43 protein-coding genes and 2 tRNA genes (1 of these 45 running past the window's edge) are annotated in these 57,671 nt (G+C 70.3%); 11 read left to right on the forward strand and 34 right to left on the reverse strand.

Translation table 11 applies throughout. The features are described from left to right. Positions 1–133: 133 nt before the first annotated feature. From ACF1FZ_RS04125 to ACF1FZ_RS04220, 20 genes are all read right to left on the reverse strand, one after another. Positions 134–1,417 (reverse strand): nucleotide sugar dehydrogenase, encoded by a 1,284-nt coding sequence (locus ACF1FZ_RS04125; protein WP_391771817.1) that lies wholly within the window; start codon positions 1,415–1,417, stop codon positions 134–136. After that, positions 1,414–3,045, reverse strand: a complete 1,632-nt coding sequence (locus tag ACF1FZ_RS04130; protein WP_391771818.1) for a glycosyltransferase family 2 protein — start codon at positions 3,043–3,045, stop codon at positions 1,414–1,416. The genes ACF1FZ_RS04125 and ACF1FZ_RS04130 overlap by 4 nt, the downstream gene beginning before the upstream one ends. Further along, positions 3,042–4,619, reverse strand: coding sequence for a glycosyltransferase family 4 protein (locus tag ACF1FZ_RS04135; protein WP_391771819.1), 1,578 nt, complete (start codon positions 4,617–4,619; stop codon positions 3,042–3,044). Before ACF1FZ_RS04135 ends, ACF1FZ_RS04130 begins: the two co-directional genes overlap by 4 nt. 23 nt (positions 4,620–4,642) lie before the next feature. After that, complete coding sequence (locus ACF1FZ_RS04140; RefSeq protein WP_391771820.1) at positions 4,643–7,231, reverse strand: glycosyltransferase; 2,589 nt, start codon at positions 7,229–7,231, stop codon at positions 4,643–4,645. A 105-nt stretch (positions 7,232–7,336) separates the two neighbouring features. Continuing rightward, a complete protein-coding gene (locus ACF1FZ_RS04145; protein ID WP_391771821.1) occupies positions 7,337–8,350 on the reverse strand; it encodes a Gfo/Idh/MocA family protein in 1,014 nt (337 codons plus the stop codon). Continuing rightward, complete coding sequence (locus ACF1FZ_RS04150) at positions 8,347–9,465, reverse strand: DegT/DnrJ/EryC1/StrS family aminotransferase (protein ID WP_391771822.1); 1,119 nt, start codon at positions 9,463–9,465, stop codon at positions 8,347–8,349. Before ACF1FZ_RS04150 ends, ACF1FZ_RS04145 begins: the two co-directional genes overlap by 4 nt. Before the next feature lie 330 nt (positions 9,466–9,795). Further along, positions 9,796–14,067 carry a ribonuclease E/G gene (locus ACF1FZ_RS04155; protein ID WP_391771823.1) on the reverse strand — a complete coding sequence of 1,424 codons (4,272 nt, stop codon included), beginning with the start codon at positions 14,065–14,067 and terminating at the stop codon, positions 9,796–9,798. A gap of 229 nt (positions 14,068–14,296) precedes the next feature. Continuing rightward, complete coding sequence (locus tag ACF1FZ_RS04160) at positions 14,297–15,076, reverse strand: TIGR03936 family radical SAM-associated protein (protein WP_391771824.1); 780 nt, start codon at positions 15,074–15,076, stop codon at positions 14,297–14,299. A 122-nt stretch (positions 15,077–15,198) separates the two neighbouring features. Further along, on the reverse strand, positions 15,199–16,341 hold the full coding sequence (locus tag ACF1FZ_RS04165) for a hypothetical protein (RefSeq protein WP_391771825.1): 1,143 nt from the start codon (positions 16,339–16,341) through the stop codon (positions 15,199–15,201). Positions 16,342–16,418: 77 nt separating this feature from the next. Further along, positions 16,419–18,344 (reverse strand): TIGR03960 family B12-binding radical SAM protein, encoded by a 1,926-nt coding sequence (locus ACF1FZ_RS04170; protein ID WP_391771826.1) that lies wholly within the window; start codon positions 18,342–18,344, stop codon positions 16,419–16,421. A 50-nt stretch (positions 18,345–18,394) separates the two neighbouring features. Next, positions 18,395–19,924 (reverse strand): CHAD domain-containing protein, encoded by a 1,530-nt coding sequence (locus ACF1FZ_RS04175; protein WP_391771827.1) that lies wholly within the window; start codon positions 19,922–19,924, stop codon positions 18,395–18,397. Positions 19,925–19,975: 51 nt separating this feature from the next. Further along, positions 19,976–21,169 carry a rod shape-determining protein RodA gene (gene rodA, locus ACF1FZ_RS04180; RefSeq protein WP_391771828.1) on the reverse strand — a complete coding sequence of 398 codons (1,194 nt, stop codon included), beginning with the start codon at positions 21,167–21,169 and terminating at the stop codon, positions 19,976–19,978. Beyond that, a complete protein-coding gene (gene mrdA, locus ACF1FZ_RS04185; protein ID WP_391771829.1) occupies positions 21,169–23,346 on the reverse strand; it encodes a penicillin-binding protein 2 in 2,178 nt (725 codons plus the stop codon). Before mrdA ends, rodA begins: the two co-directional genes overlap by 1 nt. Positions 23,347–23,425: 79 nt before the next feature. Further along, complete coding sequence (gene mreD, locus ACF1FZ_RS04190; RefSeq protein WP_391771830.1) at positions 23,426–24,088, reverse strand: rod shape-determining protein MreD; 663 nt, start codon at positions 24,086–24,088, stop codon at positions 23,426–23,428. An 11-nt stretch (positions 24,089–24,099) separates the two neighbouring features. After that, positions 24,100–25,158 (reverse strand): rod shape-determining protein MreC, encoded by a 1,059-nt coding sequence (gene mreC / locus ACF1FZ_RS04195; protein WP_391771831.1) that lies wholly within the window; start codon positions 25,156–25,158, stop codon positions 24,100–24,102. A gap of 97 nt (positions 25,159–25,255) precedes the next feature. Then, the gene (locus ACF1FZ_RS04200; protein WP_391771832.1) at positions 25,256–26,275 is read right to left on the reverse strand and encodes a rod shape-determining protein; all 1,020 of its coding nucleotides are present in this window, start codon (positions 26,273–26,275) and stop codon (positions 25,256–25,258) included. Between the two features lie 293 nt (positions 26,276–26,568). Then, positions 26,569–26,982, reverse strand: coding sequence for a nucleoside-diphosphate kinase (gene ndk, locus ACF1FZ_RS04205; RefSeq protein WP_014156293.1), 414 nt, complete (start codon positions 26,980–26,982; stop codon positions 26,569–26,571). A 196-nt stretch (positions 26,983–27,178) separates the two neighbouring features. Further along, a complete protein-coding gene (locus ACF1FZ_RS04210; protein ID WP_391771833.1) occupies positions 27,179–27,547 on the reverse strand; it encodes a DUF4233 domain-containing protein in 369 nt (122 codons plus the stop codon). Between the two features lie 3 nt (positions 27,548–27,550). Continuing rightward, the gene (locus tag ACF1FZ_RS04215; protein ID WP_391771834.1) at positions 27,551–29,074 is read right to left on the reverse strand and encodes a bifunctional folylpolyglutamate synthase/dihydrofolate synthase; all 1,524 of its coding nucleotides are present in this window, start codon (positions 29,072–29,074) and stop codon (positions 27,551–27,553) included. 123 nt (positions 29,075–29,197) lie between these two features. Beyond that, positions 29,198–31,819 (reverse strand): valine--tRNA ligase, encoded by a 2,622-nt coding sequence (locus tag ACF1FZ_RS04220; protein ID WP_391771835.1) that lies wholly within the window; start codon positions 31,817–31,819, stop codon positions 29,198–29,200. A gap of 136 nt (positions 31,820–31,955) precedes the next feature. Here ACF1FZ_RS04220 and ACF1FZ_RS04225 point away from each other — a divergent pair, with 136 nt between their 5' ends. After that, complete coding sequence (locus tag ACF1FZ_RS04225) at positions 31,956–32,921, forward strand: hypothetical protein (RefSeq protein ID WP_391771836.1); 966 nt, start codon at positions 31,956–31,958, stop codon at positions 32,919–32,921. A 65-nt stretch (positions 32,922–32,986) separates the two neighbouring features. On the opposite strand, the gene clpX is transcribed toward ACF1FZ_RS04225, so the two are convergent. The 5 genes from clpX to ACF1FZ_RS04250 form a co-directional block, all read right to left on the reverse strand. Further along, positions 32,987–34,285, reverse strand: a complete 1,299-nt coding sequence (clpX, locus tag ACF1FZ_RS04230; RefSeq protein WP_033299392.1) for an ATP-dependent Clp protease ATP-binding subunit ClpX — start codon at positions 34,283–34,285, stop codon at positions 32,987–32,989. 156 nt (positions 34,286–34,441) lie between these two features. Beyond that, a complete protein-coding gene (locus ACF1FZ_RS04235; RefSeq protein ID WP_031091966.1) occupies positions 34,442–35,125 on the reverse strand; it encodes an ATP-dependent Clp protease proteolytic subunit in 684 nt (227 codons plus the stop codon). Between the two features lie 67 nt (positions 35,126–35,192). After that, positions 35,193–35,798: an ATP-dependent Clp protease proteolytic subunit gene (locus ACF1FZ_RS04240; RefSeq protein ID WP_031091967.1), complete on the reverse strand. Its 606-nt coding sequence runs from the start codon at positions 35,796–35,798 to the stop codon at positions 35,193–35,195. 290 nt (positions 35,799–36,088) lie between these two features. Next, the gene (tig, locus tag ACF1FZ_RS04245) at positions 36,089–37,504 is read right to left on the reverse strand and encodes a trigger factor (protein ID WP_391771837.1); all 1,416 of its coding nucleotides are present in this window, start codon (positions 37,502–37,504) and stop codon (positions 36,089–36,091) included. A 149-nt stretch (positions 37,505–37,653) separates the two neighbouring features. Further along, a tRNA-Pro gene (locus ACF1FZ_RS04250) sits at positions 37,654–37,730 on the reverse strand. A 162-nt stretch (positions 37,731–37,892) separates the two neighbouring features. Between ACF1FZ_RS04250 and ACF1FZ_RS04255 the strand changes: the two genes are divergently transcribed. Beyond that, positions 37,893–37,963, forward strand: a tRNA-Gly gene (locus tag ACF1FZ_RS04255). A gap of 74 nt (positions 37,964–38,037) precedes the next feature. On the opposite strand, the gene ACF1FZ_RS04260 is transcribed toward ACF1FZ_RS04255, so the two are convergent. Both ACF1FZ_RS04260 and ACF1FZ_RS04265 read right to left on the reverse strand, forming a co-directional pair. After that, entirely contained in the window at positions 38,038–38,382 is a 345-nt protein-coding gene (locus ACF1FZ_RS04260; protein ID WP_391771838.1) for a DUF1330 domain-containing protein, read from the reverse strand. A 194-nt stretch (positions 38,383–38,576) separates the two neighbouring features. Then, the gene (locus ACF1FZ_RS04265) at positions 38,577–38,771 is read right to left on the reverse strand and encodes a hypothetical protein (RefSeq protein ID WP_069172794.1); all 195 of its coding nucleotides are present in this window, start codon (positions 38,769–38,771) and stop codon (positions 38,577–38,579) included. Positions 38,772–39,249: 478 nt separating this feature from the next. Between ACF1FZ_RS04265 and ACF1FZ_RS04270 the strand changes: the two genes are divergently transcribed. Continuing rightward, positions 39,250–40,413 (forward strand): acyltransferase family protein, encoded by a 1,164-nt coding sequence (locus ACF1FZ_RS04270; protein ID WP_391771839.1) that lies wholly within the window; start codon positions 39,250–39,252, stop codon positions 40,411–40,413. A 49-nt stretch (positions 40,414–40,462) separates the two neighbouring features. Here the strand turns inward: ACF1FZ_RS04270 and ACF1FZ_RS04275 are convergent, their stop codons facing one another. Further along, positions 40,463–40,963 carry an HD domain-containing protein gene (locus ACF1FZ_RS04275; RefSeq protein WP_391771840.1) on the reverse strand — a complete coding sequence of 167 codons (501 nt, stop codon included), beginning with the start codon at positions 40,961–40,963 and terminating at the stop codon, positions 40,463–40,465. A 151-nt stretch (positions 40,964–41,114) separates the two neighbouring features. Here ACF1FZ_RS04275 and ACF1FZ_RS04280 point away from each other — a divergent pair, with 151 nt between their 5' ends. Then, on the forward strand, positions 41,115–42,293 hold the full coding sequence (locus ACF1FZ_RS04280; RefSeq protein WP_391771841.1) for a cation:proton antiporter: 1,179 nt from the start codon (positions 41,115–41,117) through the stop codon (positions 42,291–42,293). Between the two features lie 130 nt (positions 42,294–42,423). On the opposite strand, the gene ACF1FZ_RS04285 is transcribed toward ACF1FZ_RS04280, so the two are convergent. From ACF1FZ_RS04285 to ACF1FZ_RS04295, 3 genes are all read right to left on the reverse strand, one after another. Then, positions 42,424–43,569 (reverse strand): PP2C family protein-serine/threonine phosphatase, encoded by a 1,146-nt coding sequence (locus ACF1FZ_RS04285; RefSeq protein WP_391771842.1) that lies wholly within the window; start codon positions 43,567–43,569, stop codon positions 42,424–42,426. An 81-nt stretch (positions 43,570–43,650) separates the two neighbouring features. Beyond that, positions 43,651–44,472, reverse strand: coding sequence for an Fpg/Nei family DNA glycosylase (locus ACF1FZ_RS04290; RefSeq protein WP_391771843.1), 822 nt, complete (start codon positions 44,470–44,472; stop codon positions 43,651–43,653). A gap of 74 nt (positions 44,473–44,546) precedes the next feature. Then, positions 44,547–45,035: a ribose-5-phosphate isomerase gene (locus ACF1FZ_RS04295; protein WP_391771844.1), complete on the reverse strand. Its 489-nt coding sequence runs from the start codon at positions 45,033–45,035 to the stop codon at positions 44,547–44,549. A gap of 237 nt (positions 45,036–45,272) precedes the next feature. Here ACF1FZ_RS04295 and ACF1FZ_RS04300 point away from each other — a divergent pair, with 237 nt between their 5' ends. Further along, the gene (locus ACF1FZ_RS04300; protein ID WP_391771845.1) at positions 45,273–46,718 is read left to right on the forward strand and encodes an amino acid permease; all 1,446 of its coding nucleotides are present in this window, start codon (positions 45,273–45,275) and stop codon (positions 46,716–46,718) included. A 112-nt stretch (positions 46,719–46,830) separates the two neighbouring features. Here the strand turns inward: ACF1FZ_RS04300 and ACF1FZ_RS04305 are convergent, their stop codons facing one another. After that, positions 46,831–47,424: a biotin transporter BioY gene (locus ACF1FZ_RS04305; protein WP_391771846.1), complete on the reverse strand. Its 594-nt coding sequence runs from the start codon at positions 47,422–47,424 to the stop codon at positions 46,831–46,833. A 262-nt stretch (positions 47,425–47,686) separates the two neighbouring features. Here ACF1FZ_RS04305 and ACF1FZ_RS04310 point away from each other — a divergent pair, with 262 nt between their 5' ends. The 3 genes from ACF1FZ_RS04310 to ACF1FZ_RS04320 all read left to right on the forward strand — a co-directional run bounded on the left by ACF1FZ_RS04310 (position 47,687) and on the right by ACF1FZ_RS04320 (position 51,301). Further along, on the forward strand, positions 47,687–49,078 hold the full coding sequence (locus tag ACF1FZ_RS04310; protein ID WP_391771847.1) for an amino acid permease: 1,392 nt from the start codon (positions 47,687–47,689) through the stop codon (positions 49,076–49,078). Positions 49,079–49,197: 119 nt separating this feature from the next. Then, positions 49,198–50,616: an amino acid permease gene (locus ACF1FZ_RS04315; RefSeq protein WP_391771848.1), complete on the forward strand. Its 1,419-nt coding sequence runs from the start codon at positions 49,198–49,200 to the stop codon at positions 50,614–50,616. A 37-nt stretch (positions 50,617–50,653) separates the two neighbouring features. After that, complete coding sequence (locus ACF1FZ_RS04320; RefSeq protein WP_391771849.1) at positions 50,654–51,301, forward strand: CatB-related O-acetyltransferase; 648 nt, start codon at positions 50,654–50,656, stop codon at positions 51,299–51,301. 308 nt (positions 51,302–51,609) lie between these two features. On the opposite strand, the gene ACF1FZ_RS04325 is transcribed toward ACF1FZ_RS04320, so the two are convergent. Then, positions 51,610–52,062: a GNAT family N-acetyltransferase gene (locus ACF1FZ_RS04325; RefSeq protein WP_391771850.1), complete on the reverse strand. Its 453-nt coding sequence runs from the start codon at positions 52,060–52,062 to the stop codon at positions 51,610–51,612. 638 nt (positions 52,063–52,700) lie between these two features. Between ACF1FZ_RS04325 and ACF1FZ_RS04330 the strand changes: the two genes are divergently transcribed. Continuing rightward, entirely contained in the window at positions 52,701–53,342 is a 642-nt protein-coding gene (locus ACF1FZ_RS04330; RefSeq protein WP_391771851.1) for a superoxide dismutase, read from the forward strand. Positions 53,343–53,520: 178 nt separating this feature from the next. Here the strand turns inward: ACF1FZ_RS04330 and ACF1FZ_RS04335 are convergent, their stop codons facing one another. After that, positions 53,521–54,168, reverse strand: a complete 648-nt coding sequence (locus ACF1FZ_RS04335) for a DsbA family protein (RefSeq protein WP_391771852.1) — start codon at positions 54,166–54,168, stop codon at positions 53,521–53,523. 133 nt (positions 54,169–54,301) lie between these two features. Here ACF1FZ_RS04335 and pepN point away from each other — a divergent pair, with 133 nt between their 5' ends. Beyond that, entirely contained in the window at positions 54,302–56,890 is a 2,589-nt protein-coding gene (pepN, locus tag ACF1FZ_RS04340; protein ID WP_391771853.1) for an aminopeptidase N, read from the forward strand. A 171-nt stretch (positions 56,891–57,061) separates the two neighbouring features. Then, positions 57,062–57,671, forward strand: partial view of a hypothetical protein gene (locus tag ACF1FZ_RS04345; protein ID WP_391771854.1) — the 5' portion only. 398 nt of this gene lie beyond the right edge of the window; only the first 610 of its 1,008 coding nucleotides appear in the window; it begins with the start codon at positions 57,062–57,064; the stop codon falls past the right edge of the window.

The raw sequence follows: 57,671 nt of genomic DNA on the forward strand, positions 1-57,671 counted from the left end.
CGCTCCCTCAGCCTCGCAACGTCATCGCGTCCAACGACCACGGTCCTCGCAACTCCCACAGATCGCGGGTGTTGCGAGGACCGTTAGAACCCAAGGTGCCGGGTGGGGCCCTCAGCCGTTCGTACGGGGCCGGTCAGCCGCCGATGACGACGCGGCGCACGCCCGCCCAGTTGGCCGGGTCGGTCGTACGCCGTCCGTCGACCAGGACGCGGACGTCCGGCAGGTCGGCGGCGGCCAGCTCACGGTACTCGGCGTGGTCGGCCTGGAGGATCGCGGCGGTCACCGTCTGGCCCTCGTGCGGCACGAGGCCGTGCGCGGTCAGCTCCTCCGCCGTGTACATCGGGTCCGAGACGAACGGCACCGCACCGCGCGCCTTCAGCGCCTCGACGACGCCGAAGACACCGGAGAAGGCCGTCTCCTTGACGCCGCCGCGGTAGGCGGCGCCCAGCACCAGGACCCCGGCGCCGTCCAGGTCGCCGTAGGCCGCGGCCAGCAGGTCGACGGAGTACTCGGGCATCGCGGCGTTGGCCTCACGGGCCGAGCGCACGACGGTGGCCTCCGGGTCGTTCCACAGGTACATCCGCGGGTAGATCGGGATGCAGTGGCCGCCGACGGCGATGCCCGGCTGGTGGATGTGGCTGTAGGGCTGGCTGTTGCAGGCCTCGATGACCTTCTTGACGTCGATGTCGTTCTTGTCGGCGAACCGGGCGAACTGGTTGGCCAGGCCGATGTTGACGTCGCGGTAGGTGGTCTCGGCGAGCTTGGCCAGCTCGGAGGCCTCCGCGGTGCCGAGGTCCCAGACGCCGTTCGGGCGCGGCAGGTCCTCGCGGTCGTCGAAGTCGAGCACGGCCTCGTAGAACTCGACGCCGCGCTGCGAGGACGCCTCGTCGATGCCGCCGACGAGCTTGGGGTAGCGGCGCAGGTCGGCGAAGACGCGGCCGGTCAGCACGCGCTCCGGGGAGAACACGAGGTGGAAGTCACGGCCCGGGGTCAGCCCGGAGCCCTCGGCGAGCATCGGCGCCCAGCGGGTACGGGTGGTGCCCACCGGCAGGGTGGTCTCGTAGCTGACGAGGGTGCCCGGCTTCAGACCTGCGGCGATCGCCTTCGTCGCCGCGTCCATCCAGCCGAAGTCGGGAACTCCCTCGGCGTCCACGAACAGCGGGACGACCACCACGACGGCGTCGGACGCGGCGACCGCGGCGGTGGTGTCCGTCGTCGCGGAGAGAAGGCCCGCGCCCACGGTCTCCTTGAGCTTGACGTCCAGGTCGTGCTCGCCGGGGAACGGCTCGGTGGCCGCGTTGACCAGCTCGACGACCTTCGCGTTGACGTCCGCGCCGACGACCTTGTGGCCCTTGGCCGCGAACTGCACGGCGAGCGGAAGGCCGATCTTGCCGAGCGCGACTACACAGATGTTCATCGGGTTACTTTCCTCTTCAGCCTGGACAGCATGTGGCGCAGCCGCTTGCCCGCACCGGGTCTGATCTCCCACAGGGGCGCCGTCGTGATCACGAGCCGGCCCTTGGGGTTCTGGTTCGCCGCCACCCTGTAGGGGACGGCCTGCCGCCAGCGACGGGCCAGGGGAAGCGGCTTCCCGCCGGACTTCACCGGGATCTCGTACGTCGAGCCTGCCACGTCGACGTACACCCGGACACCGAGCTTCGACTTGACGGCGTGGACGGGGATCCGGGCGCGTACCGTGCTCGCCCGGCCGTCCTCGGCCGTATCGACGCTGAACTCCCCCTCGGGCGGAGCAAGTTCATGGTCGGACGGCAGCCGGCGCGCACCCGGCTTGTCCGCGGACTTCGGCATGGCTCCCTTGGCCAGGCGCACGGTCAGGGAACCGGTGTCGCCCACGACGCCGACCCGGGCGGTGAGCACGAGGGACAGGTCCTCGCCGGTCTGGTCCCAGTCCACGGCGACGAGCTCCGTGCCCTGTGCCAGTCTCCCGGGCACGGACTCGCCGACCAGTTCGTAGACACGGTCGGGAAGGCCGGGGGTCTCGTCGCGGAAGCCGGGGTACAGCGCGAAGGCCCGGCCGTCCTCGAGGTGGAACGGCGGCGCCCCGTGTTCCGCCTCGTCGGTGATGGCGCGGACCAGTTCGTCCACGGCACCGGCCTGGGCGAGGCAGATCCGCACGCGGCGCTTGACGTCCAGGGAGTCCCTGAGTTCGTCGGTGAGGTACTCGTCGGCGAGGGTGGCGATCCCCGCGCAGACCTCCTGCCGGGTCGTCGGGTCCAGGGCCGGGAAGTCGTCCTGGATGAGTTTGGCGAGTTCCCAGGTGAAGTGGCGCTTGAACAGCGCGTCCCGGTCGGGGCCCGCTTCCACGAGCGAGGCGGCATGCTTCATGATCGCGGCGGTGCAGCGCAGCCGGGACAGGTGATCGGCCCGGTAGGTGATGTTGCTCGCGTCGCCGCGCTTCACCGCGTAGTAGAAGGTGTAGTCCGAGAGGACCGAGATCTTCCGGGCCCGGACGCACGCCTCGATGGTGAACGGCTGATCGCTGCCGACCGGCAGGTCCTCGGGGAAGCGCAGCCCGTGCTTCTCCACCAGCTCGCGGCGGAAGAGCTTGGTGTTCGCCAGCGTGAAAGGCAGGCTGGAGCGGAAGGGGCTGATGTCGGGGTCGTTCTTCTTGTAGAGCTTCTGATGCACATAGCGGCCGTTGGTGCCGACCATCTTGCCGACGACCACGTCGGAGCCGTGCTCGTCCGCATAGGCCACCATGCGCTCGAGGGCTTCCTCGCCGAGGTAGTCGTCGGACCCTATGAAGTACACGAACCGGCCCGTGGCCACCTCCAGCGCCCGGTTGCTGGGCGCGGCGGGACCACCGGAGTTGGCCTGGTGCAGGACCTTGACCGTGCCGGGGTAGCGCTGGGCGAAACGGTCGAGCTCGGCGCCGCTCTCGTCCGTCGAGCCGTCGTCGACCGCGACGATCTCCAGCCGGTCGAGGCCGATGCTCTGCCCGACGAGGGAGTTCAGGCATTCCGTCAGGTAGGGCATCGTGTTGTACACCGCGACAACCACACTGACATCGGGAGCCGTCGTCATCGTCTGTTCTCCGCCTTCTCGCGGTCCGGGAGCAGGTGGGAGTAGAGCCCGTCGAGTACTTCGGCCTGCGCTTCCCAGGTCCAGGTGTCCAGCAGCCCGGGCTTGTCGTACGCGGCGCGGTAGCGCTCGGGGTCGGCGAGTACCTGCTTGATCGCGCGGGCCAGGTCGGAGACGTCCTGGGCCTTGCAGACCTCGCCCTGCCCGGTCGAACGGGTCACCTCGGACATGGTCTTCACATCGCTCACGACCAGGGGCAGCCGGGCGTGCGAGTACTCGAAGAACTTGGTGATCAGAGCGATCTCGTGGTTCGGCCAGTGGTGGATCGGGATGCAGCCGGCGTTCGCCGCGGACAGGAACCGGACGACCTGCCAGTGCGGTACGTAGGGCACCGCGTGCAGACGGTCCCCCGCCCCCAGTTCCTCGGCGCGGGCCAGCAGGCCCTTTATGTAGGCGGCGGCCGGATTCGGGACCACGAACGCCATGTGTACGCCGTCGAGCTGCGGCAGCGCCTCCACCATGTCGCCGAGACCGCGCTGCGGACCCGGCGAACCGCTGTAGACCACCAGCGGGACGTCCAGCCCGATGCCGCACAGTTCACGCAGATCCGGCACCGGGCCGGCGTCGGGCCGCTCGACCGGCCGGTCGGGCGCGTTGAGCACGACCGTGGGCCGCTCGGTCAGGGAATGACGCTCGCGCAGCAGGTCACCGAGGCCTTCGGACACGGTCACCACCGCGTCGGCGTACGGCGCGTACTCGCTCTCGTGCGCCGTGTTGCCCGGGATCCAGTGCGCGTTGTCCTCCCACGGGCGGACTCCGGGCAGGAACTCGTGGGCGTCCCAGACCAGCTTGACCTGACGGCCCGCGGCCCTGGCCCGGACCGCGGCACGGGCCCCGACACCCAGCATCCGGAAGTCGTTGGCGTGGATCAGATCGGGCTTGAGCGCGTCGATCTCCTTGCCGTAGGTCAGCTCGTAGTCCCACAGCGCGGGTTCGAGCCTGCGCCAGGCCCTTCTGCCCTTGGCGGCCTTCCAGGCGGCGGTGAAGGTCCGGTCCAGCGGCCCCTGGAGCCTGCGGCCGGCCTTCTGGGCCTCCGTGGAATGACGGGACCGCAGTGCGATCCAGCGCTGCATCACCTTCGACACCGGGCCGGCCACCGCGAGACGCGCCCGCTCGGCCTTGCGGAAGGCCGGCGAACCGACCGCCTGCGGCACCACCTTGAGCGCGGCACGGCGTGCGGCGACGTCGGCGCGCCATGCCTTGGCCCACTGCCGTCTGTACGCGGCGAGCGGGCCGGGCGGGTAGGCCAGGGGGCGGCGCAGCAGCGAGCGGTGCCGTTCGGCGTGCCGCTTCGCCAGTGGCGTCTTCAGCGGCAGCAGTCGTACGTCGGCCTCACCGAGCTTCCAGCTGCGGCCGCTGCCCGAGCGCACCAGACCGAGCAGCGTCACGTCCCAGCCCGCCGCGGCCATGGACTCGGCGGCCTTCTGGACCCGCGAATCACCTTCGACCTTGTTGTCGACGAGCATGACGACCCGGCCCCTGCGGGACCGCTCGATGCCGGCTTCCTGCGTCTCCATGAACAACCTTTCCCCCGGACGCGTCACTTGAGGAATCCGCTCAGTACCTGCGCGGTCCAGCGTCCGTCGTGGTACGTATGCGCGAATTCCACCGAGGCACGGCCGATGGCCGCGGCGCCCTCACGATCGTCGAGCAGGGAATCCAGCGCTTCACGCAGCGTGGCGGGAGTGGCGCTGACGATGGGCAGTTCGCCGTTCGTCGTGGCCTTCACCGCGTCGCTGATGTAACCGATCACCGGCTTGCCGGCGGCCATCGCCTCGACCGCGAAGGTGCCGTAACTACCCGTGGTGAACTGGTCCAGGACCAGGTCGCTCTCCTTGACCAGCGCATGCATCTCGGCCCAGGGGATGTCCTCGGCAAGCCTGAAGTCGATGACGCCGCGATCGTGCAGCTCGGTGAGCACGGGCATGATCCGGTCCGTGCCCTTGGTCCAGCGCTTGGACGGGGCGTGCAGCACGATGGGCCGCTTGCGCTCCATCACCGGAGCGTCGGCCGTCCACGAGGCGACGTCCACCACCAGCGGCGCCCACTTCGCCGCCGGCAGGTCGTCCAGCAGGTCGGGGGTCGTGACGAAGAGCGGCAGACCGGACTCGTCGGCGATGCGCCGGTTGACCTCGGCCTTGCTCCGCAGCCTCTCGGCGATGCCGTCAGGAGCGTCCCTGAACAGGGAGTACTCGTGGCGCTCCAGATGCCGGTCGGGGTGGCGGATGTCGCTTCCGTGCGACAGGAGCGCCACCTTCACGCGTGCCTTGCGCAGCGCGGCCAGGTCACCTGCGACGGTGTCACCGTTGAGCCGTCCGAAGACCGGCATGAAGGCGTCGACGATCAGGTGGGTGTAACGGCCGACGATCCTCTTCACCTGCTGCAGCTGGATGTCCAGCTCGCCGAGCCGCGCGGCGTCGACGTAGACGTCGGCCGGGTAGTCGAACGTGTCGGCGCGCTGGTTCATGACGACTTCGACGGACACGTCCGGATCGGCCTGCGAGACCGCCTGCGCGAAAGCCGCTCCCTGACCCGCGTAATTGGCCGGCCCGATACCGAGCTTGACCCGTGTGGAGCCGAGCGGGGTCCAGACCGGCACTCCGGACCTGCCACTGCTCGAACCGATCCGTGCGGCGCCCGGGGTCTCCTGCACCGTCCAGGACACCTCGGCATCCGGCACCGGTGGTGTCTTCTTCGACAGGGTGCGGTACAGCTCGAGCAGTTTGGCGCTCTGCTGCTCCCAGGAGAGCTCCTTGAGCACGTCCTCGGTGATGGCCTCCGCGAGCTCACCACGACGCTTCAGCGCCCGGGCCGCCGCGGTGACGAAGGTCGCCGGGTCGTCCCAGGTGAAGACCTCGCCGAGCCCCTTCTCCTCCACGTACGCCTTGATCACCCGCACGTCACTGGTGACCAGCGGGAGACCTGCCTGAAGGTACTCCGACACCTTCGTCGGCAGGGAGACCTCGCAGTTGGGCACCCGCCTGAACGGCGTCAGGCCGATGTCGGCGGAGGACAGGTAATCGGCGACCTCGTGCTGTGCGACGTACGGCACCAGATGGATGCGGTCGCGCACACCGAGCGTCTCCGCCGTCGCCAGCAGCTGCTCCAGGAGGGGGGTCACCCGGCTGCAGACCAGAGCCAGGTGCACACCCGGCAGCTCGGGGAGACCGTCGATGACGGCGTCCACCCCGCGCTCGGGCCCCAGCCACCCGGAGTAGACCATGAGGGGGACCTCGGGCCCGAGTCCGCAGAGCTCGCGGACGGACGACCGCACCGATCCGGAGCCGATCACCTCGCGCACGGGTGAGTTGCCCACCACCAGGGGGAGCTTCGGCAGCTTGTGGTCGCCCTTGAGCAGCTCCGCCAGCTGTGTGGACACGGTGACCACCGCGTCGGCCCGCCCGATGTACTCGGCCTCGGCCGCCGGAAGGGCGTAGGCCTGCCGCGGGTTGGGCCACTCCACGCCCCGTACGTACTCGTGGGCGTCGTAGAGCCAGGCGCATCGGTGACCGCTCGCCCGGAGCCGTGCGGCGCTGCGAGCCGCCGTCACGATCATGGTGGAGTCGTTGGCGTGGATGACGTCCGGCTTGAGCTCTTCGATCACCGGCCCGAACGCCAGGTCCAGGTCCACCAGCTGGGGCCAGTCGAGCCGCCAGTCACGGACCGGCTCAGGATTCTTCGGCGCCTTGCGCTGCTCCCACTTGAAGGCGCGCACCCGCAGCTTGTACACGGCGCGGCGCGCGCGCAGCACGGCCTTCAGCGAAGCCCGCCGGGGAGCACCCGACCAGGTGGTCTCGGCCGACGTCTGACGCACCCACGCCCGGTAGGAGGCGCGGTAGTGGTTGAGTGCGGTCTGGTCCTGCATACGGAACTGGGTCAGCGCACCACGCAGCGGATGCGTTCTGCGTGCCTTCACCGAGCGCACGTACTCCGTCGTCACCGGGACGCGGACCACCTCGATCGGACCCATCCTCGACCGCTGGACGCGCTTGGTCTCGCTTCTGCCGATCAGCGTGACGTCCCAGCCGTCGCGGGCTGCGGCCACCGCCGTCTTCTGGACCCGCGAGTCGCCCGTGATGCCATTGGCGACGATCACGGCGAGCCGCGGTCGGCGGGCAGGGGATTTCATACTGCACTTCCTCCGGTGGAAGACGAACGAGCCGTCACCTGTTCCGCGCTCCCCCGGAGCGCGGAACAGGCTCGGCAGTGAAACGTTGTGTCCACTGCCAGGTGTTCAGGCCGCCGCACTATCGGTGTCCAGGCGGACGGTGGTGCGGCCGGCGGCCGACTCGAGGACCGCCGCCGCGACCTCAACGGTACGCAGCCCCTGCCGCAACGTGCAGATGTCGGCCGACTCGCCCCGGACGGCGTCCCTGAAGAGCTCGTGCTCGACCAGCAGCGGCTCCCGCTTCGGGATCGCGTAACGGATCATGTCGCCCTCGGAGACACCGCGGAACGCGCGCAGCGCCTCCCACTCGGTGGTCACCGCCGCGTTCGAGTGGAACGTGAGGTCGGCGGTGAGGGTGTCGGCGATGTAGCAGCCGCGCTCACCCGTGACCGACGTGAAGCGCTCCTTGAGCGGGCTCAGCCAGTTGACCAGGTGGTTGACCATGGTGCCGTCGGAGAGCTGACCCACCGCGGAGACCATGTCCTCGTGCGGGCGGCCGGACTTGGACACGGTGTGGGCCGCGATCGAGGTGTAGGTCTGGCCGGTCACCCAGCCGGTCAGGTCGATGTCGTGCGTGGCGAGGTCCTTGACCACGCCGACGTCCGCGATGCGGTGGGGGAAGGGGCCCTGGCGGCGGGTGACGACCTGGAAGACGTCGCCGAGCTCGCCGGCCTCCAGGCGGCTGCGCAGCGAGCGCAGGGCCGGGTTGCAGCGCTCGATGTGGCCGACGCCGGCCACGAGGCCGCGCGACTCGAAGGCCTCGACGAGGCGGCGGGCGCCCTCGACGGTGTCGGCCAGCGGCTTCTCGATCAGGGCGCAGACGCCCGCGTCGGCCAGTTGGAGGCCGACTTCCTCGTGCAGGGCGGTCGGGCAGGCGACGACCGCGTAGTCGACGCCGAGCGCGATGAGTTCCTCGACGGTGGAGAGCACGGGAGCGCCCTGCGCCCAGCCGTTCTTGTCGCCCATCGGGTCGACGACACCGACCAGGTCCACGCCTTCGAGACCGGCGAGGACCCGGGCGTGGTGACGTCCCATGGAGCCGAGGCCGACGAGTCCGGCCCTCAGTACGGCGGTGGTCACAGGATCTCCCCCAGTGCGTTCACTGCGTCGGCGATGCGCTCCAGGTCACCCTCGCCGAGCGACGGGTGGACGGGGAGCGAGACGACCTCGGCGGCGGCCCGCTCGGTCTCGGGCAGGTCCCAGTCACGGCCCGCCTTCTGGTCCGGCTCCCAGTAGGGCTTCAGCCGGTGGATCGGGGTCGGGTAGTAGACGGCGTTGCCGATGCCCGCCTCGGTGAGCTTGGCCATCGCGGCCTCACGGTCGCCCTGCACCCGGATCGTGTACTGGTGGTAGACGTGGCGGGCGCCCTCGGCGACCGGCGGCGTCGTCACGTTCGGGGCGGTGATGTGCGCGTCGAGGTACGCGGCGTTGGCGCGGCGCTGCTCGGTCCAGCCACCGACCTTCGAGAGCTGTACGCGGCCGACGGCGGCGGCCACGTCCGTCATGCGCATGTTGGCGCCGACGATCTCGTTGGCGTACCGCGCCTCCATGCCCTGGTTGCGCAGGAGGCGCAGGGTGCGCGCGAGTCCGGCGTCGGCCGTCGTGACCATGCCGCCCTCGAGGGCGTGCATGTTCTTCGTCGGGTAGAAGCTGAACGTTCCGCCTTCACCGAACGCGCCCACAGGGGTGCCGTTCAGAGCCGCGGCGTGCGCCTGGCAGGCGTCCTCCACCACGGCGAGCTTGTGCTTCTGCGCGAGGGGCATGAGCTTGTCCATGGCCGCCGGGTGACCGTAGAGGTGCACCGGCATGATCGCGGCCGTGCGCGGCGTGACGGCCGCCTCGACGGCTGCCGGGTCCAGGCCGTAGCTGCCGGGCTCGATGTCCGCGAACACCACGTCGGCGCCGACCAGCCGGACCGCGTTGGCGGAGGCCGCGAAGGAGAAGGACGGGACGATCACCTCGTCGCCCGGCCCGATACCGAGGCCGAGCAGGAGCATGTGCAGAGCGGAGGTACCGGAATTGACGGCGACGCAGTGGCGGCCGTCGACCAGCTCGGAGAAGCCCTCCTCGAAGGCCGCGACCTCCGGGCCCTGCACGACGCGACCGCTGCGCAGTACGCGTACCGCGGCCTCGATCTCCTCTTCACCGATGACCGGGCGGGCAGCAGGAATCGGCTGCTCGTTGATGCTCGTCATGGACGTCCTCCTTGAACACCGCAAGAGCTCTTCACAGGCAGAGGTCCGGGGTGCGGGACGTCTCACGAGGCCGCGCATCACCCCACCGGCGCATTGCCGACGCCCTACCGAGGAAACTGGACCCGGTCAGTCATGAACCGGGTCGGTCACCGACCGTAGTCCCCTTCCGGGAACTTCACAGGCAGCGACCGCCGTCACATTATCAGGGATTTCTCAGGCGATTTCGGGCCCGTTAACCGGCTCATGCATCAGTTCTGAAACAAAGCGCGTGTCCCGCCCCCAAGGCTCAGGGGCGGGACACGAATCGATGAACAACCGATTACGAAACGCTCAGCCGGCGGTCGTTCCCGAGTCGCCGGACGAAGCCGAAGCCGTTACGGAAGGCGACGACTGCTCAGCGGCGGCGGTCTTCTTCGCCGCTGTTTTCCTCGTCGTCGTCTTCTTCGCGGCGGTCTTCTTCGCGACCGTCTTGGCGGCTGCCTTCTTGGGGGCCGCCTTCTTCGCCGTGGTTTTCTTCGCGGTCTTGCGCGCCGCGGTCTTCTTCACCGGCGTTTCCGGTTCCGCCGCTTCGGCGTCAGGGGCGCCGGGCGTGTCGGAGTCCGTACCCGTGACCACGACGACCGCTGCCTCTTCGGCGCCGGCCGGAGACCCCGCCGGGGCGGTGGCCTTGCGGGTCGCCCTGCGACGGGCACGCGGCGGAGCGGCCGGAGCGGGCTCCTCCCCGGCGGCCGGCGCCTCGGGCGCCGTCGCCCTCTCCTGCTCCGAGGGAGCCGGAGCCGCGGGGGCCTCGACCACCGGGTCCTCGACCGCGACGGGCTCCGCCGCGGGCTCGGCCGGGTGGACCGGCGGCGTCACGTCGGCGGCCTTGGGCGAGCCCGCCGGGGCGGTCGCCTTCCGGGTCGCCCTGCGACGCGTACGGACCGGAGGCGCGGCCTCGGGCGCGGTTTCGGCCTCGGGCGCGGCCGGAGCCTCCACCGGCGCCTCGGCGACCGGTTCGGGCTGCGGCTCCTCCTCGGCGGCCGGGGCCACCGGGGCGGGCTCGGCCGCCGGGGCGGGCTCGACCACCGGCGCGGCCGGGGCCGGTGCACCGGCCGGAGCCGTGACCTTGCGGGTCGCACGCCGACGGCCACGGCCGCGGGACGCTGCCGCCTCGGCTTCGGCCGCGCTGCTGTACAGCTCCTCGTCGGCGACGAACTCCGGCTCGGGCAGCGCCACCGGGGCGGCGGCCTCGGCGGCCACCTCCGCCTCGGTCTCGACCTCGGCCGACTGCTCGGCCTGCTCGTGGTCGTGCTCGTGCCCGGCCCCGCCGCGACCGCGCTTCTTGGACCGCTTGCCACCGCCGCCACCGACGGCCGTGGGCTGCTCCATGTGGACGATCACGCCGCGCCCGTTGCAGTGGACACAGGTCTCGGAGAAGGACTCCAGCAGACCCTGGCCCACCCGCTTACGGGTCATCTGGACCAGGCCCAGCGACGTGACCTCTGCGACCTGGTGCTTCGTACGGTCGCGGCCCAGGCACTCCAGCAGCCGCCGCAGCACCAGGTCCCGGTTCTGCTCCAGCACCATGTCGATGAAGTCGACGACGACGATGCCGCCGAGGTCACGCAGCCGCAGCTGGCGCACGATCTCCTCGGCCGCCTCCAGGTTGTTCTTGGTGACGGTCTCCTCGAGGTTCCCGCCCTGCCCGGTGAACTTTCCGGTGTTGACGTCGACGACGACCATCGCCTCGGTCTTGTCGATCACCAGCGAGCCGCCGCTCGGCAGGTAGACCTTGCGGTCCAGAGCCTTCATCAGCTGCTCGTCGATGCGGTACGTCGCGAAGACGTCGACCTCGGAGGTCCAGCGCGACAGCCGGTCCGTCAGGTCCGGCGCCACGTGCGAGACGTAGCCGTGGATGGTCTCCCAGGCCTCGTCACCGCTGACGATCACCTTCGAGAAGTCCTCGTTGAAGATGTCCCGGACGACCCGGACGGTCATGTCCGGCTCGCCGTAGAGCAGCGTCGGCGCGTTGGAGCTGCTGGTGTTCTTCGACTTCTTCTGGATCTCTTCCCACTGCTGCTGCAGCCGCTCGACGTCACGGCGCAGCTCGTCCTCGCTCGCGCCCTCGGCGGCGGTGCGCACGATGACGCCCGCGTCCTCGGGAACGATCTTCTTGAGGATGCTCTTCAGCCGGGCGCGCTCGGTGTCGGGCAGCTTGCGGCTGATGCCGGTCATCGAGCCCTCGGGCACGTAGACCAGGTAACGGCCGGGCAGCGAGACCTGGCTCGTCAGGCGGGCGCCCTTGTGGCCGATCGGATCCTTCGTCACCTGGACGAGGACGGACTGGCCGGACTTCAGCGCGGTCTCGATGCGGCGCGGCCCGTGGGCCATGCCCAGCGCCTCGAAGTTGACCTCACCCGCGTACAGGACGGCGTTGCGGCCCTTGCCGATGTCGACGAAGGCGGCCTCCATGGACGGCAGTACGTTCTGCACCTTGCCCAGGTAGACGTTGCCGACGTAGCTGGTGGCCTGCTCCTTGTTGACGTAGTGCTCGACGAGCACGTTGTCCTCGAGGACGCCGATCTGGGTGCGCTCACCGCTCTGGCGGACGACCATGACGCGCTCGACGGCCTCACGGCGGGCCAGGAACTCGGCCTCGGTGATGATCGGGACCCGGCGGCGGCCCTGCTCGCGTCCCTCACGGCGGCGCTGCTTCTTGGCCTCCATGCGGGTCGAGCCCTTGATGGACTGGACCTCGTCGAAGCCAGTGCCGAGCTCGCGCTCGGCCGCTTCCCTGCGCCGTTCACGCGGCTCGCGGACCTTGACGACCGTACGCTCCGGGTCGTCCGCGCCCGTCACCGTCTCCTCGCCCGAGGGCTCCCCGCTGCGGCGCCTGCGGCGACGACGGCGACGGCTGCTGCTGGACCCGGAGGACTCGTGGTCGTCCTCGTTCTCGTCCTCGTCCTCCTGGACCTGCTGCTCCTCCTCGGAGCGGTCCGCGGCGCTGTCGTCCTGCTGCTCCGCGTCGTCCGTCTCGGACTCGGCCTCACCGCGGCGGCGGCGGCGGCCACCACGACGGCGGCGGCGCGAGGGGCGGTCCCCGTACTCGTCCGTCTCGTCGCCCTCGTGCTCGGCGTCCGTCTCGGACTCGGCCTCGGGCTCGTCCTCCACGGAGGCGGCGGGCTGTTCGGCCGGGAGGGTGACCGGAGTCGCGGCGGGCTCGGTCTCGACGGCCTCGCCACGGCGGCGGCGGCGACGGCGCGAGCCGCCCTGCGGTGCGGCCTCGGCGGCCTCCGCGGCGGTCTCGGCCGGGTCGGCGGCCTCGGCTGCCTGCCTGCCCTCGGTCTTGCGCGGCGCGCGGTCCGGACGGCCCGAGGGCTTCCGCTCCTCGAAGTCGTCGCTCTCGTCGTACGCCGGAGCGGGACCGGCGGCGGCTGCGGCGGCAGCCGCGGTCTCCGGGGTCTGGAACATCGGCTCGGCGAAGACCGGGGCCTGGAAGACGGCGACGGCGGGGCGCGCCGCGCGACGGCCCTTGCGGGTCGGCTCCTCGGTCCTGCCGGTGAATTCGGGGCGTCCCGCGGCAGCGGTGGCCCGGCGGCGCTGGCGGCCTCGCGGCGCGGCCTCCTCGACCTGCTCGGGTTCACCGGCCAGTTCCTCGGCCACAGCGGCGGGGAGGCTCTCGCTCTTCTCGGCGGTCGCCTCGGCGACCTCCTCGACGGGCTGCGGGGAGCCGGCCGGGGCGGTGGCCTTGCGAGAGGCACGGCGGCGAGGACGCGCCGGGGGCGCGGCCTCGACGGCGGGTGCCTGGGCGTCCTCCGCGGCCGGGGCGGGCTCGGCGGCGGCTTCGGCGGCCGGCTCGGCCACGCTCGCGGCAGGGGCCTCGGCGGGCTGCGTGCCCTGCGGCGCACCGGCCGGAGCCGACGCGCGGCGGCGGGTACGGCCTCGCGGCGCGGCGGCGGGCGCGGCCGGCTCTGCGGGCGCGGCGGTTTCGACGGCGGGCGCGGCCGGCTCGGGGTCCTTCACCGGCTCGGCCACGGCGATGTCCTGCACGGCTTCGGCCGGCTGGGGGGCGCCCGCCGGAGCGGTCGCCTTACGGGTGGCGCGGCGGCGGCCGCGGGGGGCTTCTGCGACAGGGGCCTCGGCGACGGGCGCCTCGACGGTCCCTTCGGTCTCCTCCTCGGCCTCGGCGGCCTCGGCGACCGGCTCCACGGCCTCGGCGGTCTGCGGCGTACCGGCCGGGGCGGTCGCCTTACGGACGGCACGACGACGGGCACGCGCCGGAGGCGCGGCCTCAGCTGCCTCGGCGGGCTCGGCGTCCACGGCCGGCGCCTCGACGGCGGGCTCCACGGCCTCGGCGGTCTGCGGCGTACCGGCCGGGGCGGTCGCCTTACGGACGGCACGACGACGGGCACGCGCCGGAGGCGCGGCCTCGGCGGCGGTCTCGGTGGCAGCGGCCGGTGCGGCCGGTGTGACGTCCTCGGCGGCGGCCGCGCCCGAGGGCGGGCCGGCGGGGCGGGACGCCGCGCGGCGCCTGCGGCGCGGCGGCAGCTTGTCCCCGGGGGCGTTGTTGTCCTCCGGGTGTGCGGGGTTTCCGGTGGTACCGGGTTCGTTCGGCTCGTGCATGCGGGCGGTTCTCCCGTCGCGCTCCCGGGCGCCACGCCTGGTTCCGGTCCGACGCGATTCGCGCGATGTGCGCGATACCGCCGTCCGGGGCGCGGGCGCCGCACGGGAGCTGATGTCTGGCTCGCCGGTTCCGTACGCGCTGCGCACGGCCTGGCGAAAGTCTTATGGGGCGGTGCGCGGCCCGACCCAGGTGGCTCCCGAGTCCAAGGGCTGCGCTACAACGACCGCCTTACGCGGAACCTGCACCATCCGGCGCCGTCGCGGCGGCGGCCTGATCGGCCGTGGGAACGGCCGGGGCTGCCTCGCGGTCGGGCGCGAGCGGGTCGGTCACCGTGCCGGACTCCTCGTCGAAGAGCCCCTGCGCCAGCCTGGTCACCGCTGCGGGGACCGGCGGCTTCAGGTCGGCCACAGCTCGGAGACCGGACAGGACGTCGTCGGGTCGCACGGCAGGTGTCACGTGCCGCACTACCAGGCGCAGTATCGCACAGGGCCTGTCCCCGGACCTATCGGACTGTGGATCAAGGGCCTGGAGGCCGGCGACCGCCGCGCGGGCGTCGAAGGTCCGCATGCCGTTCTTCGCGCGGCGCTGGACCTCGACGGTCCCGGCACCCATGAAGGCGGTGACGGCCTTCTCGGCGTCCTGGACGCTCACCCCGTCCAGCCGCATCTCCCACACGGACGCGGTCAGCCGGTCGGCGAGGCCCGAGGTGCGGGCCTCCACCGCGTCGATGACGTCGAGGCCCTCGGGCATCGACGCGTCGAGCAGTTCGCGCAGGGTGTCCGGATCCCGCGCCTCGGTGAGGGCGATCTCCAGGAATTCGGCCTCACTGCCCGTACCCGTGGGGGCGGCGTTGGCGTACGACACCTTCGGATGCGGGGTGAAGCCCGCCGAGTAGGCCATGGGTACCTCCGAGCGGCGCAGGGCCCGCTCGAAGGCACGCTGGAAATCTCTGTGACTGGTGAACCGGAGGCGGCCCCGCTTGGTGTAGCGCAGTCTGATGCGCTGCACCGCCGGTGCGGGCGGCGGGCCTTCGGGCTGTCGCTTGCCCAGTGGTTCTTCTCCTCGGTGCGGGGCGGCCGCGGTGACGTGCCGCCCACGAAATACGTGGCGCCCCGGGGTGCCGCTCCGGCTCACCCCCGCTCGACGGTTTCGCCGGCCGGCGGGAAGATCTCGGACGCGTGCGCCGCTCTGGGGACAGTCGTTGTCCTACCCAGGGTACGCGCAGCGGACTCTTCGAATTCCCGCACGCCCGTGACCTGCGGCGCTCCCACCAGCACACGCCACGCGTCCTTGCGCGCCGTGCGAAGGGTCTCCCGGGCCGAGGCCAGGGCGCTGCGGGCCGCGCGCCCGGCCTCCGAAGCGGCACGCCTGACGGGTGCCCACGCCGTGTCGCGGAGGAAGTGTCCCACCGGCGCGCACAGCGTGCGGTAGGCCCAGGTCACCGGCGCACCGACCAGGTGCCACGCCAGCCAGGCCAGTGCGCGGCCCACGGCGCGCGAGACGAACCCGGCGACCCGCCAGGCGACTTCGACGGCCCCCGCGATCTCCCGGCCCACCGGGGCCAGGACCCGTCGGTACACCCACACGAGCGGCAGCACGAGCAGCGTCATGACCAGCCGTGCGGCAGCGGTCCAGAGACCCCGCCCGGCAGCGGCCAACCCCCGTCCGGTCATGCCGAGCGTCCACCCGATGCCGTGTCCGACCGGGGTCAGCACGTGCCGGTACGTCCACGCGACGGGCAGCACGAGCAGGTGGGTGACGAGCCGGTCCGCCGCCGTGCCGAGCGGCTTCACGCCGTACCGCCACATCCCGAGGGCCGGCCGCACCAGGAGCACGGTGACGAGCCAGGTCACCGACGGGACGAACAGCCTGTCGTACACCCACCGGAGCCCGCGTCCGGCCGGAGCGAGTACGGCCGCGTGGAACCATCCCATCGGGACGACGAGGCCGTACCGGACGAGGGGGACGACCACGTACCGCCACAGTCCCGCCCAGGGCCACACCAGAAGCGCCACCGCCAGCCAGGCGAGAGCCCTCCCGGCCGGGGCGAGCACATGGTCGTACAGCCACTCCATCGCCCGCCCCAGGGGGCGCAGCAGCACCCGCTCCACGACGCGGCCACCCGCGAGGAGGAGGTCGTGGAGCAGGCGTACGGGCAGGACCAGGACCAGCATCACGATCCGCACCGGGACCCTGACGAGGACCGTCAGCCAGCCCTCCCCGACCTCGTACGGCGTAGGCGGCGGGCGGTGCTGCTGCTCGTCGGAGTCCATGCCCTGCATGACGCGAACGCCCGGCCCGGAGTTTCCCGGGCCGGGCGTCCGTCACCGGGCTGTCACCCGGAGGGGGCCTACTTCACGACCGTCAGCGGCAGGAGTTTCTTGCCGGTGGGGCCGATCTGGATGTCCAGGTCGAGCTGCGGGCACACGCCGCAGTCGAAGCACGGCGTCCAGCGGCAGTCCTCGACCTCGGTCTCGTCGAGCGAGTCCTGCCAGTCCTCCCAGAGCCAGTCCTTGTCGAGGCCGGAGTCGAGGTGGTCCCAGGGCAGGACCTCCTCGTAGGTCCGCTCGCGGGTGGTGTACCAGTCGACGTCCACCCCGAAGGCGGGGAGCGTCTTGTCCGCGCTCCTCATCCACAGGTCGTAGCTGAAGTGCTCACGCCAGCCGTCGAAGCGGCCACCGGACTCGTAGACCTCACGGATGACGGAGCCGACCCGGCGGTCCCCGCGCGAGAGCAGGCCCTCGACGATGCCGGGCTTGCCGTCGTGGTAGCGGAAGCCGATGGAGCGGCCGTACTTCTTGTCGTCACGGATCTTGTCCCGGAGCTTCTTCAGCCGGGCGTCGGTGTCCTCGGCGCTGAGCTGCGGGGCCCACTGGAAGGGGGTGTGCGGCTTGGGCACGAAACCGCCGATGGAGACGGTGCAGCGGATGTCGTTCTGCCCGGAGACCTCACGGCCCTTGGCGATCACGTTGACCGCCATGTCACCGATCTGGAGGACGTCCTCGTCGGTCTCGGTGGGCAGGCCGCACATGAAGTACAGCTTCACCTGACGCCAGCCGTTGCCGTACGCGGTGGCGACGGTGCGGATCAGGTCCTCCTCCGAGACCATCTTGTTGATGACCTTGCGCATGCGCTCGGAGCCGCCCTCGGGGGCGAAGGTGAGACCCGACCTGCGGCCGTTGCGCGTCAGCTCGTTGGCCAGGTCCACGTTGAACGCGTCGACGCGGGTGGAGGGCAGCGAGAGGCCGATCTTGTCCTCGGTGTACCGGTCGGCGAGGCCCTTGGCGATGTCACCGATCTCGGAGTGGTCCGCGGAGGAGAGCGACAGGAGGCCGACCTCCTCGAAGCCGGTGGCCTTGAGGCCCTTCTCCACCATCTCGCCGATACCGGTGATGCTTCGCTCCCGCACGGGGCGCGTGATCATGCCGGCCTGGCAGAAACGGCAGCCCCGGGTGCAGCCCCGGAAGATCTCCACGGACATCCGCTCGTGGACGGTCTCGGCGAGGGGGACGAGCGGCTGCTTGGGGTACGGCCATTCGTCGAGGTCCATGACGGTGTGCTTGGACACACGCCACGGCACACCGGACCGGTTGGGCACGACGCGGCCGATGCGGCCGTCGGGGAGGTACTCGACGTCGTAGAAGCCGGGGACGTAGACGCCGCCGGTCCTCGCGAGGCGGAACAGCACCTCCTCGCGTCCGCCGGGCCGGCCCTCGGCCTTCCAGGCGCGGATGATCTCGGTGATCTCCAGGACGGCCTGCTCGCCGTCGCCGATGACCGCGCAGTCGATGAAGTCCGCGATCGGCTCGGGGTTGAACGCGGCGTGGCCGCCCGCCAGCACGATCGGGTGGTCGACGGTGCGGTCCTTGGACTCCAGCGGGATGCCCGCGAGGTCCAGGGCCGTGAGCATGTTGGTGTAGCCGAGCTCGGTGGAGAAGCTGAGGCCGAACACGTCGAAGGCGCCGACGGGACGGTGGCTGTCCACGGTGAACTGCGGCACCTCGTGCGCGCGCATCAGCTCCTCGAGGTCCGGCCACACGCTGTACGTGCGCTCGGCGAGGACTCCCTCGCGCTCGTTGAGCACCTCGTAGAGGATCATGACGCCCTGGTTGGGGAGCCCGACCTCGTAGGCGTCCGGGTACATGAGTGCCCAGCGGACGTCGCATTCGTCCCACTGCTTGACGGTGGAGTTCAGCTCACCGCCGACGTACTGGATGGGCTTCTGCACGTGCGGGAGCAGAGCTTCGAGCTGCGGGAAGACCGACTCGGCAGACATCTGTGGACCTTCGTAGCTGGCAGGGGTGACCATCAAGCGTAACCCGGTGCTCAGCCTTTCAGCGCCGCGCGCAGCCCCGGGTGCGACGCCCGGGCCCAGACCTCGGGCAGTTCGCCCTCCCGCGCCGCCGCCGCGGCCTCCTCCCTGCCGTACAGGAGCCCCCAGGTGAACGCGGACTCCCCCGCACCGTGCGCCCGGACGGCCAGGGTGCGCAGGGCGCCCCGGGCCACGACACTGTCCTGGTGGTCGCCGAGGACCGACTGCACGGTCTTCATCCGCTTGGCGAACTTCTTGGCCGGCTTCCCCAGGGCAGGCCTGGCGGCCTCCGCGGCGTAGCGGACACGCTTGGCGGCCTTGCGGGCCTCGTGCATGGCCACGTCGCGCTCCGCGCCCGGCGGTTGCCGCAGGGCGTGCCCGACGCGGACCGCGAGGCGTTCGTAGTCCTTGAGCACGGCACGCGGCAGGGCGTCCCGCGGCGCCCGAGCGGCCGCGGGGCGCAGGGGCGGGTCGGCGAGGAAGGCGTCGAGGGAGTCCAGCAGGGTGAGGTAGCGCTCCGTGTCGAGCGCCGCGACGACCCGCTGCCGCGCATCGGTGTGCCGGGCGACGGAGGTGAGCTGCAGCCGGGCACTGACGGGGCCCAGGAGCAAGGGTTCGGACAGTGCGTCCACATGGGCGCGGAGCCGTGCTTCGAGGACTTCCTGGTCCCGTTCCGTCCCGAGCTCCGCGGCGAGCCACTTCAGCTCGTCGCGCAGCGGATCGGTGACGGTCCGGTCGAGAAGCCCGCGGTAGGTCCTGAAGGCGCTGCGCAGCCGGCGGGTGGCGACCCGCATGCGGTGCACGCTGTCGGGCAGGTCGCGGCGTACGGCGGGATCGAGCTCGACGAGGGCCGAGACCTGGCGGCGTACGTAGGCGAGCACGTGGTCGCCCGCGCTGCGCGGGGAGGGCTCCTTCTTCTTCGTGCGCCGCCGCTTCCCCGGGGCGGTGTCGGCCAGTGCCCTGGAGAGCTTCGACGGCACGGCCGAGGGCCGGATTCCCGCCTTGCGCAGCCGCCGCTCGACGGCGTCGAGGAGGGCGGGGTCCACGCCGTCGGCCAGCTCGACCTCCACCTCGGTCCACGCCGAGGTGGTGCCGTGCCCCTCTTCGGTGAGGCGCTCCGCGAGGACCTCGTCGATGCTCACCTCGGCGAGCAGGGCGCCGTCCTCGTCGAGGAGGTGGTGGACGTCCCGGGCGGAGAGGATCCGGACGACGGGGGTCACGGGTGTGTTCCGCACGCGGGAGCGGAGCAGCCCGGCGAGGCCGGGCGGCAGGGTGTCGCCGAGCGGGGCCCGGATCTCGTCACGGATGTCCGCGGAGACGGGGACCTTGAGGTGCCACCCCTCGTCGTCACCACCGGTTCTGCGGCGCAGTGTGAGGGAGTCCGCGGCCAGCCGGAAGTCCTCGGTGTCGTAGTAGACGGCGTCGAGTTCGCTCAGGCCGCGGTGGACGACTGCCGAGACCCCGGCCGCACGGGTCAGGTCGGGCAACCGGGTCTCGGGAGTCGCTTCGTACTTTCGCTCGACCTCACGCTTGGAGTCCGCCATATGACGAACCTATCCGCGATCGCCGGGGGTATGCAGGACGGAGCGAAGTGCTCAGGCCGACATCGGCCGCTGCACCTTGATCGACTGGAGCAGCCCGACGGCCACCCAGACGGCGAACATCGACGATCCTCCGTACGAGACGAAGGGCAGCGGAAGTCCGGCCACCGGCATGATCCCGAGCGTCATCCCGATGTTCTCGAAGGACTGGAAGGCGAACCAGGCGATGATGCCGGCGGCCACGACCGTCCCGTACAGCTCGGTCGTACCGCGGGCGATCCGGCAGGCGCGCCACAGGACGATCCCGAGCAGGACGATGATCAGCCCGGCTCCGAGGAAGCCGAGCTCCTCGCCCGCCACGGTGAAGACGAAGTCGGTCTGCTGCTCGGGGACGAACTGGCCCGTCGTCTGGGACCCGTTGAAGAGTCCGGTGCCCGTGAGTCCGCCGGAACCGATGGCGATGCGGGCCTGGTTGGTGTTGTATCCGACGCCCGCCGGATCGAGCGCGGGGTTGGCGAAGGCGGCGAACCGCGCGATCTGGTAGTCGTCGAGCAGTCCGAGCTGCCAGACGGCGAGCGCTCCGGCGGTGCCCGCGCCGAGGAGCCCGAAGACCCAGCGGTTGGACGCGCCGGAGGCGAGGAGCACGCCGAGCACGATGACCGCCATGACCATGACGGAGCCGAGATCGGGCATCAGCATGACGACGGCCATCGGGACGACCGCCAGGCCGAGCGCCTTGGCGACGGTCCGGTGGTCGGGGTGCAGCTGGTCCCCCGCGTCCACCCGGGCGGCGAGCAGCATCGCCATGCCGAGGATGATCGTGATCTTGGTGAACTCGGAGGGCTGGAGGGAGAAACCGCCGCCGATGATGATCCAGGCGTGCGCGCCGTTGACGGTGGCGCCGAGCGGGGTGAGGACCGCGAGGACCAGCAGGATCGACAGACCGTAGAGGACCGGCACCGCTCCCCGCAGGGTCCGGTGCCCGAGCCAGACGGTCCCGATCATCAGCGCGAGGCCGATGCCGGTGTTGAGCGCGTGCCGGAAGAGGAAGTAGTACGGATCACCGTGGGTGAGGGACTCACGGCCGCGGGTCGCCGACCAGACCAGCAGCGAGCCGATGAAGGACAGGGCGAGGGACGATCCCAGCAGGGGCCAGTCCAGCCGGCGCACGACGGAGTCGCGCGCGGTGAGCCTGGCCCAGACGCCGCGTTCCTCGGGACCGTAACGGGGGACGGAGAAACCTGCCATCAGTCCCGCCTCCCCGGGGATGCGGGAAGAGCGCCCGCGAGCGCCTGTGTGCCGTCCTCGGCGGGGGGCTCGGGAACGTAGGGCTTGATCTTGGGCGACTCGATCTGTCCGTCCGGCTTGATCTTGGGCAGGGCCTTCTGGGGTGTGGGCAGCAGTGCCTTCCCGAGGTCCTGCTTGCCGGTCGCGTCGAGCCCGTAGAGCGCGTTGTAGATGTTGCGCACGGCAGGGCCGGAGGCGCCGGAGCCGGTGCCGCCCTGGGAGATCGTCATGACGATCGAGTAGTCCTTGGTGTACGTGGCGAACCAGGAGGTGGTCTGCTTGCCGTAGACCTCGGCCGTGCCCGTCTTGGCGTGCATCGGGATCTTGTCCTGGGGCCATCCGCCGAACCGCCAGGCGGCGCTGCCCCGGGTCGCGACTCCCGCGAGGGCTTCGTCTATCTTGTCGCGCGTGTCCCCCTTGAACGGCAGCTTGCCGTGGGCCCGGGGCGCGATCTCCTTCACGGTCCTGCCGTCGCCGCTGACGATCGCCTTGCCGACGGTGGGTTTGTAGAGGGTGCCGCCGTTGGAGATCGCGGCGTAGATGGTGGCCATCTGGATCGGGGTGACGAGGGTGTCGCCCTGCCCGATCGAGTAGTTGACGGAGTCACCGGCACGCATCTTGTTGCCCTCGAGACAGCCTTCGTACGCGATCTTCTCGACGTACGTGCCGTCCTTCTTGCCCTGCTTGCACCAGGACGCCTTGTTGGCGTCGTAGAACTCCTGCTTCCACTGACGGTCGGGGACGCGGCCGGGGACCTCGTTGGGGAGGTCGATGCCGGTCTCCTTGCCGAGACCGAACTGGTGGGCCGTCCTGTAGAACCAGTCTCCCGGGTTCTTCTTCGGCTTGTTGCCGCCGTCCTTCGCCCATTCCTTGTGTGCCAGGCCGTAGTAGACGGTGTCGCAGGAGACTTCGAGGGCGCGCCCGAGGGAGATGCTGCCGTACCCCTGGGACTCGAAGTTCTTGAAGACCTGGCCGCCGATGGAGTAGGAGCTCGGGCACGGGTAGTTGCCGTCGAAGTCGTACCCGGCGTTGACCGCGGCGGTCGAGGAGACGACCTTGAAGATCGATCCGGGTGCGGCGGTCCCCTGGATGGCCCGGTTCAGCAGCGGGAAGTTGGACTTCTTCCCGGTGAGCTTCGCGTAGTCCTTGGCGGAGATGCCGCCGATCCAGGCGTTGGGGTCGTACGTCGGCAGGGAGGCCATGGACACGATGCGGCCGGTCCTGGACTCCATGACGACGACGGCGCCGGAGTCGGCCTTGTACAGCTCGTTGGTGTTGCGGTCCATCTCCTTGCGGGCCGTCTCCATGGCCTTGTTCAGCTCGTACTCGGCGACGGCCTGGACCCGGGCGTCGATCGAGGTGACGACGCTCGCGCCGGGCTCCGCCTCGTCGTTCTGCGCCTGGCCGATGACGCGTCCGAGGTTGTCGACCTCGTACCGGGTGACGCCGGCCTTGCCGCGGAGTTCCTTGTCGTACGTGCGTTCCAGGCCGGAGCGGCCGACCTGGTCGGAGCGGAGGTAGGGCGAGTCGGTGTCCTGGGCCTTGGTGACCTCTTCGTCGGTGACCGGCGAGAGGTAGCCGAGGACCTGGGCGGTGTTGGCCTTGCCCGGTGCGGCGTAACGGCGTACGGCGGTGGGCTCGGCGGTGATGCCGGGGAAGTCCTCGGCCCGCTCACGGATCGTGAGGGCCTGCTGGGTGGTGGCCTCGTCGGTGACGGGGATCGGCTGGTAGGGCGAGCCGTTCCAGCAGGGCTGCGGGGTCTTGGAGTCGCAGAGCCGGACCTTGTCCTGGACGTCCTTGGGCTTCATGTCCAAGACGTCGGCCAGACGGGTGAGGACGGCGACGCCGTCGTCCTTCATCTTCATCAGCTCGGTGCGGCTCGCCGAGACGACGAGGCGTGTCTCGTTGTCGGCGAGGGGAATACCGCGCGCGTCGAGGATGGATCCGCGGACGGCGGGCTGCACGACCTGCTGGACGTGGTTGTTCTTGGCCTCGTCGGTGTACTCCTGCCCGTTGCGGATCTGGAGGTACCAGAGCCGGCCGCCGAGCGTCAGCAGCAGGGAGAAGACGAGCACCTGGATGATGATGAGACGGATCTGGACCCGCGGGGTCCGGCCCGTCTCCGGGATGTTGCTCACGGGGCGCCCCCGGTGGTGGTGGGTCGGCGGGGTGCACGGGTGCGGCCGTCCCCGCTGCTCGTCCGGTGCCGGTACGGCCTCACAGTCGCTTGACCCCCTTGATCCTTCCTGCACGTGCGGCACGGCTGCGGGCCGCCCTCAGGCGCATCCCGCTCCGCTGGCTGCCGATCCGCAGCCCGGTGCCCGAGGCCAGCCAGCCCGCGGCCACGTCGGCGCTGCCGGAGCTGTCGGCGACCGGGTCGTTCTCGGTCCGTCTGGCGAGTGCCATGATCAGCGGAACGGTGAACGGCGCGAGGAGCAGGTCGTACACCACCGCGGTGAACAGCAGGCTGCCCAGGCCCACATGACGGGCCGCCGTGTCGCCGACGAGGGCGCCGACACCGGCGTACAGCAGGGTCGATCCGAGCGCCGCGGCGAAGACGAAGGCCATCGGGGTGAACGCCGACTTGAGCTGGCCCTTCTCCGGGCGGGCCGTACCGGCGAGGTAGCCGATCACGCACAGGACCAGGGCGTAGCGCCCGGCCGCGTGGTCGGCGGGCGGTGCCAGGTCGGCGAGGAGACCCGCGCCGAAACCGATGAGGGAGCCGCTGACGGGCCCGTACACGAAGGCGAGTCCGAGGACGACGAGGAGCAGCAGGTCGGGCGTGGCGCCGGGCAGCTGGAGGCGGGCGAGCACGGAGACCTGGATGACCAGGGCGACCATGACCAGGGTGACGGAGAGCAGGATCCTGTTGAAGCGCATGGCGGTCAGCTCTATTCCTGCTCGTTCGCCGTGTCGTCGGCGGCCGGGTCGGTGTCGCCGGTGGCGTCGGGGGAGGCACCCGGGGAAGCGGACGCGCCGGGCTTCTCGTTGATGTTCCCGACGACCTTCCCGCTGCCGTCGACGAGGTCGCCGTTCGGCTGGACGGTGACGGTGACGGTGGGGGCGGGCTTGGGCTTCTCCGGCTTCCTGGGCTGTGCCGGAAGGACCATGTCCCGGGGGTTCTCGCGGGGTGCCTGTACGACGATGCCCACGATGTCGAGCTTGGTGAAGCCGACGAACGGGCGGACGTAGACGGTCCTGGTCAGGTCGCCGCCCGACGGGTCGACGCGGACGACCTCGCCGACCGGCACACCGGGGACGAAGGGCTTGTTCCTGCTGGACCCGAAGGTGACCAGCCGGTCGCCCTTCTTCACATCGGCCTTGCCGTTGAGGAACTGGACCGCCAGCGGCCTGGACCCCTGCCCGGTGGCGAAGCCGAGTTCGTCGGTCTTCTCCAGCCGGGTGCCGACGTTGAAGTCGGGGTCGTTGGCCAGGAGCACGGTCGCTGTGTCAGGGCCGACGGTGGTGATCCGGCCGACCAGCCCCTCGCCGTTCAGCACGGTCATGTCGCGCTGGAGGCCGTCCTTGGCCCCCGCGTCGATGGTGATGGTCCAGGAGAAGCCCTGCGCCGCTCCTATCGCGATGACTTCGGCGGCCTTGATGCCGTACTGGCCGGCCCCCGCGCTCTTCAGCATGGCGTCGAGCTGTCGGACCTTGCTGGCGTTGCGGTCGTCGCTGCCCAGCCTGGTCTTCAGCGCGGCGTTCTCGTGCTCCAGTACCGCGATCCGGTCATGCCGGTCGCCGGAGTCCCGTACGGCGCCGATGGCGTTGCCCACCGGGTCCACCGCCGCCGCGACGCCGTTCTCGACCGGTCCGAAGACCGTGGCCGCGGCCTGCCGGGCTCCGTCCACCGGTGACTCCTCGCCACCGCGGATGTCCACCGTGATCAGGGCGAATGCGATGGCGATCAGCAGCACCAGGAGCAGCCGGCTCTCTCGTGTGTCCCTCACGTGCGGCGGCCGTGCCTTCCTCGTCGGAATGTTCGTGCCTGTATACCGACGTTCCGCCGTACGGGAGGGCAGTGCCCGTACGGCGGAACACCGTGTCCTACCGTCGGGGCTGGGCGTCCAGCACCTGCTGGAGTGCCTCGAACTCCTCGACGCACTTACCGGATCCGAGCGCCACCGAGTCCAGCGGGTCCTCGGCGATGTGGATCGGCATGCCCGTCTCGTGGCGGAGCCGTTCGTCGAGTCCGCGCAGGAGCGCGCCGCCGCCGGTGAGGACGATGCCGCGGTCCATGATGTCGCCCGAGAGCTCCGGCGGGCACTTGTCGAGCGTCGTCTTCACGGCGTCGACGATCGCGTTGACCGGTTCCTCGATGGCCTTGCGGACCTCGGTCGCGGAGATGACCACGGTCTTGGGCAGGCCCGAGACCAGGTCGCGTCCGCGGATCTCGGTGTGCTCGTCCTTCTCCATCTCGTAGGCCGAGCCGATCGTGATCTTGATCTGTTCGGCGGTGCGTTCACCGAGGAGGAGGGAGTACTCCTTCTTGACGTGCTGGATGATCGCGTTGTCCAGCTCGTCACCGGCGACCCGGATCGACTGGGCGGTGACGATCCCGCCGAGTGAGATCACGGCGACCTCGGTGGTGCCGCCACCGATGTCGACGACCATGTTGCCCGTGGCCTCGTGGACCGGGAGGCCGGAGCCGATGGCCGCGGCCATGGGCTCCTCGATGATGTGCACCTGGCGCGCGCCTGCCTGCGTCGACGCCTCGATGACGGCGCGCCGCTCGACCCCCGTGATGCCGGAGGGCACACAGACGACGACCCGCGGGCGGGCCAGGTAACGGCGCTTGTGGATCTTGAGGATGAAGTAGCGGAGCATGCGCTCCGTGATCTCGAAGTCGGCGATGACGCCGTCCTTCAGAGGCCGCACGGCAACGATGTTGCCCGGTGTGCGGCCGATCATCTTCTTTGCCTCGGCGCCGACCGCCAGGATTCCGCCGGTGTTGGTGTTGATGGCCACGACGGACGGCTCGTTCAGAACGATGCCGCGCCCCCTGACGTACACCAGCGTGTTGGCAGTCCCGAGGTCGATAGCCATGTCACGGCCGATGAACGACATTGAGTTCCCCTTGTTCCCCATGAGGATGCGTCTGGCCTTCCCAAGAAGCGAAGAATGGCTTGTTCCGGGTAGGCGAGGGTTGGCGCTGCGGGCGCGGAAGCTTCCATCGTAGTGCCGTATGCACGGACACAGCGCGAGGGTCCTTCGCCGTGGCGGGTGGAACGGCTGCCCGTCCCACCCATGGTGACGTTACGTCGGGGGGATGCGTTCCCACGATACGTGTCCATATGCCGAAGGGCGGCCGAATTACTTCGGTCGCCCCAGGTCATGAGCGCTGATTGGCGGAGCCGAAGTCAGGAAAGTCCGGGAAAGAAGAGCTTGAGTTCTCGCTCCGCGGACTCCTCCGAGTCCGAGGCGTGGATGAGGTTCTCCCGGGTGATCGTGCCGAAGTCGCCGCGGATCGAGCCGGGCGCGGCGGCGATCGGGTCGGTGGGGCCGGCCAGGGCGCGGACGCCCTCGATGACCCTCTCGCCTTCGGCCACCAGGGCGACGACGGGGCCGGAGGCCATGAACTCGACCAGCGGCTCGTAGAACGGGCGGCCCTTGTGCTCGCCGTAGTGCTGCTCCAGGGTCTCCTGGTCGAGCGTGCGCAGTTCCAGCGCGGTGATCGTCCAGCCGGCCTTGCGTTCGATGCGGCCGACGATCTCGCCGATCAGCCCACGCCGTACGGCATCGGGCTTGAGAAGGACGAGGGTGCGCTGGGTCATGTGCGGCTCCTTGCAGACTTTCGGTGCGGGTGAGGGCGAGATTACAGGTGTACGCGAACGGCCCTACGGCCGGGTTTACGACCCCGCCCGCGACCGGCAGCGGGAAAGGAGCGGGGTCCGGGCTCTTCGAAGCCGAGGCGGAGACTCCGGGCGCCTCGACGCTCCCGCCGGTCACGGGTGAGGTCGATACGTTGCGTCATCCTTGGGCCGGAGCCTGTGTGCTCCCCTGCTCCTCGGCCTGGGCCGCCCACCGCGCCTTGGCCTCGTCGATCCTGCGGCCGTAGTGCACGGAGGCCCACCACAGGGCACCGAAGATCACACCGAGGACGAACATCATGGGGACGAAGAAGCCGCTCAGCACCAGCAGGACCTGGAGCACCCAGCCGAGCTGTATGCCGCCCGGCCGGGTGATCACACCGCAGAGCAGGACGGACAGCAGCATGCCGACGCCGCAGACCGTCCAGACCGTGGCCATGGACAGGTCGTCGGACTTCATCGCCACGAGTCCCGCGAAGCCGATGACGAAGAATTCACCGATCAGTGTCGATGCGCAGAGCGTACGCACAGGTCAGCGCCTTCCCAGGAGCAGCCGGGCCTCGCCGACCGTGATCACGGACCCGGTCACCAGGACTCCGGCGCCCGCGTATTCGGCCTCTTCCTCGGCGAGGGTGATCGCCGCCTCCAGCGCGTCGTCCAGGCGTGGCTCGACCTGGACGCGGTCGTTGCCGAAGACCTCCACGGCGATCGCGGCCAGAGCGTCCGCGTCCATGGCGCGCGGACTGGAGTTCTGGGTGACGACGACTTCGGCGAAGATCGGCTCGAAGGCCTCCAGGAGCCCCCGGACGTCCTTTCCGTCACTCGCACCGACGACTCCGATCAGCCGGGAGAAGCTGAACGCCTCGGAGATCCCCTCGGCGGCGGCGAGACCGCCGGCCGGGTTGTGCGCCGCGTCCAGGACGACCGTCGGGCTGGACCGCACGACCTCCAGGCGGCCCGGCGAGAGCACCGTGAGGAAGGCCTTGCGGACCACTTCGGCGTCGAGGCTGCGGGCCTGCTCCGCGCCGATGCCGAAGAACGCCTCGACGGCGGCCAGCGCCACCGCCGCGTTGTGCGCCTGGTGCGCCCCGTAGAGCGGCAGGAAGATGTCGTCGTACTCGCCGCCCAGGCCCCTCAGGGTCAGCAGCTGACCGCCGACCGCGATCTCCCGGGAGACGACACCGAACTCCATGCCCTCGCGGGCCACCGTGGCGTCGACCTCGACCGCCTTCTTCAGCATGACCTGGGCGGCGTCCACCGGCTGCTGGGCCAGGATCACCGTCGCGTCCTGCTTGACGACGCCGGACTTCTCAGCGGCGATCTCGGCGGCGGTGGAGCCGAGGCGGTCGGTGTGGTCGAGCGAGATGGGGGTGACGACGGCGACCGAGGCCTCGATGACGTTCGTCGCGTCCCAGGTGCCGCCCATGCCGACCTCGACGACCGCTACGTCGACCGGCGCGTCGGCGAAGGCCGCGTACGCCATGCCCGTCAGCACCTCGAAGAACGAGAGGCGGTAGGGCTGCTGGGCGTCGACCATCTCGACGTACGGCTTGATGTCGTTGTACGTCTCGATGAAGCGCTCGGCGTCGACCGGGGCGCCGTCCAGGCTGATCCGCTCGGTGATCGACTGGACGTGCGGGGAGGTGTAACGGCCGGTGCGGAGCTCGAAGGCGTTCAGCAGGGCCTCGATCATGCGAGCCGTGCTGGTCTTGCCGTTCGTCCCCGTGATGTGGATCGAGGGGTAGGCGCGCTGTGGCTCGCCCAGCACGTCCATCAGGGCCGCGATGCGGGTCACCGAGGGCTCGAGCTTGGTCTCGCCCCAGCGTCCGGCGAGCTCCTGCTCCACCTCGCGCAGCGCCCGGTCGGTCTCGGGGTCGGCGGGGCGGTCGGGAACCGCCTGGCCCTGGGGAGGGCCCGACTGGGCGCGCAGTGTCCGGCTCCCGGCCTCGATCACCGCCAGGTCGGGGTCGCGCTGGGTCTCTTCGTCGACGATCTCCGCGAAGGTGCCGTCGGGATCTGACGCGTCGTGCCGGTCTGAAGGGCGGGGCTCACTCACAGGGCCAGTCTACGGATGGCCGCGGACATCGCGTGCAGCGCCCGCTGCCGCGATCCCCGCGGGTACGGCGGAGCCCCCGCGCACCCGGTCGGTCGGGTGCGCGGGGGCTCCGCACTCACCTCATCAGCTCTTCGGCAGGTTCGCCAGCTGGGCCGTGATCCGCTCGATGTCGGCTTCCGCCTTGGCGAGCCGGCCACGGATCTTGTCGACCACGTGGTCCGGGGCCTTGGCCAGGAACGCCTCGTTGCCGAGCTTGCCGGTGGCCTGGGCCTTCTCCTTCTGCGCCGCCTCCAGATCCTTCGTGAGGCGCTTGCGCTCGGCCGCCACGTCGATCGTCCCGGACAGGTCCAGGGCGACGGTGGCCCCGGCGACCGGGAGGGACGCGGTGGCCTGGAAGCCGTCCCCGGCGGGCTGGAGCCGCAGCAGCTGGCGGATGGCCGCCTCGTGCGGGGCGAGCGCCGTGCCGGTCAGGGTCAGCTCGGCCGGGACCTTCTGGCCGGGCTGGAGGCCTTGGTCGTTGCGGAAGCGGCGGACCTCGGTGACGACCTGCTGGACGAGCTCGATCTCCTTCTCGGCCGCGTCGTCGCGGAATCCGGAGTCGCCCGGCCACTCGGCGATGACGATCGACTCGCGCCCGGTGAGCGCGGTCCACAGCGACTCCGTGACGAACGGGACGATCGGGTGCAGCAGCCGCAGCATCACGTCCAGGACCTCGCCGAGGACCCGGCCCGAGACCTCGGCCGGGCGTCCGCCCGCGAAGAAGGTGGTCTTGGAGAGCTCGACGTACCAGTCGAAGACCTCGTCCCAGGCGAAGTGGCGCAGCGCTTCGCTGATCTTGGCGAACTGGTAGTCGTCGTAGAACGCGTCGACGTCCGCGACCGTCTTGTTGAGGCGGGACAGGATCCAGCGGTCGGTGACCGACATCTCCTCGACCGGGGGAAGCCCGCCCTCGATCGTGGCGCCGTTCATCAGGGCGAAGCGCGTGGCGTTCCAGATCTTGTTGGAGAACTTCGCCGAACCCTGGACCCACTCCTCACCGATCGGCACGTCGGTGCCCGGGTTGGCGCCGCGCGCGAGGGTGAAACGCAGGGCGTCGGAGCCGTACTTGTCCATCCAGTCCAGCGGATTGACCACGTTGCCGAAGGACTTCGACATCTTCTTGCCGTGCTCGTCGCGGACCATCCCGTGCAGGACGATCGTGCCGAACGGCGGGACGCCGTCGTTGACGTACAGGCCGAACATCATCATCCGGGCGACCCAGAAGAACAGGATGTCGTAACCGGTGACCAGGACGGAGTTCGGGTAGAACTTCGCCAGGCTGTCGGTCTGTTCGGGCCAGCCGAGCGTGGAGAAAGGCCACAGGCCGGAGGAGAACCAGGTGTCCAGGACGTCACTGTCCTGGGTCCAGCCCTCGCCGGTGGGCGCCTCGTCGTCCGGTCCGACACAGACGACCTCGCCCTCGGGGCCGTACCAGACGGGGATGCGGTGGCCCCACCAGAGCTGGCGCGAGATCGTCCAGTCGTGAAGGTTGTCGACCCAGTCGAAGTACCGCTTCTCCATCTCCTGCGGGTGGATCTTGACCTTGCCGTCGCGGACGGCGTCACCGGCCGCCTCGGCGAGCGGGGCGACCTTGACCCACCACTGGAGGGAGAGGCGCGGCTCGATGGTGGTCTTGCAGCGCGAGCAGTGGCCGACGGAGTGGACGTACGGGCGCTTCTCGGCGACGATCCGGCCGTCGGCGCGCAGGGCGGCGACGATGGCGGAGCGGGCCTCCAGACGGTCCAGGCCCTGGAAGGGCCCGGGGACGGTGATGACGGCGCGCTCGTCGAGGACCGTGAGGAACGGCAGGTCGTGGCGCTTGCCGATCTCGAAGTCGTTCGGGTCGTGCGCCGGCGTCACCTTGACGGCGCCGGTGCCGAACTCCGGGTCGACGTGGTGGTCGGCGACGACGGGGATCGCACGGTCGGTCAGCGGCAGCTTGATCTGCTTGCCGATCAGGTGCTGGTAGCGCTCGTCGTCGGGGTGGACGGCGACGGCGGTGTCGCCGAGCATCGTCTCGGCGCGGGTCGTGGCGACGACGATGGTCTCGTCCCCCTCGCCGTACTTCATGGAGACGAGCTCGCCGTCGTCCTCCTGGTACTCGACCTCGATGTCCGAGATCGCGGTCAGGCAGCGCGGGCACCAGTTGATGATGCGCTCGGCGCGGTAGATCAGCCCGTCGTCGTACATCTGCTTGAAGACGGTCTGGACGGCCTTGGACAGGCCCTCGTCCATCGTGAAGCGCTCACGGGACCAGGCGACGCCCTCGCCGAGACGGCGCATCTGGCCGGAGATCTGGCCGCCGGACTCGTTCTTCCACTGCCAGACGCGCTCGACGAACGCCTCGCGGCCCAGGTCGTGGCGGGACTTGCCCTCCTTGCCGAGCTCACGCTCGACGACGTTCTGGGTGGCGATGCCGGCGTGGTCCATGCCCGGCTGGTACAGCGCCTCGAACCCCTGCATCCGCTTCCGGCGGACCAGCGCGTCGATCAGGGTGTGCTCGAAGGCATGGCCCAGGTGGAGGGAGCCGGTGACGTTCGGCGGCGGGATGACGATGCTGTAGGGCGGCTTGTCGCTGTGCTCGTCGGCTTCGAAGTAACCGCGTTCCACCCAGCGCTCGTACAGCTTCCCCTCCACATCGGCCGGCGCGTACTGGGTCGGCAGTTCGGGGGTGCTGGCTGGCTGCTGCGCTGCGTTCTCGGTCACGCCCCACAGTTTAGGGGCGTCGCAGTCGTGCGCCGAAACCGGTTTACCGAGTGACGGTGTGCGCCCGGATGCCCGGCCCGGGCGCCACTTCCGTCAGGATGTCCGGAACGCATGAACATCCGGAGGGGACAGCGCCATGAGCTACAACCAGCCAGGGCCGTACGGCGGACAGCCGCCGCAGGGGCAGCCCGGACCGTACGGTGGGCAGCCCGGACCGTACGGCGGTCCGCCGCCGCAAGGGCCGCCGCAGGGACAGCCCGGTTACGGCTACCCGCAGCAGGCCCCCCAGGGCGTCCCGCCGCAGCAGCCCCCGCCGCCGGGCTACGGCTACCCGCAGGGGCAGCAACCGGGACCGTACGGCCAGCAGCCTCCCGCTCCGCCCTACGGCGGTCAGCCCTACGGGGGTCAGGTCCCACCACCCCAGGGCGCGCCGAAGAAGAAGACCGGGTTGATCGTCGGGGCGGTGGTCGTGGCGCTGGCCGTCGTAGCGGGAGGGGCCTGGTTCCTGACGTCGGGGGACTCCACGCCGGCCGCTTCCACCAAGGGATACAAACTCACCCCTGCCCCCGCGGTGGACGACTACAAGAGGGCCGGGGAGGGGAAGACGACCCCCCTGACGGGTGAGACGAAAGCCGAGGCCGAGACCATGGGGATCAAGAATCCGAACAAGGTGAGCGCCTCGTACCTGGCCGGTGCGGCGAAGGACGTGCCCGCCGCGAAGGCGCTCATGCTCACGGGCTACTGGGGTGAGTTGAGCGACCCCGCGAAGACACTCGACTCCGTGTTCGCCAACCCCGCGATGGCGGGGCAGGGCGAAGGCACCACGTTCGTCGGCGACGCCGAGGCCGTCGAGCCCGAAGGGTTCGACGGCGGTCTGATGAAGTGCCGGAGTCTCAGGGCGGTCAACAAGGCTGCCGACGGTTCGGCGGAGAACGGGCCCGCGGCAATCGTCACGCCGCTCTGCGCGTGGGCCGACGACAGCACACTCGTCATGGTCGTGGGTGCCGACCGCAACGCGATGCTGGCCGGCAAGGCCATGCCGCAGGACGAACTGGCCGCTCTCACCGCCAAGCTCTACAACACCTCACGCACGAAGATCTGACCCGCGGAACCGAAGGGGCGCCCGGCCGTCGGCCGGGCGCCCCTTCGGCGTAGGTGCCGCTGCCGCTACGCGGACTTCTCGTGGCGGCCGCCGTCGTTCTTGCCGATCGTGCGCGGCTCGCGCGGGACCAGCGTCGGATTGACGTTGTTGCGGACGACGTCCGGGGTGATGACGACACGGGCCACGTCCTTGCGGGACGGCACCTCGTACATCACGGACTGGAGGACCTCTTCCATGATGGCGCGCAGACCGCGCGCGCCCGTCTGGCGGAGGATGGCCTGGTCGGCGATGGCCTCGAGAGCCTCGCGCTCGAAGTCCAGCTCCACGCCGTCGAGTTCGAACAGGCGCTGGTACTGCTTCACCAGAGCGTTGCGCGGCTCGATCAGGATCTGGAGCAGCGCCTCGCGGTCCAGGTTGTGGACCGAGGTGAGCACGGGCAGGCGGCCGATGAATTCGGGGATCATCCCGAACTTCACCAGGTCCTCCGGCATGACCTCCTGGAACTGGTCGCTCGCCTGGATCTCCAGCTTGGAGCGGATCGTCGCGCCGAAGCCGATGCCCTTGGCGCCGGCCCGCGACTCGATGATCTTCTCCAGGCCCGAGAAGGCGCCGCCCACGATGAACAGCACGTTCGTCGTGTCGATCTGGATGAACTCCTGGTGCGGGTGCTTCCGCCCGCCCTGCGGCGGTACGGAGGCGGTGGTGCCCTCCAGGATCTTCAGCAGGGCCTGCTGGACGCCCTCGCCGGACACATCGCGCGTGATCGACGGGTTCTCGCTCTTGCGGGCCACCTTGTCGATCTCGTCGATGTAGATGATCCCGGTCTCGGCCTTCTTGACGTCGTAGTCAGCGGCCTGGATCAGCTTCAGCAGGATGTTCTCGACGTCCTCACCGACATAGCCGGCCTCCGTCAGCGCCGTCGCGTCCGCGATGGCGAACGGGACGTTGAGCATGCGGGCCAGCGTCTGTGCGAGGAGCGTCTTGCCGGAACCCGTGGGGCCCAGCAGCAGGATGTTGGACTTGGCGAGCTCGATCGCGTCGTCGCGATTCGCGCCGCCGCCGTTCTCCCCGGCCTGGACCCGCTTGTAGTGGTTGTACACAGCGACCGAGAGGGCTTTCTTCGCGGGCTCCTGCCCGACGACGTACCCCTCGAGGAACTCGTAGATCTCGCGCGGTTTGGGGAGCTCCTCCCACCGCACCTCGGAGGTCTCGGCGAGCTCCTCCTCGATGATCTCGTTGCAGAGATCGATGCACTCATCGCAGATGTACACACCGGGTCCCGCGATGAGCTTCTTCACCTGCTTCTGGCTCTTTCCGCAGAACGAGCACTTGAGCAGGTCGCCGCCATCACCGATGCGTGCCACGAGGTGCTTCCCCTTCGCCTGGGAGCAGCCTGGTTCAGCGGCTCCTGGTGCCTCTATCCGACGGTACCTTGCCTGGCCCCCCGTTCGGGCCCCCCTTGGCACGGTTCACACGGCCGGAACCGTGGACACGGGATGTGCCAAGGGGAAAGACCGACGTCAGACGGACGCGCCTGCGGTTGTCTTACGGGTGGAGACAATCTGGTCCACCAGACCGTACGCCAGTGCGTCGTCAGCGGTAAGGATCTTGTCGCGCTCGATGTCCTCGCTGATCTTCTCCAGCGGGGTGGTCGAGTGCTTGGCCAGCATCTCCTCGAGCTGCGTGCGCATCCGCAGGATCTCGTTGGCCGCGATCTCCAGGTCGGAGAGCTGCTCGCGGCCGGTCTGCGAGGACGGCTGGTGGATCAGCACACGGGCGTGCGGGAGCGCCATGCGCTTGCCCGGGGTCCCCGCGGCCAGCAGGACGGCGGCGGCGGAGGCCGCCTGGCCCATGCAGACCGTCTGGATGTCCGGCTTCACGAACTGCATCGTGTCGTAGATCGCGGTGAGCGCGGTGAACGAGCCGCCGGGGCTGTTGATGTAGATCGAGATGTCACGGTCCGGGTCCATCGACTCCAGGCACAGCAGCTGCGCCATGACGTCGTTGGCCGAGGCGTCGTCGATCTGGACGCCGAGGAAGATCACGCGCTCCTCGAAGAGCTTCGCATACGGGTCGTACTCACGCACGCCCTGCGAGGTGCGCTCCACGAAGCGCGGGACGACGTAACGGTTGTCCACCTGCGGGCCGGTGTAGAGACCGCTCGCGGAGGCGCCGGAGAAGTTGTTCATGTGGGTGTTCACCATCCTGGTGGCGTATCTGTGGGCTGGGGGTCTCGGCGTACGAGAGGGTGCGGGGTGGTGCACGCCCGGATCAGGCGCCGGTGCCGCCGCCGCCCGGAATGCCCGACGCGACCGAGATGATCTCGTCGATGAGGCCGTAGTCCTTGGCCTCCTCGGCGGTGTACCAGCGGTCACGGTCGCCGTCGCGGATGATCGTCTCCACGGTCTGGCCGGAGTGGTGGGCGGTGATCTCGGCCATCCGCGTCTTCGTACGGAGCAGGTACTGCGCCTGGATCTTGATGTCCGAGGCGGTACCGCCGATGCCGGCCGAACCCTGGTGCATGAGGATGTCGGTGTTCGGGAGCGCGAAGCGCTTGCCCGCCGTGCCTCCGGTGAGCAGGAACTGGCCCATCGAGGCCGCCATGCCCATACCGATGGTGACCACGTCGTTCGGGATGTACTGCATGGTGTCGTAGACCGCCATGCCCGCCGTCACCGAGCCGCCGGGGCTGTTGATGTAGAGGTAGATGTCCTTGTCGGGTTCCGCGGCAAGGAGCAGAAGCTGTGCGGTGATCTTGTTGGCGATGTCATCGTCGACCTGCTGGCCGAGGAAGATGATGCGCTCGCCGAGCAGTCGGCTGTAGACCTGGTCACCGAGGCCTCCACCGAGGGACGGCTCTCCGGCGGCGTAGGGCATCAGATTCGTCACGTATCCACCTGCTCGTCTCTGACGGCTCCGGCCGTCTCAGCGTCTTCGTACCGGGTGGGCCGGGACTACCCGACCCTTCCTCTTCATGGACCCTAACGCGCAGGTGGGACAACGCCATCCCGCTTCCCCAACTGTTCGCTGGGAGCGCAAGGTGAGCAGTCCGCACAAGGGTTCCCGGGCGTGCCACCGGGACGCGCGGGCGCCGATACGGCGGCGGGCCCCGGACGCGGTACGTCCGGGGCCCGCCGTGCGGATCAGATCAACGGTCGGAGCGGGGCTCAGGCCTCGTTCTTCTCGTCCTTCTTCTCGTCGGCCGCCTCGGTGGTGTCCGCGGCGGCCTCGGCCGTTTCGGTGGCCTCGTCCGTGGCGTCCGCCGTCTCCTCGTCGTCTTCGAGGTCGACGACCTCACCGTTGGTGTCGGTGACCTTGGCGGCCTCGACGACGACGGCGAGCGCCTTGCCGCGGGCGACCTCGCCGACGAGCATCGGCACCTGGCCGCCTTCGACGACGGCCTGGGCGAACTGGTCGGGGCTCATTCCGGAGGACTGGGCGCGCCGCATGAGGTGCTCGGTGAGCTCCTCCTGGTTGACGTTCAGCTTCTCCTTGTTGACGAGCTCGTCAAGGATGAACTGGGTCTTGATGCCCTTGATGGCCTGCTCGGAGGTCTCGTTCTCGAACTCCTCCAGCGTCTTGCCCTGGATCTCGAGGTACTTCTCCAGGTCGAGACCCATCTGGCCGAGCTGGTGGTGCTCGAGGTTGTGCTTGCGGGTCTGGACCTCGTCCGCGAGGAGCTTCTCGGGGATCGGGACCTCGGCCAGCTTCAGCAGCTCCTCGAGGACGCGCTCCTGGGCCTGGGTGGCCTGGTCGTACTGCTTGGTGTTCTCGAGGCGCTTGCGGCTGTCCTCGCGGAGTTCGGCGAGCGTGTCGAACTCGCTCGCCATCTGCGCGAAGTCGTCGTCCAGCTCGGGCAGTTCGCGGGAGGCGACGGCGGTGACCTTGACGGTGACCTCCGCTTCCTTGCCCTCGGCGGAGCCGCCCTTCAGCTCGGAGGTGAAGGTGGCCTCGCCACCGGCCTCCAGGCCGGTCACGGCCTCGTCGATGCCTTCGAGGAGCTCACCGGAACCGATGGTGTACGAGACACCCGCGGCCACGCCGTCCTCGAGGACCTCTCCGTCGACCTTGGCCTCCAGGTCGATCGTCACGACGTCGCCCTCGGCGGCGGCGCGCTCGACCGGGTTGGTCGAGGCGAAGCGCTCGCGGAGCTGCTCCACGGCCTTCTCGACCTCTTCGTCGGTCACTTCGAGTGCGTCCACGGTGACCTCGATGCCGGAGTAGTCCGGGATCTCGATCTCGGGACGGACGTCCACCTCGGCGGTGAAGGCCAGCAGCTCGCCGTCCTTGAGCTCGGTGATGTCAACCTCGGGCTGGCCCAGAACGTTGAGCTCGCCCTCGTTGACAGCCTCGGTGTAGAACTTCGGGAGGGCGTCGTTGACGGCCTCCTCCAGCACAGCACCACGGCCGAACCGCTGGTCGATGACGCGGTTGGGGATCTTGCCCTTACGGAAGCCCTTCACCGTGACCTGCTGGTTGATCTTCTTGTACGCCGCGTCGAGGCTGTCCTTGAGCTCCTCGAAGGGCACCTCGATGCTGAGCCGAACCCGAGTCGGGTTCAGGGTCTCCACGGCGCTCTTCACGGTTCGGTCTCCTTGGTGGCTGACTTTTGGGGTTCTGCTGGGCCGCCGAGAGGCGGCTTCGCGGATCGAGCCCGGTACATCAGACACACGGGCACGCAATTTGCATAGTAACTGCAAGGGGGAGGACTCCCACAATGCGATCTTGCAGGTGGTCGGGGTGGCCGGATTCGAACCGACGACCTTCCGCTCCCAAAGCGGACGCGCTACCAAGCTGCGCCACACCCCGTCGGTGCGACACGTAGGGTACATGCCTACGGGCGTCGATTCGGCCGCTTTGCTCGGGCCGCGCCCGAGGCCGTCACGGGGCACACCGGTACGGGTGTGCGCGCACCTCCCCCGACCCGCTACGATGCTTTCCGTACCGCGGTCCACCGGACCTGCGGCACGTGCGGGCGTAGCTCAATGGTAGAGCCCTAGTCTTCCAAACTAGCTACGCGGGTTCGATTCCCGTCGCCCGCTCCGACGGCCTGGGGCCGGGCAGAGGACTTCCCCTCTGTCCGGCCCCCAGCCCGTTTGCGCGCGTGGCCCCGCCGTCAGGAGGCCAGCGCGTCCCGCATCGCCCTGGCCGAGGCAGTCGCGTCGTAGTCCCCGGGGACGCCGTCCACCAGGATGATGTCGCCCTCGATGTGCCGCGAGCGCAACGGCGCGATCTCCCTGTACGCGGGAGAGTCCCACCAGGCCCGCGCTTCGGCGATCCCGGGGAAGCCGAGCACCACGACACTGCCCGGCCAGCTGCCCTCCTTCACCTCGTGCGGCATGAAGTGCACCAGGAAGCTGCCGCCGTACTCCTCGAAGGTGGCGGGGAGCCGTTCGACGTACTCGGCGATGTCCGGGTGCGGGGCGGCCTCTCTCAGACGGGCTATGGCGTAGGCGGGCATGGCGTCCTTCCGGTCGGCGGAACTCCTCGGGCCGGGAGCATCGCACGCCCGTCCGCCGGGATCGATGACCTCTCGGGTAATCGGCTCACGCCCGCCGGCCGGGGCGGGCCGTACGGCCGGCCTCGCTCCCCCGCCCGGCCCATGCCTGTGCCCCGGTCGGCGGACGTGCGCCGGCCGGGCCCTGCCGCGCCGCCTCAGAAACTGATCTGGTTGATCGTGTCGGCTATCGAGTTCATGAACCTGTTGATCGAGGGCGCCATGCCCGTCGACGCCAGGAAGAAGCCGAACAGCACGGCGACGACCGCCGGCCCGCCCTTGAGGGATCCGCCGCGGATGAACACCACCAGGACGATCCCCAGCAGAAGCACCACAGACAGTGAAATGGCCACGACTGATCACACCCTTGGTCGGTCCGCCTTGCCGGCCCGGTGGTGTGCGGCCCAGCACGCCACCGTCGCGACCATCGTGCCACCAACTCCCCTGTGGTTGCTGCCGGGTGACGGAGAGGAATGGCCGGATCGCGTCGTCCTCCTGCCCGGCGCCCCCCGGATGCAATCCGGCACGCGCCATACCCGGCGGGGGCGGCGCCGGCCGATCGGCAAATCTGTGCGCCTGCTGTGCGCAAGGAAGTTCGAATAACGACCGATGTGATCGTTTCCATATCCCCACACTTCGTCCACAGCGATTCGACAGCGCTCTGTGCGACGAAATTCACTTCCCCAACAGGCCGACGATATGCCGCATTTAAGCGGGATGAATCACCACGTAACACCCGGTTGCCGGTGGTTTCACTTTTGAATGACCGGGAACGCGCAATTTCTATTGAGAGTTTTACGCATGCCGACGGGCGGGTCTAAGGTGCATCAGATGTCCCAAGCTCCGAGCGAAATGCAGCAGGCCCCGATCCACCCGGAGAGCCGGGAATCGGAGCCGAGAAACGAGCAGACCCCGACCGCCCGGGGGGCCCTCTCCCCCGCCTCGCGGGCGGCGTCGGCCCGTACCGCGGAGCCCACGTCGGCCAAGCGCCGAGACGCGTACTTCGACAATGTGAAGTACCTCGCGATCGTGCTCGTCGCCGTGGCCCACGCGTGGGAGCCGGTGATGGACGGCAGCCGCGCGACGCGCGCGCTGTACATGGTCGTGTACACGTTCCACATGCCGGCGTTCATCCTCGTCTCCGGCTACTTCTCACGCTCGTTCGACATGAGCCCGGCCAAGGTCAAGCGCCTCGTCACCGGGGTCGTGGTGCCCTACGTGCTCTTCGAGACCGCGTACTCGCTCTTCAAGCGGTACGCCGGCGGCGCGGAGGACACCCCCGTCACCCTGCTCGACCCGTTGTTCCTCACCTGGTTCCTGATCGCCCTGTTCATCTGGCGGGTCACCACACCGCTGTGGCAGTCGCTGCGCCACCCACTGCCGGTCGCCCTGGCCATCGCCGCGCTCGCCTCGGTGACTCCGGGCATCGGTGACGACCTGGACCTGCAGCGCGTCTGCCAGCTCCTGCCGTTCTTCGTGCTCGGTCTGCTGATGAAGCCGGAGCACTTCCAGCTGATCCGGCGGCGTGAGATCCGGATGCTCGCCCTGCCGCTGGCCGCCGGGGCTCTGGCGTTCGCCTACTGGGCCGCGCCGCGCATGCGGCTCGGCTGGTTCTACCGCAGCAACAGCGCCCAGGAGATGGACTTCCAGTGGTGGACGGGTCCCGTGATGACCCTGGTGATGTTCGGCTGCGCACTGCTGCTCACGATCGCGTTCCTCGCCTGGGTGCCGCGCCGCCACCTGTGGTTCACCGCGCTGGGCGCCGGAACGATCTGCGGCTACCTGCTGCACGGCTTCCTCGTGAAGGGCGCCGGCTACTACGGCCTGTTCGACCGCTACGAGTGGCTCACGGGGCCCGTAGGGCTCGTCGTCGTCTCCCTCGTCGCGGCCGTCGCCGTGACCCTGCTCTGCACCCCACCGGTCCGGCGTGTACTGCGTTTCGCGACCGAGCCCGACATGAAGTGGGCCTTCCGCCGGAGCCCGGTCGCGCGCTGAGCCTGTCCGGATCGGCCCCCCTCCGGCGGGGGCCGGTCCCGGCGGCGCGTCAGCCTGTGGCCGGGTTGGCTTGATCCCGCCGTTCGGGCGGCCTGGCGCCGTCGCCGAGCCCCAACAGGGCGCGCACCTGCGCATACTTCTCGACCAGCCGGGTATGGACCGCCGGCTCCAGGATCGCGAGCCGCTCCGGGTCCGCGTTGTGCGCCAGGTCCGACTCCTTGATCAACAGCGCGCCGGGCGTGGCGAGAATCCGCCCGGTGTACGTGAAGAGGTCCTCGCCGTCCCGCTTGGTGACGGCGAGGACCATTTCCTTCACCCGCCCGGGCAGTGACGCCTCGTCCAGCCACTGCCGGGACAGGACGCCGTCCTCGACCGCGTCGTGCAGCCAGGCGGCGGCCACCTGCTCCTCGCTGCCGCCCCGGACACGTACACCCTCGGCCACCGCGGCCAGGTGCTCCGCATACGGACGCCCCGCCTTGTCGGTCTGTTCGCGATGGGCCTCGCGGGCGAGTGCCTCCACCTGGGGCAGGGTCAGATACGGGGTCGGCATGGACCGACCGTACGCCGGGCGGTGCGGCGCTTCGACGTCTCCACGGGAGCACTCCGAATCGTTCGGTAAACTAATTACTGACGATTTCTTGACGCGCTCTTGACCAACTGAAGGAGACAGGCTCATCGGACACGCAGACACGCTCATCGCCATGGGGGGCGCGTTCCTCGCCGCCGCCGTCCTCGCCCGCGTCGGCGGCCGCATCGGGCTGCCGACCATCCCCCTGTTCATCCTCGCCGGGATCCTGCTCGGCCCCTACACCCCGGGGGCCGTCCTCCTCGACGACCCGCACGACCTGGAGATGCTCTCCGCGCTCGGTCTGGTGCTGCTGCTCTTCTACCTCGGCCTCGAGTTCCACCTCGACGACCTGAAGACGGGCGGGCGCAAGATGGCGCTCGCCGGCGGCACCTATCTCGCCCTGAACGTCGGCGCGGGTCTCGGCTTCGGCTTCGCGCTGGGCTGGGGCACCTCGGAAGCCCTGGTGCTCGCGGGCGTGCTCGGCATCTCGTCGTCGGCCATCGTCACGAAGGTCCTGGTGGACCTCAACCGGATCGGCAATCCGGAGACGCGTCCGATCCTCGGCATCATCGTCGTCGAGGACGTCTTCCTCGCCCTCTACCTGGCCGCGCTGCAGCCGATCCTGTCCGGTGCGGACAGCCTCGGGGCAGCGGTGCTCGACGGGGGCAAGGCATTCGGCTTCCTGCTGCTGCTCGCCCTGGCGGCCCGGTTCGGCACGAAGCTCATAGGCAAGCTGATGAACACCAAGGACGACGAGCTCCTCGTGATCTCCTTCCTCGGTGTCGCCGTCTTCGTGGCCGGGGTCTCGGAGTGGTTCGGCGTCGCCGACGCGATCGGCGCGTTCATGGTCGGTCTGATGCTGGGCAGCACCGCCTCGGGCCCGCGCATCATGAAGCTGGTGCATCCCCTGCGGGACGCGTTCGGCGCGATCTTCTTCTTCGCCTTCGGGCTCTCCATCGACCCCGGCGACCTGCCGAGCGTGGTGTGGCCCGTGCTGGCGGCCGTCACCGTGACCGTGGCGATGAACGTCTTCGCCGGGATGGCCACGGCCAGGATCTACGCCTTCGGACCGAAGGCCACGGCGAACGTCTCCACCACCCTGCTGGCCCGCGGTGAGTTCGCGCTGATCCTCGCCACGATGGCGGCGGGCGCGGGCCTGGACGAGCGGCTCTCCCCGTTCATCGCCGGATATGTGCTCCTGCTCGCGGTCCTGTCCCCTCTGGCGGCCGGCCGCTCGCACTGGCTCGCCCGGATCCTGCCCGGTGGGCGCACGCGGGACCAGGAGTCCGGCAAAGAGGCCGTACCCGTCTGAGGGCGCGGACGACCCGGGTGCGGGGCCGCGCCCGCGCACCCGGGATGACGCGACCGGAAAGACTTCCCGTTCGGGTGATGGATAAGGCTTCGACTTGACGCCTGTACCGTTTTCACCGCTTCCGTACGGTTCAGCCCCGACGGGACAGCAGCAGCAGCGCGCGGTCGTCGTTGACGTCCTTCGCGCAGGCTTCGATCAGGTGCCAGGCCGCGCCTTCGAAACCCGTGGCGACATAGCGGTCGGCCTCGCCGGTCAGCCGGTCGATGCCCTCTGCGATGTCCCGGTCGGAAGCCTCCACCAGTCCGTCCGTGAAGAGCATCAGTACGTCCCCGGGCGCCAGCGAGCCCTTCACGGCGTCGAACTGTGCTCCGTCGTACACGCCGAGCAGCGGACCCTCGGCGGCCTTCTCCTCCCACTGTCCACTGCCGGCGTGCAGCTGCAGTGCGGGGGGATGGCCCGCCGAGAGGAGTTCGTAGTCGCCGGAGTCCAGGTCCAGGACGAGATGGATGGAGGTGGCGAAGCCCTCGTCCCAGTCCTGGCGCAGCAAGTAGCCGTTGGCCGCGGGCAGGAAGCCGTGCGGTGGCAGGGAGCCCAGGAGGCCCCCGAAGGCTCCGGACAGCAGCAGGGCGCGGGATCCCGCGTCCATGCCCTTGCCGGAGACGTCCGTGAGCACGACTTCCAGGGTGCGTCCGCCGTTGGTGCGGGCGGCGACGACGAAGTCGCCGGAGAAGGACTGGCCGCCCGCCGGGCGGAGCGCCATCTCGCGGTGCCAGCCCTCGGGGAGCCGCGGCAGGGCACTCTGGACCCGGATCCGCTCGCGCAGGTCGAAGAGCATCGTGCCGCCGCGCCGCCACGGCACCCCGACCCTGGCCCGGAACTGGGCGAGTACCAGTCCGAAGAAGCCGCAGGCCGCGACGACCAGGACGGTGCCCGGTGTGACCCGGGCGGGACCGTCCGCGTAGGGGCCGAGGGCGATGGACTCCACGATCAGGGCGGCGGCCGCGGTCGCGTAGAGACTCAGCAGGCTGGCCGGCCGCAGCAGCAGGCCGCCCGCGACGATCGGAAGGGCCAGGGCAGTCGGCGAGCACCAGACCGGATTGAGCAGCGTGGTGCCGGTGATCACCGGGATGACGACCAGCAGGCCGGCCAGGGCTATCCAGTCGGATCCGTCACCGCGGAAGTAGTCGACGCCGGACCTGCGCAGCGCGATGCGCGCCCGGTGCGCTGATCTTCGCCACCGGGCGGGGTAGGTGTCTGCTCCTCTGCGACGGGCCATTGCCGGGACTTTATCCACCCGACGGCCTCCGGTGCAGGGGGACCCCGCGACCAGGTGTTCGAAGCGGGGTCGCCGGGGTGCCTAGCCGCCCGGTGCGGGCGGCTGGCAGGCCGGGCACCAGAAGAGGTTGCGGGCCGCCAGACCCGCCTTGCGGACCTCGGCGCCGCAGATGTGGCACGGCTGCCCGGCCCGCCGGTAGACGTACACCTCGCCACCGTGATCGTCGACGCGCGGGGGCCTGCCCATGGCCTCCGGCAGGTGCTCGGGGCGGACGGTGTCGATGCGGTTGTTGCGCACGCCCTCGCGCATCAGGGCGCCGAGGTCGGCCCAGACCGCGTCCCACTCACCTCTGGTGAGGTCCTTGCCCGGGCGGTACGGGTCGATGCCGTGACGGAAGAGGACCTCGGCGCGGTAGACGTTGCCGACGCCCGCGACGGTCTTCTGGTCCATCAGCAGGGCGGCGACCGCGACGCGGCTGCGGGAGATCCGCTGCCAGGCCCGCTCGCCGTCCTCGTCGGCGCGCAGCGGGTCCGGTCCGAGCCGGTCGTGTATCGCGCGCTTCTCGGGGCCGGTGATCAGGGCGCAGGTGGTGGGGCCGCGCAGATCGGCGTGGTGGGCGTCGCCGAGCAGGCGCAGCCGGACCGTGCCGGCGGGCGGCGGCGCCGGGGCCGTGCCGAAGCCGAGCTTGCCGAAGAGACCGAGATGGATGTGGATCCAGGCCGAGCCCTCGAAGCCGAGGAAGAGGTGCTTGCCGTGGGCGTCCGCACCGGTGAGGGTCCGGCCGTCCAGGAGTGCCGCACTGTCGGCGAACTTCCCCTGGGGGCTGCTCACCCGCACCGGGCGCCCCGCGAACCGCTCCTGGTGATCGGCGGCGAGGCGGTGGATCGTATGCCCTTCGGGCACGGCATCTCTCCTGGTGACGCGCTCGTGCCGCCGGGTACGGACCCGGCGGCACGAAGGAAGCGGGTGCGGGACCTTCAGTCCTGCTGCGGGTGGTGGGCCGGGATCGGGGGGAGGTCGCCGGTGGTCTCGTACGCGGAGAGCATCTCGATGCGACGGGTGTGGCGCTCCTCACCCGAGTACGGGGTGGAGAGGAAGATCTCGACGAACTTGGTGGACTCCTCCACCGTGTGCATCCGTCCGCCGATGGCCACCACGTTGGCGTCGTTGTGCTCACGGCCGAGCGCGGCGGTCTGCTCGCTCCAGGCGAGCGCGGCGCGGACGCCCTTGACCTTGTTCGCGGCGATCTGCTCGCCGTTCCCGGAACCGCCGATGACGATCCCGAGGCTGTCCTTGTCCGCGGCCGTCCGCTCGGCGGCACGGAGGCAGAACGGCGGGTAGTCGTCCTGGGCGTCGTAGATGTGGGGACCGCAGTCGACGGCCTCGTGGCCGTGGGCCGTGAGCCACTCGACGAGGTGGTTCTTCAGTTCGAAGCCGGCATGGTCGGAGCCGAGGTACACGCGCATGGTGTGAAGTGTGGCACGGCCCGCGCGGGGTAGCTGTCAGCGGGGTCGGGGCCGCAGGCCTGTCCCGGGGCCGGATCCTGTGCGCAATGCCACTCGGGCAACGATCGAGTCAAGGAACCGGATGTAGGGGTTCCGTTTCCGGGGGCGAGCGGGCTTGAATGCGTGGCCTTGCCTTACGCACCACCCCTGCGAAGGCAACACCGACACGCATGATCAGGAAACGTAAGGATTCGATCCATGACGTCGCACACGACTCTGGCCGAACCGGGCCAACAGCCCGGCGAGCCGGGGAAGCCGGGCTCTCCCGACGGGCTCCAGGCCGGTCTCAAGAACCGCCATCTCTCGATGATCGCCATCGGTGGCGTGATCGGAGCGGGCCTCTTCGTCGGCTCCGGCGCCGGCATCGCCGCCGCGGGACCGGCCATTCTCCTGTCGTACGCACTGGTCGGCCTGATGGTCGTCTTCGTCATGCGGATGCTCGGCGAGATGGCCGTCGCCCGTCCGAGCTCCGGCTCCTTCTCCGCGTACGCCGACCGGGCCCTGGGCCGCTGGGCCGGCTTCTCCATCGGCTGGCTGTACTGGTTCTTCTGGGTCGTGGTGCTCGCCGTCGAGGCCACGGCGGGTGCCAAGATCCTGGAGAGCTGGATCCCCGGCGTACCCCAGTGGGCGTGGGCCCTGATCGTCATGGTCGTGCTCACGGCGACCAACCTGGTCTCCGTCGGCTCGTACGGTGAGTTCGAGTTCTGGTTCGCCGGGATCAAGGTCGTGGCGATCGGCGCGTTCGTCGTCGTCGGCCTGCTCGCCGTCTTCGGCATCCTGCCGGGCTCGGACCACGCGGGGTCGGGTCTCGCCCACCTCACGGACACCGGCGGATTCTTCCCCGAAGGGCCGGGGGCCGTCCTCACGGGTGTGCTGATGGTCGTCTTCTCCTTCATGGGCAGCGAGATCGTGACGCTGGCGGCCGGTGAGTCCGAGGACCCGCAGCGCGCCGTTTCCAAGGCCACCAACAGCGTGATCTGGCGCATCGCCGTCTTCTACCTGGGCTCGATCTTCGTCGTCCTCACCGTCCTGCCGTGGAACGACCCCTCGATCGTCGAGGACGGCTCCTACGTCGCCGCGCTGAACGCCATCGGCATCCCCCACGCCGGCCAGGTCATGGACGTCATCGTGCTGACCGCCGTGTTGTCCTGTCTCAACTCCGGCCTCTACACGGCCTCACGCATGGCCTTCTCGCTGGGGCAGCGCGGGGACGCGCCCAAGGCGTTCGCCCGGGTGAACAAGCGGGGCGTGCCGCAGGCGGCGATCCTGTCGTCCGTCGTGTTCGGCTTCGTCGCCGTGTTCTTCAACTACCAGTGGCCCGACACGGTGTTCGCGTTCCTGCTGAACTCCTCCGGCGCGGTCGCCCTGTTCGTGTGGCTGGTGATCTGCTTCACCCAGCTGCGGATGCGCGGCATCATCCTGCGCGAGTCGCCCGAGAAGCTCGTCGTACGGATGTGGCTCTTCCCGTACCTGACCTGGGCGACGATCGCGATGATCTCCTTCGTCCTCGTCTACATGCTGACCGACGACGCCGGGCGCGAGCAGGTGCTGCTCTCGCTGCTGGTCGCGGCCCTGGTCGTGGGGATCTCGCTGGTGCGTGACGCCCGCAGCCGGAAGGCGAAGGCAGCGGCACCGGTGGAGTGACCGTCGCACCTGCCTGGCGGCGGGTGCCGGGTCCGGCCGGAAAAGAACGAGAGGCTCGCCGGCCCGTGTCGTGACACGGGCCGGCGAGCCTCTGTCTGTGGTGCCTGCGGCGTCAGCCGCGACGCCCGACGAGCTTCCAGGAGGCGGGCAGCGCGCCCATGGCCAGCGCGGCCTTGAGGGCGTCGCCCACCAGGAACGGCACCAGACCGGCCGCGACGGCGGCGCTCATCGGCATACCGGTGGAGAGCGCCAGGTACGGCACACCGACCGCGTAGATGATCAGGGAGCCGACCGCCATGGTGCCCGCGGTGCGCAGGACCGACCGGTCACCGCCGCGGCGGGCGAGAGCGCCGACGACGGTGGCGGCGAGCAGCATGCCCAGGACGTAACCGAACGACGCGCCACCGGGGCCGGAGGTGCCCTCGGAGAACCACGGCACGCCGGCCATGCCGACGAGCGCGTACAGGGCGAGGGAGAGGAAGCCGCGGCGGGCGCCGAGCGCGGTGCCGATGAGCAGTGCCGCGAAGGTCTGGCCCGTGACGGGGACCGGGGAGCCGGGGACGGGCACGGCGATCTGGGCCGCGATGCCGGTGAGGACGGCACCGCCGGCGACCAGCGCCGCGTCCACGGCGTAGCGGTGCCGGGCTGCGGGCAGCAGGTCGGCGAGGACCGCTCCGGAACGGACGGGGGCGGCAGCAGTGCTCATCGGGACTCCGCGGGTGAGGTCGGCAGGCAGGGACGGACTGAGGGTGACGTTAGCCGACGGGATGGCGCCGGAACACCATCAGCCGCCCACAAAGCGGTGGTTGAGGAGTTAGTCGGGTTCGGACAAAGAGCGTTGCGCAATCGCTCCCCGGCGTGACGCTGGTCACGGAGGTGGGGGTGCACCCGGCTCTGCGTTGGGGAAGAGGAACCGTGTCGTGAGACTGTAGGTTCCCCATAAATGATCCGAGAGTGATCCGCAGCTCATGCACGACGCGCCCCCCACGCACTCCCCTGCTCCGCCCGAGCCCCTGGCCCACGGTCTGAAGCAGCGCCATCTGACGATGCTCGGTCTGGGCGGGGTGATCGGGGCCGGGCTGTTCGTCGGGTCAGGCGCCGGGATCGCGGTCGCCGGGCCCGCCGTCGTCGTCTCGTATCTGCTCGCGGGCGCACTCGCGATGCTGGTGATGCGGATGCTCGGTGAGATGTCGGCGGCGATGCCCGCGTCCGGTTCCTTCTCCGTCCACGCGGAGCGCGCGCTGGGCCGCTGGGCGGGCTTCAGCGTGGGCTGGCTCTACTGGTTCATGCTGGTGGTGGTGCTCGCCGTGGAGGCGACGGCGGCCGCACGGATCGCGCACGCGTGGGTGCCCGCGGTGGACCAGTGGCTCTGGGTCCTGCTGTTCATGGTGGTGTTCACCGTGGCGAACCTGACGGCCGTGAAGAACTTCGGCGAGTTCGAGTTCTGGTTCGCCGCGCTCAAGGTGACCGCGATCGTGGCCTTCCTGGCTCTGGGGCTGCTGGCCGTCTTCGGCCTCCTCCCGGACACCGGTCCGGTGGGACTGGCCAACCTCACCGGGCAGGGCGGCTTCCTGCCGAACGGCTGGGACGGTGTGGTCTCCGGTGTGCTGACGGTGGTGTTCGCCTTCGGCGGGCTGGAGGTCGTGACGATCGCGGCGGCCGAGACCGACGATCCGGCACGTGCGGTGGGGCGGGCGGTGCGCAGCGCGGTGGTGCGCATCCTCTTCTTCTACGTCGGTTCGATGCTGGTGATCGTGACCGTGCTCCCGTGGACCGCGCAGCAGGCCGGGCTCAGCCCCTACGTGAAGGTCCTGGATTCGGTCGGGGTGCCGTCGGCCGGGCAGGTCATGAACATCGTGGTGTTCGTGGCGCTGCTCTCGGCGCTCAACGCGAACCTGTACGGATCGTCCCGGATGATCTTCTCTCTGGCCGAACGCGGCGAGGCGCCGCGCGGGCTGCTGAAGGTGTCGGGCCGCAGCGGGGGCGGAGTGCCCCGTCGGGCGGTACTCGCGTCGGTGGCCTTCGGTTTCGTCTCCGTACTGCTCAATCTCGAGTGGCCCGACACCGTCTTCCTCCACATGCTCAACTCGGTCGGGGCGGTCCTGCTGTTCGTCTGGGCCCTGATCGCCGCCTCCCAGCTGCGGCTGCGGCGCCGGCTGGAACGCGAGGCGCCGGACGCCCTGGCGCTGCGGATGTGGTGTTTCCCCTATCTGACCTGGGTGACCCTGGCCGGTCTGCTGGCCGTCCTGCTGCTGATGCTCACCGACGACGCGGCCCGTCCGCAGGCGCTGTGGTCGGCGGGGACCACCGGCCTCGCACTGCTCGTCGCGGGGGCACGGGAGCTCACGGCGAAGCGGTAGGCAGGTGAGCACCTTGTGTGAGCCCGGTGACCGTATAGCGGACAGCTGTTCCTCGTGGACGGGGCGCGTGGCCAGACTGTGGACCGATCCCTGTCCCGACCAGTGAACAGAGTCTGTCCATGTCCCGGACCTCCGCGCCTCCTCCACCGGACGCCGCCGCCCCCGTCGCCGGCTCCGCGCTCACCCACGGGCTCAAGCAGCGCCATCTGTCGATGATCGCCCTGGGCGGGGTGATCGGGGCCGGGCTGTTCGTCGGCTCGGGGGCGGGCATCGCCGCGGCCGGCCCCTCGATCGTCATCGCGTACGGCATCTCCGGGCTGCTGGTCATGTTCGTGATGCGGATGCTCGGCGAGATGTCCGCGGCCAATCCCGCGTCCGGCTCCTTCTCCGTCCACGCGGAACGGGCGATCGGGCCGTGGGCGGGCTTCACCGCCGGGTGGTCGTTCTGGGTGCTGCTCTGCGTCGCGGTCGGCCTGGAGGGGATCGGCGCCGCGCAGATCGTCTCGGGCTGGCTGCCCGGGACGCCGGAGTGGGCCTGGGTCGCCCTGTTCATGGTGATCTTCCTCGGCACGAATCTCGCCGCCGTCAAGAACTTCGGCGAGTTCGAGTTCTGGTTCGCCGCGCTCAAGGTCATCGCGATCACGCTCTTCCTCGTGCTGGGCGTCCTCGCGATCCTGGGCGTGCTGCCCGGCACGGACTCCCCCGGCACCGCGAACCTCACCGGGGACGGCGGCTTCATGCCGAACGGTTCCGAAGGCCTGATCATCGGTCTGCTCGCCTCCGTCTTCGCGTACGGCGGTCTGGAGACCGTCACCATCGCGGCGGCCGAGTCCGAGAACCCGGTGCAGGGCGTCGCCAAGGCGGTGCGTACGGCGATGTGGCGCATCGCGGTCTTCTACATCGGTTCGATGGCGGTCATCGTGACCCTCGTGCCGTGGGACGACCCCGAGGTCGCCGAGGTCGGCCCGTTCTACGCGATGCTCGACCACCTCGGCATCGACGGAGCAGCGGAGATCATGAACGTGGTCATCCTGGTCGCCCTGCTCTCCGCGATGAACGCCAACATCTACGGCTCCTCACGCATGGCCTGCTCCCTCGTCGCCCGCGGCCAGGGCCCGAAGGTGCTCGGCAGGATCTCCCCCTCGGGTGTCCCGCGGAACGCCGTGCTCGCCTCGTCCGTGTTCGGCTTCCTGTGCGTGCTGCTCAGCTACTGGCGCCCCGACGACGTCTTCCCGTGGCTCCTCAACATGATCGGCGCGGTGATCCTGGTCGTCTGGATCTTCATCGCCGTCTCCCAGCTGGTCCTTCGCAGGCGGACGGAGCGCGAGGCCCCGGACCGCCTCGTCGTCCGGATGTGGCTGTTCCCGGTGCTGACGATCGTGGCGCTGGTGGCCATGGCCGGCATCTTCGTCCTGATGCTGCGGCAGCCGGACACACGTGACCAGCTGCTGGCGACCGGGGCGCTGACCGCGGTGCTGATCGTGATCGGCCTGGTGCGGCAGAAGCGGGCGGAGCGCGCCGCGTCGGCCCGGAACTGAGTGCATGAGACACGGCCGGATCTGGGAGGGTTCGCCCATGACTCCCCTCCCCGCAGATCCGACCGTGCTGCACCCGATGCCCGGCCAGCCGCGTGTGGTGCAGCTCCAGCCGCTGGTCACGTCCCCGCTCATCGAGGTCGGCGCGTACTCGTACTACGACGACCCCGATGACGCGACCGCGTTCGAGACCCGCAACGTGCTGTACCACTACGGCCCCGAGAAACTCGTCATCGGCCGCTTCTGCGCGCTGGGCACCGGGGTGCGGTTCATCATGAACGGCGCCAACCACCGCATGGACGGCCCGTCCACGTTCCCGTTCCCCACCATGGGCGGCTCCTGGGCCGACCACTTCGACCTGCTGACCGGACTGCCCGGCCGGGGCGACACCGTGGTCGGCCACGACGTGTGGTTCGGCTACCGGGTGACGGTGATGCCGGGCGTGCGGATCGGGAACGGCGCGATCATCGCGACCGGTTCCGTCGTCACGTCCGACGTGCCGGACTACGGCATCGTCGGCGGCAACCCGGCGAAACTGCTGCGCACCCGCTACGACGACACGGACGTCGCCCGGCTCCTCGCCGTCGCGTGGTGGGACTGGCCGGCCGAGCACATCACGGCGCACATCCGCACCGTCATGTCCGGCAGCATCGACGACCTGGAGGCGGCCGCGCCTCAGCCCGGCTGAGCTCGCGGGAGCACTTCGCCCGCCCCGGTACGGAAAGCACGCGCTTGCGGCCCGGGCTGCCCCGGGCGCTCGCTCCCACGGTCCTGGCGTCGACCGCTTTCCCGGCGGGCCCGCTCCTCCGGGAGCGCCAGCTGACTCCGGCCCCGGGCACCCTGACGGGTCAGCCCCAGGTGTACCGACCCGCGGGGCCGGGGACGCGGCCGGCCCGGCAGGGCTCCGCCGCGACGGTGACCGCGGTGGCGGCCGCGACGACGCCGGCACCGGGGCCGCGGCGCGACCGCATGCGGACGCCACGCCCCGTGCAGCCCTCACCTGAGGTCGAGCTCCAGCAGCGGCAGCTCCCGCCCCGGTACGGAACCCGACGGCGCCACCCCGATCCGCACCGCACCCATCGCCGCGTAGAACGCCTCGGCATGCGGGTCGGCGTCGATGAGCAGCCGTACGAACCCGAGCCGGCGGGCCTGTGCCGCCGTGTGCTCGAACAGTTGCCTGCCCACGCCCCGGCCGATGGCGTCCGGCTCGACGAACATCATCCCGAGGGCTCCCTCGGGCGGTTCCCCGGACAGGGTGGTGAAGCCCAGGAGACGGCCGCCCTCCTCCGCGACGGCCGTGCGCCCGCCCGCCGCATCACCCGGGCTCACCGTCAGTTCGTCCCGGCAGGCGGCCATGAACGCCTCGTCGTACCCCCAGTGGGCCTTGGACCGCAAGGCCAGTCCGGTCAGCTCCGCGGCCTCTTCGGGCCGCCCCGGTCGCAGCTGCACGCCTTCCTCCTCCGTCGTCTGCCGAGTACCGTACGCGTGGCCGTACAGGAGGCAGCGAGGTTCCGTCCGCCCCGGCGTGACCCCGTGCGGCTTCGGTGGTTGCTCCGCGCCCGCCGAGGAGACGCATGCCCTTCCGGCATCCGCGACGCCGCCCGGTCCTCCTGGCCACAGCGGCCGTCCCCGCCGCCGGACGGCGGCCCGAGCTCACTGCCTGCGCCTTCGCGGTGCGGGAGGAGATGACGGCACCGGCAGGGCGGCCTGAGACCGCCTCGTACGCCCGGTGGCCGGCCCGGACACGTCCTCGCCGGTGCCCCCGCTCCTCCTGCTGGACGACGTCCACGCGGCGGGGCCGGAGGCGGGGGCGTGCGACCTTCCGCGCCGAGAGCCAGTACCTCCCGGCCGCACACCGGAAGGCACCGCGCCGAACGGTTTCGGTGACGCGTTCACCGCATGCGCCTTCCCCCTCCGGCCGGGGTGAGGACGCCGTGGTGACGGACCTCCCCGCCCTCGCGGTGCTCGCACGTGACGCCTGTGGTCCTAGGACGAACGGCTGATCACTTCCGGACCCTCCTCCTGCTAGCCTGCAATTGCGAAGGACTTGCAACAACCACCATGTAGCAGTTGGAGGGTTCGACCCCATGGCCACGTACACGCTCCCGGAACTCCCCTACGACTACGCGGCGCTCGAACCGGTCATCAACCCGCAGATCATCGAGCTCCATCACGACAAGCACCACGCCGCGTACGTCAAGGGTGCGAACGACACCCTGGAGCAGCTGGAAGAGGCCCGCGACAAGGAGGCCTGGGGCTCGGTCAACGGCCTCCAGAAGAACCTCGCGTTCCATCTCTCCGGCCACATCCTGCACTCGATCTACTGGCACAACATGAGCGGTGACGGCGGCGGCGAGCCCCGCGCGGCGGACGGCGTGGGCGACCTGGCCGACGCGATCACGGAGTCCTTCGGTTCCTACGCCGGCTTCAAGTCGCAGCTGACGAAGGCCGCGGCGACCACGCAGGGCTCCGGCTGGGGCGTCCTCGCCTACGAGCCGGTCAGCGGCCGGCTGATCGTCGAGCAGGTCTACGACCACCAGGGCAACGTCGGGCAGGGTTCGGTCCCGATCCTGGTGTTCGACGCCTGGGAGCACGCCTTCTACCTGCAGTACAAGAACCAGAAGGTGGACTTCATCGAGGCCATGTGGCGCGTCGTCAACTGGCAGGACGTGGCGAAGCGCTATGCCGCCGCCAAGGAGCGCGCGGACGTCCTGCTGCTCGCTCCCTGACGGGGGACGAGACCCGAGCGTCCTGCCTCGTGATCGTCTTCTCAGCCTTCACCGGGCAGGCGGATGAACGGAGAACCCCCGCGAGGACGTGACTCGCGGGGGTTCTCCCATGACACGGGGGACCGGTGTGGTCCCGTGCGGCCAGGGTGGCCGGTGCGGGCCCCGGCCACCGGCCGGTTCAGTCGAAGACGGGGCCCTGCGTACGGGTCCGCTTGATCTCGTAGAAACCGGGGATCGAGGCCACCATCAGTGTGCCGTCCCACAGCTTCGCGGCCTCCTCGCCCTTGGGGGCGGGAGTGACGACCGGGCCGAAGAAGGCGATCTGCTCCCCGTCGGCGCCCGGCACGGCGATGACCGGGGTGCCGACGTCCTGGCCGACCTTGTCGATGCCCTCCTGGTGGGAGGCGCGCAGCTCCTTGTCGTACGCGTCGGAGTCCGCGTACTCCAGGAGCTCGGCGGGCAGGCCCACGTCGGCCAGCGCGCCCGCGATCGCCTCGCGGGTCGGGCCCTCGCCGTTGTTGTGGATGCGGGTGCCGAGGGCCGTGTACAGCGGGCCGACGACCTCGTCGCCGTGCTTCTGCTGGGCGGCGACGACGACGCGGACCGGGGCCCACGCCTGGGTGCGCATCATGTCCTGGTACTCCTCGGGCAGCTCGTCGAGCCGGGGCTCGTTGAGCACCGCCAGGCTCATCACGTGCCAGCGCACCTCCACGTCACGGACCTTCTCCACCTCCAGCATCCAGCGGGAGGTCATCCAGGCCCAGGGACAGAGCGGGTCGAACCAGAAATCGGCCGGGACCTTGCCGGACGTGCTGTTCTCGGGCATGTCTCTCCTCGTGAGGTAGGTCTGCACCTGGGAGTCCGAACGCCACCGGCCCCTTCCGCCATTCCCGTGCGCCGCCTCCGATGGCCGCATGCGAGGATCAAAGGTCTGAGAACGAGACACAAAGGAGTGCTCCGTGCCCGGTGAGAACCTGTCCCGCGACGAGGCCCGCGAGAGGGCCGAGCTGCTGACCGTCGACGGTTACGAGGTCGCCCTCGACCTCCGCTCCGCCGTCGGTGGGCCCGACGGGGGCGACGAGGCCGGTCCGCGCACCTTCCGCTCGCAGACCACGATCCGCTTCCGCGCCGCCCGGGCCGGCGCCTCGACCTTCGCCGATCTGGTGGCCCCGTCCGTGGAGGCGGTGACGCTGAACGGCAAGGACCTGGACCCCGCGGCCGTCTTCGACGGCACCAGGATCGCGCTGGAGGACCTCGCCGACGGCGAGAACGTCCTGGTGGTCGACGCGCAGTGCGCGTACAGCCGGACCGGCGAGGGCATGCACCGCTTCGTCGACCCGGAGGACGGCGAGGTCTACCTCTACACGCAGTACGAGCCGGCCGACGCGCGACGCGTCTTCGCCAACTTCGAGCAGCCCGACCTCAAGGCGCCCTACCGCTTCGAGGTGACGGCGCCCGAGGGCTGGCAGGTCTGGAGCAACGGCGCACAGGAGTCACGGGAGGGCGAGGTCCACCGGTTCGCGCGGACCCTGCCGATCCCGACGTACATCACGGCGGTCGTCGCGGGCCCGTACCACTACGTGAGCGACCGCTACACCCGTACCTTCGACGACGGCTCGAAGCTGGAGGTCCCGCTCGGCGCGATGTGCCGCAAGGGGCTCGCGCCCCACTTCGACGCGGACGACGTCTTCCGGATCACCAAGCAGGGCCTGGACTTCTTCCACGACCACTTCGACTACCCGTACCCCTTCGGGAAGTACGACCAGGCGTTCGTCCCGGAATACAACCTCGGCGCCATGGAGAACCCGGGCCTCGTCACCTTCCGCGAGGAGTACATCTACCGCGGCAAGGTCACCTCGGCCTCCTACGAGCGGCGCGCCAACGTCATCCTGCACGAGATGGCGCACATGTGGTTCGGCGACCTGGTCACCATGCAGTGGTGGGACGACCTGTGGCTGAAGGAGTCCTTCGCCGACTTCATGGGGACGTTCTCGATGGTGGAGGCGACCCGCTTCACGGACGGCTGGATCACCTTCGCCAACAACCGCAAGGCATGGGCCTACCGCGCCGACCAGCTCCCGTCCACACACCCGGTCACGGCCGACATCCGTGACCTGGAGGACGCCAAGCTGAACTTCGACGGCATCACGTACGCCAAGGGCGCCTCGGTGCTCAAGCAGCTCGTGGCGTACGTGGGGCGGGAGGCGTTCCTGGAGGGCGCACGCCGTTACTTCAAGCGGCACGCCTTCGGCAACACGCAGCTGGGCGACCTGCTGTCGGTGCTGGGCGAGACGTCCGGGCGCGACATGACGGCCTGGTCGCGCGCGTGGCTGCAGACGGCGGGGGTCAACGTCCTCACGCCGGTCGTGACGTACGACGGCGGGGGCCGGGTCGCGGAACTCGCCGTGACCCAGGAGGCCGCGGCCTCCCGTCCGGAACTCAGGCCGCACCGGGTCGCGGTGGGTCTCTACCGGCTCTCGCCGGAGGGCGAGCTGGTGCGGTACGCCCGCGCCGAAACCGACGTCGCCGGGGAGCGCACCGTGGTCGCGGAGCTGGCCGGGTCCGAGAGGCCCGACCTGGTCCTGGTCAACGACGACGACCTGACGTACTGCAAGGTCCGCTTCGACGAGGTGTCCCTGGCCACCCTGCGCGAGCACCTCGGTGACATCACCGATCCGCTCGCCCGGGCACTGTGCTGGTCGGCCCTGTGGAACCTGACGCGGGACGCGGCTCTGCCGGCCCGGGAGTTCGTGTCGCTGGTGCTGGCGCACGCCGGCCGGGAGTCCGACATCGGCGTGCTGCAGATGCTGCACGCCTGGGCGCGGTCCGCGCTGGTGCACTACGCCGCACCGGCCTGGCGCGAGGAAGGCGGCCGGGCACTGGCCGAGGGCGCACTGGCGGAGCTGCGGCGCGCGGAGCCGGGCAGCGAGCACCAGTTGACGTGGGCCCGGTTCTTCGCCGCCGTCGCGGCGTCGGACGCGGACTTCCGGCTGCTGGGTGAGCTGCTCGACGGCTCGGCCGTGATCGACGGCCTGGACGTCGACCAGGAGCTGCGGTGGGCGTTCCTGTGCCCGCTGGCCGCGCACGGCAAGGCCGACGAGGCGGCGCTGGGCGCCGAACTCGCCCGGGACGACACGGCGTCCGGCAAGCGCCACCACGTGCGGTGCCTGGCCTCACGCCCCTCGGCGGCGGTCAAGGCACAGGCGTGGGCCGCGGTCGTGGAGTCGGACAAGCTGTCCAACGCCCTCGCCGGGGCGACGATCGCCGGCTTCGGACAGCCCTCGCAGCGGGAGTTGCTGGCTCCGTACACGGCCGCGTACTTCGAGGCGATCGAGCGGGTGTGGGCCGAGCGGTCCATCCAGATCGGCATGGACGTGGTCAAGGGCCTGTTCCCCGGACTGCAGGACGACCCCGCGACCCTCACCGCGACGGACGCGTGGCTGACCTCGCACCCGGACGCGGCGCCGGCGCTGCGGCGGCTGGTCCTGGAGGCGCGGGACGATCTGGCACGGGCGCTGCGGGGTCAGGAGCGGGACGCGGCGGCGTGAGGCCCCGGCGCACGCCCCGCACGTGCGTGCGGGGCGTGCGCCGTACAATTCCCGCCGCGACCACCCTTTTCGGCTTTCGAACGTCCTTGCTTCAGTACGGCGTTGTCCTGGAATGTCGACGGACGTGTAACAGGGGTTACCGCGCCACGGGCCTGCGGGAACCTCCCCGGCATGAACCAGAACACCCCCGTGTCCCCGCGCCCCGTCCACGAAGTGAGTCACCGCGTTCAGTCCGCCGCGCAGCTGCGCGCCCACGGCGTGACCGCCGCGCAGGCCGCCGCGCAGTGCCTGCCCGGCGGCCCGTGGCAGCAGTTGCTCCCCGGCGTCTACCTCCTGCACCCGGGGCCGCCCTCGGACGACGACCGGGTGCGCGGCGCCCTGCTGTACGCCGGAAGGCCCCCGGCGGGCGGGCGCCGGGCCGTGCCCGTCCGGCCCGGGACCGGTTACGGCGAGGCCATGGTCACGGGCCTGGCGGCCCTGGCGCTGTACGGCTTCACGTCCGCGCCCCCGGCGATCGCGCTCCACCGGATCGACGTGCTCGTGCCGCGCACCAGGCGGCTGCGCTCCACCCGGTTCGTCCAGGTGACCCGGGCCGCCGCCCTCCCCCGGCCGCATCGCGGGCTCGGGGTGCCGCTGGCTCCGGTGGAACGGGCTCTGGCCGACGCGGTGGCCTGCCTCACCGACGCCTCGACGGTGGGCCGGATCCTGAGGGAGTCGGTGCGTGCCGGGCACTGCGAACCCGCGTCCGTCGTACGGGAGCTGAACGCCGCCAAGCTGCTGG

This window comes from Streptomyces sp. NPDC014623, assembly GCF_043088245.1.
In the GTDB taxonomy this organism is placed as follows: domain Bacteria; phylum Actinomycetota; class Actinomycetes; order Streptomycetales; family Streptomycetaceae; genus Streptomyces.

What these genes read in the sequence shown, in the direction of transcription:
- ACF1FZ_RS04125 (WP_391771817.1), bottom strand. Translation starts at nt 1,417, where the DNA reads ATGAACATCTGTGTAGTCGCGCTCGGCAAGATCGGCCTTCCGCTCGCC.
- ACF1FZ_RS04130 (WP_391771818.1), bottom strand. Translation starts at nt 3,045, where the DNA reads ATGACGACGGCTCCCGATGTCAGTGTGGTTGTCGCGGTGTACAACACG.
- ACF1FZ_RS04135 (WP_391771819.1), bottom strand. Translation starts at nt 4,619, where the DNA reads ATGGAGACGCAGGAAGCCGGCATCGAGCGGTCCCGCAGGGGCCGGGTC.
- ACF1FZ_RS04140 (WP_391771820.1), bottom strand. Translation starts at nt 7,231, where the DNA reads ATGAAATCCCCTGCCCGCCGACCGCGGCTCGCCGTGATCGTCGCCAAT.
- ACF1FZ_RS04150 (WP_391771822.1), bottom strand. Translation starts at nt 9,465, where the DNA reads ATGACGAGCATCAACGAGCAGCCGATTCCTGCTGCCCGCCCGGTCATC.
- ACF1FZ_RS04155 (WP_391771823.1), bottom strand. Translation starts at nt 14,067, where the DNA reads ATGCACGAGCCGAACGAACCCGGTACCACCGGAAACCCCGCACACCCG.
- ACF1FZ_RS04165 (WP_391771825.1), bottom strand. Translation starts at nt 16,341, where the DNA reads ATGGACTCCGACGAGCAGCAGCACCGCCCGCCGCCTACGCCGTACGAG.
- ACF1FZ_RS04170 (WP_391771826.1), bottom strand. Translation starts at nt 18,344, where the DNA reads ATGTCTGCCGAGTCGGTCTTCCCGCAGCTCGAAGCTCTGCTCCCGCAC.
- ACF1FZ_RS04175 (WP_391771827.1), bottom strand. Translation starts at nt 19,924, where the DNA reads ATGGCGGACTCCAAGCGTGAGGTCGAGCGAAAGTACGAAGCGACTCCC.
- rodA (WP_391771828.1), bottom strand. Translation starts at nt 21,169, where the DNA reads ATGGCAGGTTTCTCCGTCCCCCGTTACGGTCCCGAGGAACGCGGCGTC.
- mreD (WP_391771830.1), bottom strand. Translation starts at nt 24,088, where the DNA reads ATGCGCTTCAACAGGATCCTGCTCTCCGTCACCCTGGTCATGGTCGCC.
- ACF1FZ_RS04200 (WP_391771832.1), bottom strand. Translation starts at nt 26,275, where the DNA reads ATGTCGTTCATCGGCCGTGACATGGCTATCGACCTCGGGACTGCCAAC.
- ndk (WP_014156293.1), bottom strand. Translation starts at nt 26,982, where the DNA reads ATGACCCAGCGCACCCTCGTCCTTCTCAAGCCCGATGCCGTACGGCGT.
- ACF1FZ_RS04225 (WP_391771836.1), top strand. Translation starts at nt 31,956, where the DNA reads ATGAGCTACAACCAGCCAGGGCCGTACGGCGGACAGCCGCCGCAGGGG.
- ACF1FZ_RS04235 (WP_031091966.1), bottom strand. Translation starts at nt 35,125, where the DNA reads ATGGTGAACACCCACATGAACAACTTCTCCGGCGCCTCCGCGAGCGGT.
- ACF1FZ_RS04240 (WP_031091967.1), bottom strand. Translation starts at nt 35,798, where the DNA reads ATGCCCTACGCCGCCGGAGAGCCGTCCCTCGGTGGAGGCCTCGGTGAC.
- ACF1FZ_RS04260 (WP_391771838.1), bottom strand. Translation starts at nt 38,382, where the DNA reads ATGCCCGCCTACGCCATAGCCCGTCTGAGAGAGGCCGCCCCGCACCCG.
- ACF1FZ_RS04270 (WP_391771839.1), top strand. Translation starts at nt 39,250, where the DNA reads ATGTCCCAAGCTCCGAGCGAAATGCAGCAGGCCCCGATCCACCCGGAG.
- ACF1FZ_RS04275 (WP_391771840.1), bottom strand. Translation starts at nt 40,963, where the DNA reads ATGCCGACCCCGTATCTGACCCTGCCCCAGGTGGAGGCACTCGCCCGC.
- ACF1FZ_RS04280 (WP_391771841.1), top strand. Translation starts at nt 41,115, where the DNA reads ATGGGGGGCGCGTTCCTCGCCGCCGCCGTCCTCGCCCGCGTCGGCGGC.
- ACF1FZ_RS04285 (WP_391771842.1), bottom strand. Translation starts at nt 43,569, where the DNA reads ATGGCCCGTCGCAGAGGAGCAGACACCTACCCCGCCCGGTGGCGAAGA.
- ACF1FZ_RS04295 (WP_391771844.1), bottom strand. Translation starts at nt 45,035, where the DNA reads ATGCGCGTGTACCTCGGCTCCGACCATGCCGGCTTCGAACTGAAGAAC.
- ACF1FZ_RS04300 (WP_391771845.1), top strand. Translation starts at nt 45,273, where the DNA reads ATGACGTCGCACACGACTCTGGCCGAACCGGGCCAACAGCCCGGCGAG.
- ACF1FZ_RS04305 (WP_391771846.1), bottom strand. Translation starts at nt 47,424, where the DNA reads ATGAGCACTGCTGCCGCCCCCGTCCGTTCCGGAGCGGTCCTCGCCGAC.
- ACF1FZ_RS04310 (WP_391771847.1), top strand. Translation starts at nt 47,687, where the DNA reads ATGCACGACGCGCCCCCCACGCACTCCCCTGCTCCGCCCGAGCCCCTG.
- ACF1FZ_RS04315 (WP_391771848.1), top strand. Translation starts at nt 49,198, where the DNA reads ATGTCCCGGACCTCCGCGCCTCCTCCACCGGACGCCGCCGCCCCCGTC.
- ACF1FZ_RS04320 (WP_391771849.1), top strand. Translation starts at nt 50,654, where the DNA reads ATGACTCCCCTCCCCGCAGATCCGACCGTGCTGCACCCGATGCCCGGC.
- ACF1FZ_RS04330 (WP_391771851.1), top strand. Translation starts at nt 52,701, where the DNA reads ATGGCCACGTACACGCTCCCGGAACTCCCCTACGACTACGCGGCGCTC.
- ACF1FZ_RS04335 (WP_391771852.1), bottom strand. Translation starts at nt 54,168, where the DNA reads ATGCCCGAGAACAGCACGTCCGGCAAGGTCCCGGCCGATTTCTGGTTC.